The organism is Bacteroidales bacterium (assembly GCA_021648725.1).
Classification (GTDB): domain Bacteria; phylum Bacteroidota; class Bacteroidia; order Bacteroidales; family JAADGE01; genus JAADGE01.
Genome location: JAKISF010000026.1, coordinates 1 through 52,499 on the forward strand (window position 1 = coordinate 1; position 52,499 = coordinate 52,499).

The window sequence follows — 52,499 nt, forward strand, 5'->3', positions numbered from 1 at the left end:
GTTTATCAAATAAAATCAGCGATATTAATAGCTTGTATAATTTGTTCTAAATTAACAATTTACAATCAAACTAACAACTTTTTTTCATTATTTCGAGCATTTTTTTAACTTCGTAAAGTAGAATTAAGGCATTGTTTAGGTATGATGAACTGATATTAATAAATTCTTCTCTGACATCTTCAGTTGAGAAACATGGTGTATCATTTTGAGAGAATCTCTTAATTATTTCCCATTCTAACTTCATTGGTTGTTGTTTATATCCTTTAAATCACAAATAATAGTATTATAAAGATACAAACAGCAACCACAAACAAAACTGAAATTTGTGGTTTAACAGAGTTTTTTGATTTATTTTAAAGTAAACTATTCTTTATTAAATAACCCAAGAATACTGTTTTTTTCTCTCAAAATACTCAGTCTAAGCGTTTTTAATTATATCTCTGTTCCTTCCGACAAAATCATCAAGTATAATATCAAATACATTTTTCATCGTATCATCTGAAATTTTAGAAATATGCTCAACAATATCTTTTGACCTCTGCGAGATATAAACGCTTGTGCCGTTTCTGTTGTTCTGCCCTTGTTTCTTGTCATAATAGTTTTCAAATAACTCATTCAAATTCTTAAATTTCTTACTGTTTTCCATAATTGTTTTTATTAATGAATAATATAGATTTACACTTTTAAAGTCATATCCTAATGTTCTTTCCTAAGCTTCATAGTCAGTATAAAGTATTAATACTTTATACATCAGAACATATCAATAAGTAATACAATATTGCAATAGTTAAGTACGTATTCTTATACACATAAGAATAAATGTCCTAAATTCAAGTAATAAATGCAACTTTTTGTAGCGATAAAAATTGAGAAATAATTATATATTCTTAGATTTTGTCTGGTTCTGATTAAAATAATATCAGAAAGTTTTTCCTACTTCATTTTCCATGTTCTGCCTTGGTTTTGGCTACCGAGTTTTGTTTTTTATTTCATTGGCGATAAAAATGACAGCCAGAATGAAAAAATTAAAGTAGCGGCAGAAACTTCTTCTGACATTGAACCATTAATTGTTGATTCTTTTAAAACTGATAGTATTAATTAAAGTTTAAAAAAAGTGGAGAATTTGAAAAAAAAACGAACCTCTTTTTTATTCGTAAAATTCAGATACAGAATGTAAAGCAATAACCATAAACTATTAAAATTATTTTTTGTGAAAATCTTAAATCTTACAAGCAGCAATAAAAAACAGTAAAACGCTTAACAAATAAATTTTGAACATTGAAATCGAGCTCTTGCCCTTTAAAATCTCAGCATTTTGCATTTCACAAATTTGCTCTTTTTTATTTTTTTTATAAATTCATGTTTAAATATATTAGTTTTCCTTAATTTTAAACATATTGAATTTTGAGGATGTTAACGAAAGTTATTATCTAAAACTTATACATTAACTATATTCACATGAAACATATTCTTTCAATTTTAATCGTTCTGATTATTTTCAACAATGCTTTTTCTCAAACAGTCAATCAAGATACTCTTCGAGCAAGAGAATATTTAAGAACATCTGAAAAATTCAAAGAAGAATCAAAGTTCGAAAATTCATTGGAATACCTGAAAAAAGCTGAAAAAATCTATTCAACTTACAACCTCAATAAGGCTTTGTTAGAATGTGAATTAAAAAAAAGCGATATTTTTATTCGTAAAGGCGATTTAAATCAGGCGCTTGAAATTTTAAAAACAGGAAAACAAAAAGCTTTAAGTTTATCCGGTGAAAATTCGGTATTATATGCAGATTTTTGCGAAAAAACAGGTTTGGTTTATCTTTATGTAAAAAAGTATTCGGATGCTAAAAAATTATGGATAAAAACTTTAGTAATCCGAAAAAAAATATACGACAGTAACCATATCAAACTTTCAGATTCATATAATAATTTAGGTGTATTATATTCTCAAACAGGTGATTATCTCAGAAGCCTTAAACTCCACCAAAATGCATTAAAAATCAGAGAAGAAATACTTCCCGAAGATGATTTAAAGATTGCTGCTTCGCTAATGAATATAGGCAGAGCATATTCTAAAATTGAAAATCCTGATTTAACTTTAATATATTTTTTAAAGTCATTGAAAATTAAAAAAAAGAAGCTTGATTCGTTTAATCCCGAACTTGCATCTTTATATAATATTACCGGAGATGTTTACAAAAAATTAGAAGAATATAATCTGTCAATAAAAAACTATAAAAATGCACTTTTAATAAAACAGAATAATAATGGTGAAAACCATCCCGAAACAGCCGGAATATATGCTAATTTGGGAGATGTGTATAATTTAACCGGAAATTACAATAAAGCATCGGAATACAATGAAAAAGCATTGCGAATATTTAAAGGAAAATACGGAGAAAACCACTGGACAGTTGCAAAAATATTAATAAATATCGGCAGTGTTTATTTAAATAAGGATGATATTAAAAAAGCGATTGAGAATTTCAATAATTCATTAGAAATAAGCAAAAAACTATATAAAGTTTGGAATTTAAAAACAGCACAACAGTACACGAAAATAGGGTTGATTCTAAATAAGAAAAATGAAAATATTGCTGCAGAAAACTATTTTAATAATGCATTAAAAATCCAACAAAATGTTTTAAAAAGTGATAATCATCCCGAAATTGCTGAAACGTATCTTAATATCGGAAATACATATAAAAATAACAAAGAGTATTATGCGGCTTTGGAAAATTATAACAAAAGTTTAGCGATAAGACTAAAAATATCCGGGAACAAACATCCGGAAACAGCTCGTATTTATAAATTAACGGCATCGGTTTATAAAGCAAAAAAAGAATATACGGCAGAACTTAAATATTTACAAAAAGCATTAATCAGCAATATTGAAAATTTTGATTCTCAGGATATTACAACTAACTCTGCTTTTAATAAATCAAATTTCTGTTTTAATCAAAATATAGTTTTAGAAACTCTTAATATGAAAGCCGGTGCCTTTTGGAATTTGTATTTAAGAACTAATAATACGGATAATTTAAAAGAAGCATTTAAGGTGTATAAACTTTCTGATTTAATTATCGAAAGAATAAAAAAAACAGTTTTAAAAAAAGAAGATAAAAAATATTTAGCAGAAAATATATCGAAAGTATATGAGAAAGCTGCCGTATTATGTTTACAGTTATATAAAAAGACAAATGAAAATAAATATTTAAATAAATCCTTTTATTATTCAGAAAAAAACAAACAAGGTGTATTACTTTCTATACCCGAGGCAACAGATTTTGCAGACGTTTTGAATTCAGTCTTAAATGTTGAAACTGATTTATTAGCAGATATTACTTATTTCAGAAAAAAAGTTACTGAAAATCCCGGCGACACAAAAATCAGAACAAAATTGCTTACATTATACAAAGAACATAATTCTTTTATCTCAAACTTAAAAAATAATCATAAAGAATATTACGAATTAAAATACAAGCCTGTTTTTGTAACAGCAGAAGATATTCAAAACCTGATAAATGACAGTACGCTTGTATTGCATTATTTTTATCCTGAAACTTCGAAGTATATGTATGTTTACATGATTGAAAAAGATAAAACAAGCATACGTTTTATAAAAAATATTGACGCTTTTAGTGATAAAATTATAAGTTTCAGAAAACATCTTATTTCTGATGATGAAAGCAGTGTAAAAGCCTATGCCCGAGAAGGATATTCATTGTACAAAGATTTACTTCCGAATATTTCAGAAAATGATGGTTCAACAAAACAGTTGATAATTATTCCTGACGGAAATTTAGGAATGATTCCTTTTGAGTCGCTGTTAACAGAAGAATATTTCGGAAGTTGGAATCAATTTAGTGATTATCCTTACCTGATTAAAAAATATGCTGTTTCTTATTCATTGTCGGCAAACGAATTGCAAAAAAACTTATATGAAAATTATCAGAGAAAAATTAATCTGTCAATTAATGATTCTGTTGATTCTGTTGATTCAATTTACATGGATGATTGGGTCGGCATTGCCCCTGTTTTTGATGATATGAGCATAAACAAAACATCCGGCAAAACTCGTGATATTCTGAAAAACACACAAAAAACATTTCAAGATAACACCCAAACACATTTTTTGAGCAATAATAACATTTCTTATCTTCCGGAAAGTGAGAATGAAATAACAGCAATATACAACGCGTTTCAAAATTCAGAAAAAATGCCTGAAACGGATTTACGTGAAGAAGCTGACGAGTTTTTTATTAAATCAATTGATTCGGAAGAATTTAAAATTATTCATATTGCTTCCCACGGATTTATTAATTCCGAAAAACCTGAATTTTCAGGTATTATATTGGCAAACAGCAACACTGATGAAAATGACGGAATTTTATTAATGAATGAAATATTTGACATGAAACTGAATTCCGATTTAATTGTATTATCAGCTTTTGAAACAGGAATAAAAAAGTTTCGAAGAGGAGAAGGTATTTTAGCACTTACAAGAGCATTGTTGTATACAGGAACAAAAAATATTGTTATTTCTCTTTGGCAGGTTTCTGACAAATCAACCGTAAAGTTGATGGTTAATTTTTATAAGGATATTCTGAATAAACATGATAATCCGCCCGGCTATAATCATTCATTGCAAACAGCAAAATTAAAACTCATAAACGAAGGGGAATATGCACATCCCTTTTATTGGAGTCCGTTTATTTTAATAGGAAATTAAAATCTGTTATTTCAAAATCTGAATGGTTTTACAAGTAATCATCTTTTGACTTTTTGGCTTCTTCAAGCTCTTCGAGTAAATCTTCGTCTTCATTTATTGTACCCGGACTACGCCAAACCTGAGAACCGTCAGATGCTAAAATACGGAAATTATTAAAATCCTGATCACATAAATGCATTTCTCCTGTTTCTCCTACTGCCATTCTTTCCATGTCTGTTCCTAAGGGGAAATTGTTGATATCATTTAAAGGGCCTGCCAGTATTTTAAAAGAGCCGTCAGGGCTGATTTTACCCACATGTGAATAATTTTCATTACCAATATCATTTTTATGATCAAATAGAACATATATTGTTCCGTCTTTTGTAACACCGCAATCTTGTATCTTATCAACACCTTTTAGCTTAGGTTTAACAATTTCAAGCAGTTTTCCTTTACGGTCGAAGCGTGCAAACTTCCCTTTTTCTCTGTCCAAAACATAAAGTGTATTATCAGGACCACCCATTAACCAAGCTTCATCAGGGAACATTGTCGGTTGATCTGCCAACTGCTTGAAACTAACTTCATCTCTAAATTTTAATTTTAAATCTTCATAGCCTTCCCAAAGAGGAATACGATTCCCGTCAATATCAAAACGTCTTGGAGTATATTCATAAAACTCATAATTCTCTTCAAGGTCTAACCATCTTCTGTAGATAATTACACTTCCGTCTGTGCAAATTGCAATTCCCTCATGATCATAAGCTGTAATTAAGTTTTCATTCTCTTCTTCATTTTCAATTTTGGATATCAAAGCTCCTGTTACAGAATTAAAAATAAATACAAGGTGTTCATCTCTATCAATTACCCAAATCCTGTTGTTGTGTTTATCATATAATAATCGAGCATAATCGGATATATCAAACTTCTTAGTTTGCCAGCGTAAGCCCCCGGACTTGTCCGAAAGACCAAGTCGTCCGGCACTATCTTGTTCCCACAGCAAAATCGTATTACCTGAGGGGAGTGCTTCCAAGTCAATAAAATCATCAATATCGTAAGGCAGTAAAGCAACATTTTCGCCTATATCCAGAATAATAAACCAAGGTCTTGCAACAGTTACCGGATTAAGTCTTGACCATATCTCATCGGGTACAAGTAAATCGTTTCCGCAAAATTGGCAATTTACTTTACGGGAAGATCCGTCAAGAGGCAACTGCCCTCCGCAATGGTAACACCAAATACAGATACCTTCTTTAGTGTCTTCGATTTTAGTTCCTGAATCACCGGGAGATTCTTCCCCAATGAGAAATTTGACATTCGGGATTACTTTATTAAACCATTCCGGAGGTTTTCGCACACTCCAAATTTTTCCGCATACGGTACAATTAAATTCATTGTGTCCGGTTTCAGCAACTTCAAGAACATCTTTTAAAGGCCAAAGTGTACCGCAGCCATCTGCACATCTGGGAATCATGTTTCCGAATATCATACTGAAATTGCCGAAGCCTCCTATAATACCATTGGAAAATGAGTCAGTTTCCGGTTTAAAAGTAGTTGCTTCAACCAAATTTTCTGTTACAAGTTTTTGCCAGAGTTCCACCGGAGCAAAGGATACTTCTCCGCAAGTATTACATAATATTTTCTCTGCTGCTTTGTTAATCGGTAAAGTATCACCACAATTTGAACAATCAATTGAAAACTTTAAACTTATGCTTTTTATGGACATATCTGAATAATGTAAATATTTATTTTCCTCAATTTATGAAAAAAAACGGTAATATCATAATTATTAACAATATAGTTTTGAAGCAGTGTTTAACCGGAACATTAAAGGCGATTCATGAAGTTCTTATTATTGAAGATGAGAAATATTTTAATAAGATAGAGGATTTATGATAAAAAAAGCTGACTTTATAATCAGCTTTTTTAGTTTTTAAATAGTTAACATTATTTGTTCGTACAATATTATATTATTAATTGCCGGGGTGAATAGAATAACTGCCGTCTCCCTGAAAATTTGTTAAAACCATAGTAACTTTCCAAGTGCCTGCTTTACCTTCTATTGAAACGCCGGAATAAGAGTCAATGTCGGAGCCTCCGTTTATTGTATGGTTTAAAACTTCCTTCCCTTTTTTATCGTTTAAAATGAATTGAACACTTCCGGTCGATGAAGTAATATCAAAAGTTAGTGAAGCCTTATTTCCCGAATTAATCCAGGCAAAAGAATAAGTGCCGGAGTCTCCGCTTCCGGTAAAATCACCTGCGGGGTCACTTCCTGTTGATGTTACATCTATGTTTCCGCTGAATGTATTTTCAATTACTTCGTTATCTTCATACTTGTTATATTTGCTGCAAGATGAAAATAACCCGAAACTCAGTATTCCGATTAATAAAAAATTTACTATCATTTTCTTTAAAGTTCTCATAATTAGTAATTTTAAAAAATTTATAAAAAAAAGGTTTTATTATTTATAAAGCTGTCTGTTTTTTATTTGATTCTTATATTTAATATATTCTTCTTTTATTGGTTTTAAAAAATATACTGTATAACTATATGAGTAAAGTTATAACTAAAAGGTTGGAATTTTTTTATTTAATTAAAACAGAGCTGTCTCCGTAACTTAAAAATCTGAAATTATTATTTAACGCAAAATCATAAACTTTTTTCCAGTCTTTACCGATAAATGCTGCAATTAACAGTAACAATGTGCTTTTAGGTTGGTGGAAGTTTGTAATGAGTTTATCGGTTAGTCTAAATTTGAATCCGGGAACAATAATAATTTGTGTTGAAGCATCAATTTTTGATATGCCTTTTTTCAACATATATGTAAGGATGTTTTTTAAAGCCCTTTCAGAACTTATACTTTGTTTCATATCATAAACTTCCCATTGTTTGATATGAAAATTACTCAAATCAGGGTTTTGCTCTAATCTAAGACCTAAATAATATAAACTTTCTAATGTTCGTACTGTTGTTGTTCCCACGGCAGTAATTTTTCCGGCTTTTAAGATTAATTTCTCAATTAAATCCTTTGTAACAGAAAAATGTTCCGTATGCATTTCGTGTTCTGAAACAAAATCAGATTTAACGGGTTTAAATGTTCCCGCACCCACGTGTAGAGTAATAAATCCTGTGTCAATTCCTTTTTTCGATAATGATTTTAATACATTTTCTGTAAAATGTAAGCCAGCAGTCGGTGCTGCCACAGAACCTTTATGTTTTGAATAAACGGTTTGATAACGTTTTTTATCATCTTCTTCCGATTTGCGTTTTAAATAGGGCGGGATAGGGGTTTGCCCTGTTTGTTCCAAAATATTGCCAAAACTTATTCCCGGGTTATCCCATGAAAATTCAATAATATGAGAGTCAAAAAATGATTCTTCTTTTTTCGCTTTAACAACCGTTTCTGAGTTATCAAGTTTCACATTTAAGTTTAGATTACCGGTTTTCCATTTTTTTAAGTTTCCTACAATACATTTCCACTTACAACTTTTTACAGATTGAAACATTAAATTGTAATCAGTAGGCTCAACAGGTTCCAAACAAAAAATTTCAATATTTGCACCTGTGATTTTTTTAAAATTTAAGCGTGCTTGTATTACTTTTGTATTGTTAAAAACAAACAGCTCATTTGAAGAAAATAAATTCGTTAATTTTGAAAATGAACTGTTGGATATTTTACCTTTTTCGTAAACTAACAGTTTTGAGCTGTCACGTTCGGGTAAAGGGTATTTTGCAATTCTGTTCTCCGGAAGTTCGTAATTATAATCTTTTATTTGAAGTTCATTAAAGTTCATATTCAAAAATTTGTGCAAAGATAATATTTGAATGTTAATCTTAGTTTGTAATGATATTTAATTGAATTACTTTTGCAAAAATTATAAATATTATTGATATGAAGATTAAAGCAGGAGATCAAGTTAAATTTTTAAATGACGTAGGCGGCGGAAAAGTTACAAAGATTATAGATAAAGAAACAGCATTAATACTAAATGACACAGGTTTTGAAGTGCCGGTTTTAATTGAAGAATTAATGCTTGAAATAACTGATGATGTCCGTCGGTCAATTTCTGAATCTGTTATTCCTGAAAAAGAAATAAACGTATTTGAAGAAGAACCTATTTATACCGACAGTAATGAAGTTAATTTCTATCTTGCTTTTGTTCCCGAAAATCAGAAACGAATAGGAGATACTGATTGTGAAGTATATCTTATAAACGACAGTAACTATTTTGTATATTATAATTATGCAGTAAAGAAAGGGGAAAAATATACAAGTATTACGGGAAAATTAGAACCCAACGTAAAGGAAAAAATAAGTGTTTTTGAGTTAAATTCTTTACAAGACACAATAAATATTGTGATGCAACTTATATTTTTTGATAAAGAAGAATATTCATTAAAAGAACCCGTAAGCAGCCGGATAAAATTAAAAGCAACAAGGTTTTTTAAACAAAACAGCTTTAAGGAAAACGATTTTTTTGATGAATTTGCAATAATTACTTCTGTTACGGAAGAAAATTCAATGCAGGAAGCCGTTGAAAAATTAAAAAAAGAAGATATTGATGCCGTTGTTAAACAAAAAGACGGAAAAAGACCGAGGATTCAGCAAAATAAAGAAAACAAAAGCATTAAAGAAGTTGATTTACACATCCACGAACTTATTGATGATGAAAGCGGAATGTCTGACTACGATAAATTGCAACTGCAATTAGATGCCTTTCATAAAGAACTTCAAACCGCAATAAAAGAAAATTACAGAAGAATCGTTTTTATACACGGCGTAGGAAGCGGTAGCTTGAAACTTAAAATAAGAAGCGAATTACAACATAAATATAAAAAATATCAATTTCAAGATGCTTCTTTTAAAGAATACGGATACGGTGCAACCATGATTTTATTGAGAAAATAATTTTTATTATACCTTTGCAATAAGAAAACAATATTTTAAGTTCTAAACTGTTTTGATTAAACTTTTAAAATGCAATTTGAATTAACGCGTGAATATTTAAATCGTCTTATTTCTGTCATTGAAAATAAAAATGACAAGGAAGCCGCAAAATTAATGGATGAAATTCATGCCGTTGATATTGCCGAAGTTTATGATGAACTTAATATTGAACAAGCAAAATATTTATTTCTTTTAATTGAAAACAGAGAAAAAGCAGCCGATGTTCTTGCTGAACTTGATGACGATGACAGAAGCAAGTTTTTAAAAGCATTGCCCGATGAAATTATTGCATCAAAGTTTATCGACCACATGGATTCTGACGATGCAGCCGATGTTATTGCCGATTTACCTGATGAACGCCAAGAAGAAGTACTTCAAAAAATAAAAGATATTGACCAAGCCGGAGATATCGTAGATTTATTATCATACGATGAAGATACTGCCGGCGGTTTGATGGGAAAGGAAATTGTTACGGTAAATATTGAAGATGATGTTGAAGATGCAATAACGCAAATAAGAAAAAGTGTTGAAGAAGTTGACGAAATATATTATGTTTATGTAACTGATAATGACGGTATTTTATTAGGCACATTATCGTTGGCAAAATTATTATTAGCAGCAAAAGGGGCTAAAATTAAAGATATTTATCAATCGGATGTTATTTCCGTAAAGGCAGATATGAAAGCAGAAGATGTTGCAAATTTGTCTGATAAATACGATTTGGTTGCTTTACCGGTAATTGATAATATCGGTCGTTTGCTCGGACGTATTACATTTGATGATTTGGTTGATGTTATGCGGGAAGAAGCCGGAAAAGATTATCAAATGATGTCGGGTTTAACTGAAGATGTTGAGCATAGTGATAAAGTTTGGCAACTGACAAGAGCAAGGCTGCCTTGGTTATTTATCGGATTAGTAGGCGGTATTTTTAGTGCATTAATTATCAGTTTGCATGAAGAAAACCTTGCAGAAAATGCTTCTTTAGCTTTTTTTATACCTTTAATTGCTGCAATGGGCGGAAATGTAGGAGTGCAATCATCGTCAATTGTTGTTCAAGGTTTGGCAAGCGGAAATGCCGGCTTTGAAAGTACATTTAAAAAAGTGCTGAAAGAATTTATGGTTGCTTTGATAAATGCTTCTGTTCTTGCGTCGGCAATATTCCTATTTAACTTTTTTCACAGTCCTTCATTTGCTTTAACTGTTTCAGTAAGTATTTCGTTATTTATTGTTATTATTTTTGCATCTGTTTTCGGAGCATTTGTTCCTTTAGCTCTTAACAAATTTAAAGTTGATCCTGCTTTGGCAACAGGGCCTTTTATAACTACAACAAATGATATTGTAGGCTTACTTGTTTATTTAACTACAAGTGCTTTAATGTTTTCAATTCTGTAATTATGTATAAAATACGTTTGTTTTTATTTTTGGCGATAATAAGTTTCAGATTTAATGATTTGAAAGCTCAAAATTTATCTTCTCAAGCCGAAATAAGTATTATTACCTGTGCACCGGGCAATGATTTATATTCAACTTTCGGGCATTCGGCAATAAGAATAAAAGACCCTGTATTAAGAATTGATAATGTTTATAATTACGGAACTTTTAACTTTGAAACCCCGGGCTTTTACATGAAATTTATGAGAGGTCAGTTAGATTATATGCTTAGTGTTGCTCCTTATAAATATTTTGTGATTTCGTATATGAATGAAAACAGATGGATAAAAGAACAGGTTTTAGACTTAAATAAATCGCAAAAAAATAAGGTTTTTGCCTTTCTTAAAAATAATGCTTTGCCTGAAAATATGTATTACAGGTATGACTTTTTTTATGATAATTGTGCAACACGAGTAAAAGATGTTATCAGAGACGTGTTGGGTAATGAAATTATTTTACCTGAAAAAATAACCGATGAAGGTGTAACATACAGAGATTTGTTGTACATCTATTTAAAGAATAAAAATTGGGAACGTTTCGGAATAAATTTAGCATTAGGTTTACCGACCGATAAAGTTGTTACGGCTGAAGAAGCAACTTTTTTGCCCGATTATCTTGAGAAATCATTCGACAAAGCAGTTTTGAATATTAACGGTGTTAAAAAACCGATTGTTAAAGAAACAAGAATGTTGTTTGAGCCGAAAGAGAGTATTTCTGATACATCCTCGGGAATGTTTACTCCGGTTGTATTGTTTTATTCTTTACTTTTTGTTTTTCTTGTCTTAACTTTTGTTGAATATAAAAATAAGAAATACTATTTAATTCTTGATAAAACTTTATTTTTTATTGTAGGTTTCTTTGGTTTTATAATTTTATTATTGTGGTTCGGAACTGAGCACGGAGCTGTAATAAACAATCAAAATATAATTTGGGCAATGCCTTTGTTTTTTATTGCCGCATTTATGTTAAAAAAGAATAATAAGAACTATATAAAGCGTTTTTTTATTTTTATGTCTGCACTTATCACTGTCAGTTTAATAATTAATCTTGCAATTTACAGATTATTTGATTTTGCACTTATTCCTTTATTGATAATAATAATTTTCAGGTCTGTTTTGATATTCAGAAATACGTAGAAATGCCAGTTTGACATAGTATTCAGTGTTTAATGTGTCAATAAGGCGTGTTTTGGGTTCTAATATTGCCGTTTTTTCACTTTTTCTTCTTCGGTATATGAATTGATATATTTTAAGCAAATTAAAAACTAATTATTAACTTAAAATATTTTAATCATGACACTTATTAGAAGAAACATCAATTCGCCGTTTTTTCCTGATTGGATGGAAGATTTTTTTTCGGGAGAAATTAACCCTTTAACAAAATCAAGATTATCATCAGTTCCGATGGTAAATGTTTTTGAGAATGATAAATCGTTCAGAATTGAACTTGCTGCTCCCGGAATGAACAAAGAAGACATAAAAATTAATTTGGAAAATGATGTGTTAACAATTTCGGCAGATAAAGAGGTTGAAGCAGAACAAGAAAATGAAAACTGCACAAAGAAAGAATATTCGTACTTTAATTTTACAAGATCTTTTACTTTGCCGGAAGCTGCTGATGTTGAAAAGATTGAAGCAAAATCTGCAAACGGAATTTTGAAGATTACGATTATGAAGAAAGAAGAAGAAATTGTAAAACCGCCGAGAGAAATTAAAATTAAGTAAATTTGGCAAGAAAGAGGTGTTTTAATTATAAGCACCTCTTTTTTTATATCTTAATTCCTGCAATTAGTATATCATCAATTTGGGCGGAGTTTGCTTTCCATTCAATAAAAGTATTTTCAAGTATTTGTTTTTGTTCTTTCATTGTTTTTTCTGAAATTGATAATAACAAATCTCTGAATTGCTTTATTTTAAATTTTTCTCCTGTTTTTCCATTAAATTGATCTACATATCCATCGGAAAACATATATAAGATGTCATTTTTTTGCAATTGAAACTGTTCATTTTTAAATGGTATTTCTTTAATAAATATTCCGACAGGATTAATCGTAGGGTTGAAAATTGTAAGTTTGCCGTTTCTTATTAAATACAAAGGATTATTTGCTCCTGCATATTGTAATTCATTAGTTTTTTTGTTTACGGAGCAAATAACCATATCTATACCTTCTGTTTGGTCGTCTAATCCGCCTTTTTGTTTCAGCGAAACTTTTATTTCTTTTCTCAGTTCTTCAAGTACTTGATTTGCTTGTGTAATATTTTCTTTTCGAATTATTTCGTTAAGTAAAGACATTCCCAACATACTTACAAGAGCTCCGGGAATTCCGTGTCCGGTACAATCTGCAACAACTGTAACGATATGTGCTTCATTATTAAAAACAAATTCTCTTGCCCAATAAAAATCTCCGCTAACAATGTCTCTGGGGTGGTTAATTATAAAAAAGTCAGAAAAATTTCTTTCGAATATTTTCATTGTCGGCAACATTGCATTTTGAATTTTCCCGGCATAATCAATACTGTCGGTAATTTTTGTATTTGTTTGAAGAAGTTCTTCTTTTTGCTTATTTATTTCTACTGTTCTTTCAAGAACTTTTATTTCAAGTTTACTTTTTGCCTTTTTTAGTGACTTCATTCTTAGGTCTATTGCAATGTACAGAATTATTAACAGCAAGAATAAAGATAAAGTATAAAACCAAGTTTGTCTCCAGTAGGGAGGTTTAATAGTAAATTTAAATGAAACAGGTTGAGCATTCCAAAGGTCGTCATTGTTTGCCGAAATAACTTGAAATTCGTATTTGCCGGGTGTAATATTTGTAAATACAGCTTTTTTATCGTATGTTTCAGGCGACCATATTTCGTTTTGCCCTAAAAGTCGATATTTATACTTAACTTTTTGCGGGTTTGAAAAGCAAAGCCCTATAAAGTTAAATGTCAGATGGTTAAGCTTGTGCGGGAGTGTTAATTTTATCGGAATATTATTATAGTTAACTGAATCTGAATATTCAAACCAATCGACATCTTTAAAAAATAATTGAATATCGGAAAGGTATGTTTTGTTTTCAACAATATTCATTTTATCTAAATCTTCATTATACCTGACTGCTCCGTTCACGGTTCCGAACCATATATTACCTTTTGCATCTTCTGCTGCTCCGTTTATATTTGTTTCAACCCCTATAAACCCGTCATCTTTTGTGTAGTTTTTAATGTCTGTTAAAATATTGTTTTCGTCAAAAATAATTTTATCAACACCTTTTTCACTCCCGCACCATAAATTTCCTTTTGAATCAGGAAAAAGGAAATAAATATTGTTTGAATTTAATCCGTCTTCTTTTTGATATTGCTCAAAATGATATTTTTTATTTTCAGTTTTAATAATTTTATATATTCCTGATGAACCCGTACCTATCCATAATGTTCCTTTTCTGTTGACAATAGATCTTATAAAATCGAGTTCAATATTTGTATTAGTTTTAACAACTGTTTTTCCGTCATATTTTAATAACCCGCTATTTATTGTGCCGAACCAAATATTATTATCATCATCTTCGCAAATTGTCATTACAGTTTTTGCAGTAAAACCTTGTTTTGAGCCAAAGCGTGTAAGGTTTCTTCCGTCATACTTATAAACACCCTCATTATTTGTTCCGAACCAAAGATTTTCTTTGCTGTCTTTAAAAATTGTAAGAACACGCAGATATTCCGGACTGTCTTTTGTTTTTATTTGAGTGAATTTTTTCCCGTTAAATTTAATAATACCGTTATTCCCGGATGCTAACCAGAAGTTGCCGTTTTTATCGGTTTCAATATCAAAAAAATAATCATCAATACTTCCTTTTTGTTTATTGAATTGTGTATAGTTTTCCCCGTTAAATTTAACCAAACCGAAGCCGTATGTGCAAAACCATATATTATTGTCTTTGTCGGGCAGAATTCCCATAACTATCTCATTATCAAATGAACTTATTTGGTCATAATGAATAAAAGGTGTTCCTGTATTTATCATTGTAACACCGTTTCTGCCTCCTATCCAAATATTTTTTTCGCTGTCTTCGTAAAGAGAAAGCACGACTGAATTTGTTAATCCGGAATTTACGGTTAGGTTATGGAAGAGGTTTTGAGAATAAAAGCCGCAACCTTTCTGTTCGGAAGAATACCACAGATTGTTTTCTGAATCAATAAGAAGTTTATTAATATTATTGTTTAATAAACCGCTATTTGTATTAAAGTGCTTAATTTTATTGTCGAAGATTTTGTAAATCCCGTTATTTGTTGCAATCCACAGATTTGATTTCTTGTCTTCGATAAAGGAGTTAAAAGGAGTTTTTATTTTTTTTATATTAATTTTCGGCTTTTTAAATTTACCTTTATCATAAATGTAAATGTTTTTTTCTGTAAGTATCCAAATTTCATTATTATTTCTCAGAATAATATCTCTCGGTTTTATGTCTTCAGATATTTTTTTTATTGTGTCATTACTTAAAATATTTGTTCCTTCGGTAGTAACAATCAAAAGTTCTTCGGTAGGTAATTCAAATGTTTTATAAATTATGTTTGAAAATAAGCCGTCATTTTCGGTATATGTTTTAAATTTATTCTTTTTTAGTTCGGTTAATCCTTTTTTTGTTGAGAACCAAAATCGTTCTTTTGAGTCTTGAAGAATATGAATTACGAAGTTACTTTTTAAACCGTTATCTTTATTATAAACAGTATAATCATATCCGTTAAATTTTACGGCACCGTTTTGTGTTGCAAACCACATAAATCCTTCATTATCTTGCATAATAAAATCGGCATTTGACTGAGGGAAACCTTTTTCAACGGTATAATTTGTAAAATTAAAAAGTTGGGCATAAGCATTTTTACCGCAAATATTTAAATAAATTATTGCGAGTAACGTGATGTATTTTAATGCATTATGCATAAATATATTGTTAAGTTCTTTTAAGAAAGAAGTTCTTTAACTTTTGCTGCAATTAATTTTCCCTCTGTTTTTCCTGCAAGTTCTTTTGATGCAATACCCATGACTTTACCCATGTCTTTCATTGACGTTGCACCTAAATTGTCGATAATTATTTTTATTGAGCTTGAAAGCTCTTCTTCAGACATTTGTTCGGGCAGGTAGGGTTGAATATATGAAACTTCTGCCATTTCAGTTTTGTATAAATCTTCTCTGTTTTGAGATTTATATATTTCAGCTGCATCTTTTCTTTGTTTTACCATCTTTTGAAGCAGTGTTATTCCTTCTTCTTCAGAAATTTTATCATTACCGCTTCCGGAGGTCTTTATTAAAAGCAATTGTGCTTTTATTGCTCTTAATGCGGCAAGTTTTTCTTTTTCTTTTGATTTCATTGCCGAGATTATATCAGCATTTATTTTTTCAAACAGTTCCATTTTATTTTTTTATTATTGTTGTAAATTTACATATTTTTTATTCAAAAACAATTTTCAATTTAAAGTCTTACACCTATTATAACAATATCATCAATTTGAGGTTCGTTTCCTTTCCAGTCTTCCATTGTTTTTTCTAATATTTTAAGTTGTCCTTTCATAGGTTTGAGATTAATTTCTTCCAATAATCTTTTTAATCGTCCCTTCATAAATTTTTTATTTTTCGGTCCGCCGAATTGATCGGGATATCCGTCGGAAAACATATAAATTGAGTCTCCTTTCTGAATTTTAAAAGATTGAACAGAAAACGGTTCCATAATATCGTATAATGCAACCGGCATCCTGTCTGCTTTAATTTCTGATATTTTGCCGTTTTGCAAATAAAATAATGAATTATATGCACCTGAAAATTCTATAATATTTTTCTTAGTATCAATTACGCATAAAGACATATCCATTCCGTCTTTTGATTCTGTTTCAAAGCCTTTAGGATGAAGGGCGTTTATAACGTTGTTTCTGAGGCGGTTTAATATTTCTCCCGGGTTTGTTATGCCTTTCTCATTTACAATTTTATTTAAGAAGCTGATTCCCAGCATACTCATAAAAGCACCGGGAACACCGTGTCCTGTGCAATCAACTGTCGTAATTATTATTTTTGAACCTTTTTTTCCTACCCAGTAAAAATCTCCGCTTACTATATCTCTGGGTTTAAATAAAATAAAATGCTCAGGAATATTTTCGGAAATATATTCATTTGTCGGCAAAGCAGCCGTTTGAATTTTTTTTGCATATAATATGCTGTCGGTTATTTCTTGTTTTTGTTCTGAAATAAAATCTTTTTGAATTGATAATTCATCTCTTTGAGACCTTATTTCTTCGTTTTGTTGTCTTATTTCAAGAGTTCTTCTTTTAACTTCTGTTTCAAGCTCTTCATTTCGTTTTTTTATTGTTCTCATTCTTATTTTAAAGAATAAAATTATAGAGGAGATTAAAAGTGCAGTTAATAATATTTTAAACCATAATGTTTGCCAAAAAGCGGGTTTAATTATTATTGTCAGGCTTGCTCCTTTTTCATTCCAAACATCATCGTTATTTGACCCTATTACTTTAAAGGTATAATTGCCCGGTTTTATGTTTGTGTATTTTGCAAATCGTCTGAACCCTGCATCATTCCAGTCATCGTCATCACCTATAAGTATATATTTGTATTTGTTTTTTTGCGGGAATACAAAATCAAGTGCAACGAAATCGAAAGAAATATCGTTTTGATAATGTTTTAGTACAATTTGCTTTTTTAAACTTATTATTGTATCTGTTTTAATGTATTGGTTCGAGATTTGAAATCCGGTAATTACGATAGGGGGTTTGTGCGGATTATCTTTTATTTCTTTGGGATAAAAAGCATTAAATCCGTCAATTCCTCCGAAAAGAATCTCTCCGTCTTTTTTTTTATAAAATGAACCTGCTAAAAATTCATTGCTTTGAAGACCGTCACCCATATCAAAGTTCTTTATTTCTCCTGTTTTTTTATGCATTCTGCTTATACCGTTGTTTGTGCTCATCCAAAGGAACTCACCGTCTTCAACAATTCCGAGAATTACATTGTTAGGCAGTTCGCAATTTTCTCTTGTAAATGTTTTAAATGTTTCTTTTACAGGATTAAATTTATTTAGCCCGCCTTTTGTTCCTATCCATAAAGTACCCTCGTTGTCCTCACAAATTGAATAAATTCTGTTATTGCTTATTGAATTAGGATTGTTTTCATCGTTAATATAAACTGTAAAAGTTTCATTTTCGGGGTTAAATTTGTTTAAACCTAAAAATGTACCTATCCAAATGTTTCCTTTTTTGTCTTGAAGAATTGAGGTTACTAAGTTACTGCTTATTGATTTGTTACTGTCTTCGGAATGCATATAATGTTTAAATGTTCCTTTGTCGGGATTAAAAAGATTTAAACCGCCTCCGAATGTTCCTGCCCAAAGTTGATTGTTATTGTCTTCAAAGATTTTCCAAACTCTGTTGCTTGATATTGAGTTTGTATCTTTTGATTCTTTATAACAAGTAAAAGTACCTGTTTTTTTATTGAAAAGATTTAGCCCGCCTCCGTCAGTAGCAACCCAAAAGCGATTTTTGTTGTCTTCAAGCATTGATCTTATATGATTGTTGCTTATTGAGTTATTTTGTTTAGGGTTATGTTTGTAATGAGAGAATTTATTATTTTTTTTATTCCATTTGTTGAGCCCTCCTTCAACAGTGCCGACCCATATATTTTCATTTTTGTCAACGTAAAAACTTCTTACTTGTGATGCACTGAGGCTGTTTTCATTGTACGGGTTGTGTCTGAATACATCTATATCTTCAGCAGCTCTGTTCCACTTGTTAACACCTCCTAAAGAAGTACCTACCCATAAAATATTTGCATTATCTTTATATATAGAAATAATGCTGTTTGTAGATAAGCTGTGTTTGTTAACAGGTTCATGTTTATAAATAAAATAATTATGCGTTTTTTTATTAAAACTTATCAAACCTCTTGTTTTTGTCCCTAACCAAAATATATCATTTTCATCATTAATAAAAGTTGTAATATTTGCTTTTATTTTTACATCTTTTTTTGAGTATAGGTTTATCTTATGTTCTGTAAGTTTGTCATTATTTGTGTTATAGCTGAAAAGCCCTATTGAAGTTGCTATCCATATAATACCGTTTTCGAAACAGATGTCATTTATTCTCACATTAGAAATTTCAGGGTGTTTTAATGTTTTTATTTTATTGTTTTTTGTGTTAAGAAAACTAACCCCTTTTTGTGTTCCTATCCATAAATTATCCGAGGAGTCAAATTCTAAACACAAAACTGTGTCCGACGGAATAGAACTATTATTTTTTGAATGAGAGAAATATGTAAAATTATTAATGTTTTGATTAAACTTATTTAAGCCTTTGTTTGTAGCAATCCATAAAATCTCATTATCCCCTGTAATATCATTAATACTGTTGTTGCTTATTGAATTCTCTTTGTATTGTGAAGATTTAAAAGTTTCAAAGTTATCTTTCAATCTGTTGTATTTAGATATCCCGTTAGATTTTGTACCTATCCATAATGTAGGGTTTGCTGTATCTTTTGTTTCAAATAAAGTTGTTACAATATTGTCGGGAATTGTATTTTTTTTTGTTTTACTGTTCCAATATACTTTGAAATTATAACCGTCAAACTTATTTAAACCATCTAAAGTTGCAAACCACATAAAGCCTTGGCTGTCTTGAATAATACTTAAAACTGAACTTTGAGACATTCCGTTTTCAACTGAAAGTTTTTCAAACTTAATAATAGGCTTTTGAGTATAAGAAATGAAAGCAGGCAGCAGAAGTATTATTAAAATAATAGTTTTTTTCATATACCGAATTTATACAGAATTAAACAAATATATAAAACAACAATACAAAAAACAAGTTATTTTTTGTTTGCATATATAACTTCCAAAAAGTATTCATTAACAAAGAATCCCAATCGCAATGATTGGGATTCTTACTTGATATATTCAAATAAATTTATTGTTTAATAAATCGCCCGGTAACTAATTTGTTGTTTTGGATTAATCTTAAATTATAAATACCGTTCGGTAAATCAGAAATATTTATTTGATTATTATATTCAGAAATTTGAACTTCTTTAATCAAAGAACCTGTAATTGAATAAATTTGAACAATTGAATTCTCATTCATGTTTTTCAAATATACAGTAATTATATTTTGGGCAGGGTTCGGATAAATGTATAAATTATTTTTTTCCGTGGTATAAGATTTTGCTCCTATTACAATTGTATAATCTTCTACTTCTCCATAATCAAAGTTTCCGCAAGGTAAAGGGATTGTATTATATTGCATAGAAACTCTCATGCGTGTTGAACCTATAGTTGCTGATGCCGGAATTGTGAATGATCCGTTAACACTTGTCGCAGTTGTTTTAGCATTTGTAAATACCTGCTCTCCTGCATCATCAAAGTCCCCGTCTTGGTTATAGTCAATCCAAACAGAATATCCTTCAGAATAAACAGTAGCTGACCACGTAGGATATATTGTTATGCTGTAAATACTATTTCTTGTCATATTTGTTGACATTGCGGTAAAGTCTGCATAACCGGCATTTACTCCTGAGTTATTATCAATACTTCCGCAAACCACTCTTTGAATCCATTCGTCCGAAACATTGTTTCCTTTTGAAGTACAATAAGTAACAGTTGCCGGAGAAGTTGTAATGTTTATTGTATTACTTTGCCCGGAAACATTACCTGCAGCATCTTCTGCTGTTACATAAAAACTGTAAGAAGTTCCTGCCGTTAAACCGGTTACTTGAGCTGATGTTCCTGTTACTGTTCCTAAAAGAGCTCCATCTTTGTAAACATTATAGTTACTTACACCTACATTATCAGTAGAAGCACTCCAAGATAAATCAACAGTTGTTTGTGTTATATTTGAAGCTGCTAAACTTGTCGGAGCGGTAGGAGCTTGTGTATCGGCACCCGACGAGATAATATTTACCGTATAATCTTCAACTTCACCGTAAGAGAATGCCTCACAGGCTGTCGGTATTGCATTATATTTCATAGAAACTCTCATTCTTGTGTTTCCTGTAATAGTTCCTGACGGAACAGTAAATGAACCGCTAACAGGTGTATTCTTTGTAGCTGCCAAAGAGAAAACTTGTTCTCCTGCATCTGCAAAATCGCCGTCTTGGTTATAATCAATCCAAACAGAATATCCTTCCGAGTAAACTGTTCCTGCCCATCCGGGAGTAATTGTTATACTTTGACTTACCCCGATATTGATATTAGTTGACATAGATGTAAAATCAGCATAACCTCCGTTTGCTCCGGAATTATTATTAATACTTCCGCAAACAACTTTTTGTATCCACTCATCTGCAACGCTGTTTCCTTTTGAAGCACAATATGTTGCACCTGCTGTTGTTGTAGGGTTAACTGTATTGCTTGCAGCTGATATATTTCCTGCTGCATCATAAGCTTTTATATAAAAACTATAAGAAGTCGAAGGGCTTAATCCTGAAACTGTATAGCTTAAATTCGCAGTTGATGCAATATTTGTACCTCCTTGATAAATATAATAACCTGCAACCCCTACATCATCTGTTGATGCTGTCCAGTTTAAATTTAATGAAGTTGATGTTATATTTGAAGTTGTTAAACTTGCAGGAGCTGTCGGAGCTTGAGTATCGGGAACACTTAAAGTCGTAATGTTAACTGTGTTGCTTGCAGTTGAAACATTCCCTGCCGCATCTTTTGCTTTTACATAAAATGAATATGATGTTGATGCCGTAAGGCTGTTGACTGTATAAGATGTACCGGTTGTGTTAATGAGAAAAACACCGTCTTTATAAATATCATATCCGGTAACACCTACATTATCAGTTGCTGCTGTCCATGATAACAGAACACTTGTTTGTGTAATATTAGAACTTGTTAAATTCGCAGGAGCAGTCGGTGCTTGCAAATCACCCCCGTCTTGAATGTTAACCGTATAATCTTCAACTTCTCCGTAAGAGAATGCTTCACATGAGGTCGGGATTCCGTTATATTTCATAGAGATTCTCATTCTTGTTTCTCCGTTTATTGCAGAAGCAGAAACTGTAAATGAACCATTTATGGGAGTGTCTTTTGTAGCAGCTAATGAGAAAACTTGTTCTCCTGCATCTGCAAAATCGCCGTCTTGGTTATAGTCGATCCAAACTGAATAACCTTCGGAATAAACAGTACCTGACCATGCAGGAGTAATTGTAATACTTGCACTATTTCCTTTATATAAAGGTGTAGAAAGATAAGTAAAATCACCATATCCTGCATTTGCTCCTGAGTTATTATCAATATCACCGCATATTACTCTGTCAATCCATTCATCGGCAACACTATTTCCTTTTGAAGTACAATAAGAGATGCCTCCTGATTGAGTTGTAACACTAACTGTATTGCTTTGTGATGATGTATTTCCTGCTGCATCTGTTGCAATAACATAAAATTGATAAGTGGTAGCAGCTGATAATCCGTTAACAGTATAAGAAGTTCCTGTAACTGAAGTTAATAAGGTTCCGTCTTTATATATTTTATATCCGGTAACACCTACATTATCAGTAGATGCAGTCCAAGATAAATCGACACTGATTTGAGTTACATTTGCAAATGCTAAACTTGAAGGAGCCGTAGGTGCTTGCGTATCTGCCTCTACTGCTGTAGTAACAGATATTGTATTGCTTGCATTTGATTTATTTCCGGCAGCATCATAAGCTTTTACATAAAAACTGTACTGAGTTTCGGGTGTAAGACCTGTTACACTTGCAGATGTTCCGGTAACTGTTCCTAAACTTGTTCCGTCTTTGAAAACTTCATATCCTGTTACAGCTACATTGTCTGTTGATGCAGTCCATGAAATAGTAAGGCTGTTAGATGTAACACTTGATGAGCTTAAGTTTGAAGGAGCCGTAGGTGCTTGTGTGTCTCCTGCATTTATTATGTTAACTGTGTAATCTTCAACTTCACCGTATGAGAATGCTTCGCACTGTGTAGGAATAGCATTATATTTCATTGAAACTCTCATTCTTGTATTTCCTAATATTGTTCCGGAGGGTATAGTAATTGTTCCGGAAACAGAAGTTGATTGAGATGCGGCATTTGAGAAAACTAATTCATTTGTATCGTTAAAATCACCATCTTGGTTTATATCAATCCAAACAGCGTAGCCTTCAGAATATGTTTGACCTCCCCAAGCAGGGTATATTGTAATTGTTTCCGGGGTTCCTTCTGCAATATCAAAAGACATAGAAGTAAAGTCGGCATAACCTCCGTTTGCTCCGGATGTATTATCAATTGTTCCTATTGTTACTCTGTTTATCCATTCATCAGCAACTGAATTGCCTGCTGAAGCACAATAAGAAACTCCTGTTGTTGTTGCATTGCCCGACAGTTCAGTTGTGTTGTAGCAATTATCTGCGGTATTATACTCATATACAGCAAAATAATAAGTTGTGCCTTGAGTTAGACCACTAATACTTACTGAACTTCCCGTACCTCTGTATAAAACATAATTTCCTGTTCCTATTTGACTCCCTGAGCCGAAAACAGAATTTGAAGTATATGATGTTCCTGAAACCGGATCAGCATTTACAACAGATGCTTCATGAGCAACTAACATAACGCTGTTTCCGCTTCCTCGTGTCCATGAAATTGTCATAGTATTATCTCCGATTGAATTTGCAGAAAAATTGCTTGCTTGTGAGGAAGGAGGGGTACACGATGCTTCATCAATCGTAAAAGCAGCAATTTGTGTTCCGTGTGTTGAACTTCCCATATATTCTGATGTGTACCAAAATGTTTTTCCGTCTGATGGATCTACTGAAATATTTGAATAGTCTCCCCAACGTTCTGCGGCTGTTTGAGAATATTGTCCTGTTTTTATTACTGTTTCAGCAACATCCATTACTCCTGAGGGTGCATTTGATGTTTGTCCGCAATATCTTATTCCCGGGTAAGTTGAAGTTCCGTTTGATACAGCATAACCCATTCCGATTTGACCTAAATCATTCATTGCTATACTTGCATTCCACCGACTTATGTTATCAGGATTATAAGTTCCTTGTTGTGCAATAGACCAGCCAGATCCTGTATTTTCTAATTCGTACCATCTGATTGCAGACTCTGTAGAAGTTTCGGCAATTGTGTGTGTACAAACTATTTTTTGAGTTCCTGAAAAGTTTCGATATTGTGCTCTGTACATTAATACCGTTGAAATTGCATCAAGTTTTTGAGTTGTTCCCGGTTGAGGAATATTTTTCCAATCACTTGTAAAATTACCGCTGAATGAGTTTACATTTATTGTTTGTGTACGTACAAAAGTAGAATTTGAAGGAGTAATCCAGTCAGCATTTAATTCATAGATATATAGTGCATCGGAAGGATTGTTTTGTCCGTTATCTGCAATTGTAATAAATTGTCCGGGTGTTCCTGCAGGAGCCCACAGTCCGTCATTGTCGAGGGGCTGAATACAGTGAAACCCGTCAAAAGTACTCGGTCTGTTCGGGTTATCAAATGCTATCATTTGAGGGTTCGGATCACCGGCAATCATTTTGCTTCTTTCAAAAACATAAACATCGTTTCCGTTACTTGTATTTGTTGACATATAATAACCGTCTTGCCAAATACCGAATTTCATATAGTCAGGTGTGTCGTCAACATCAAAAGACCAAGAGTACCATGTGCCTGTAGGATCGTTTGTGGTTGAAACAGCAATTAACATATAATCGTTTGCTCCTCCGAGAGAAAATTCAGAGTAGAACCATCTGTCTGCTTGTTCGTCCCAAAGAACAATCGGGTCTCCGTCGTTATAGCCGGCACCCGGAAGAGTTGAGTTGAAAATAGAGTTTAATGCAGACGGTCCGGCTACTTTAACACCGTCAGATTTGTTATAAATTGCATAAGTTAAGTTTACGACTTGAAAATAGTGGTTAGGCCCGGCTGTTCCGTTACAATCCGGAGGGTATGAACTGCTGTTTTGACCGACATAATTTTTAAGCAGCCCTTTTGAATTTTTAATCCGGCCTTGTTCTTTCTGAACATTCGGGTCAACAGGCATACTTTTAAAATCCGGAGGAGTAATACTCGGGTCAATTATCCTGTCTCGATGTTTGTTCATATAAAATTCTTCGTATTGTTTTTCAAAACCGGTAATAACAGGGTTGTCTTTTAATGGTTTTGTAATTTCAAATCCAACGGGTTTTTTTATTACAGTCGGATAAACTTTATTTTGTGCAAATATTTGATTGTGTGTAATAAATGCAAAAATTAAAATCAGAATTAGTAAACTTCTTTGTTTCATAGGAATATTATTTAATTTACTTTATTGAAATATTTTCTTTAAATGTTTTGTCTGTTTCAGACATTTTATTGTTCTTTTCTCTGTTAATTTGAATTATATTATTATCAATATTATTTTTGTTCTCTTTTTCCCTTTCAGGAAGTGCATCAAATCTAATTTGTTTACCGTCCCACCATATCGGTTTACCGGAATTATTCAAATCGTTTTCATTAAACATGAAGTTGTCTAACTTTGAATCAAAGTCATAAGAGAGTACTTCTTTCGGATTATTCGGGTTTTCATAAGCTTTTCTGACTGCAACAGCAATCCAAGTAAATTGTATGTTTCCTTTACCTGAGTTATTTTCGGCAACTCCGAAGCCTGATGTTTTTAAGCTTGTAAGATGAATACCTTGTGTTTCTCCTATTGGTGTAACAGTTACAATTACAGGGATTTTATCTGAAATAATATTTTTATATTTTTCATCAAATGTTATTGATGCTTTTCCGTTTAATAACTGCCCGGTACCTCTTAAATATATATCGGCACTTGTTGAAACAGGAACATAAGTAGGTATTCTTTCGTTATTTCCGTTATTTTCAAGCGAAACTATAAGGTTGTTTGTATATGTTTTTCCGCTAATGTATTGAGCAAAACGTTCTCCTTTTGTAATTGTACCGTAAATATTCCCTTTGAACCATGCACCTGCTAAATCTCCATAGCTTCCTACTCCTATTCCTATTTTATTATTCTTTCCGCCACCGCTACCATAGGTTGTTGTACCGTTTGCATAGACACCGTAAGTGGTTAAAGTACTACTTCTATATGCGAGGCTTCCCCAGTAAGAACCAAGTCTTTCAGCACCTAATATCCCACCTGAACGACCGTTATTGTCATCCCAAAAATGACCTGTTACACCAAAAGTCCAAGAATCTCCGTATGAGGTATAGCCTTCAACAGCTTCATTTGTTCCTGTAACAGAGTAATCTGTTCCGTCATTTTGAGCAACGCAACTCCTCCATGCATAAATAGTTGACTGATCGTCTCCGTCAGCAGCATCTTCTTTGTGATAAAAGAAGTTTGCTGTAGGAATTGAATGCCCCAAAACTCCGTAGCTGTTCGCAGCAGTTCCGTCATGATGGTAGCCGATAACACCGTAGCCTGCATCAGAACCGCCGATAACACCGTCACCGTTTCCTGAATAAATAATTGATGACAAATTACTTCCGAGGCCGAGAACTGCATTGCCGTCAGATGTTCTTGCTACTGAATATAGTCCCCAGCATTGATCTGCGGCTGTTACTCCGTCGGTTCCGGCAAGGACTTGTATTCCGTAAACGGTTTCTGCACTGTCAACTTCTGCTCTGATTCCCCAAGAGTATGTACCGACTCCTTTTGTAGATGCATATGTGTCAATACCTTCTGAATCTTGTGTATTTCCGATAGCATAAAATGCACCACCTATTGTGTAGCCCCTGTTTTGAGTACCTTCTTTATATTTTGAATATCCTTTTACGGCGGTTTGATTTCCTGTTTTTGTAACATCTACGATTAGCTGACTGTAAAGACCTGAGTGTGAAGTTGTTGCATTGTCATAGCAATAGTAGTACCCTGCTGTCCAAACATCAGAATAACCGATAATAGCAGCGGTGTTTGCATCTCTTCCTGTTCTTCCGAAAATTGCTGTTCTGTTTTTGTCTTCAACCATACCGTAAACAGCAGTTCCGTCAATTGATAAGTCGCTTAATGCGTTAGTGTAATTTCCGTTATAGCCGAGATATCCGTATGTTTGACTTCCTAAAACATCCGAAAATCCTACAACTGCACTTGTAGGTGATGTTGCAGAAGAGGTAACAAAGTAACCTCCGTATTGGTTTAAACTTCCGTTGTAATAGAATCCGTATGTTTGATTGTCATCATATATTCTTACATTAGAATTGTCTTGCGGACGGATGTAGTTTGTTGCGGTAGGCTTGTACCACCACATTGTTTCGCCGCCGGGAGGGGCATTCGGTAATGCTGTCCATGTTGATGCTGTGTTTTTTTTGTATTCTAAATCTCCGGCTCTTTCTCTGAACCCGTATCCGGTACTTCCGAATATACCGTCAAAATTAATATATTCTCCGGAGGAAATATTGTTCAGGAAATCGACATTTCCGTCATTTCTGAAAACAGCCATATCAATTCCGTCATCTTGTATAACATAAAAGGCAGTTCCTATTAAATTATAAACTAAATTGTAGCCTGTTCCGGCAGTACCTAAATCAATATTTGTATGTTCAGATAATGAACCTCCTAACTTCACGGTATTTGAAGCGTTTTCGGTTAAGCCGTTTTCGAATGTATATGTTCCGTTTGTAAATTTTGTCCAGGACGTTCCGGTATAGTAATAGTAGCCCGGAGTTACATCACTTATTGTTGCAGTATTGTATATCATTAAACCTGTTGCCGGACTTGTTACGGATGTGTTATCACTTGTTCCGGTAAGTGCGACATTCGGTATAAGCAAACCTTTGTTATTAACATCACTCATGTCAAGAATAGAACTGGCATGCGGTAAACTTCCTGAAGTATTAATACTTACTGATTGAGAATCAGCACTTATGTAAAAGAAAATCAAAGTTATTGCCAACAGAGTTTTTGATAAGTTAATGTTACAAGTCATCACCATGAAATAAAATTTAAAAAGCAAATGTAATAAATTTATTTTGATTTTTCAACTTTAATTTTGTACGATTTAATTTTATTGTAATTTGAGATTTTCTGAATATTAATAAAGTATCTTCCTTTACTAATATCATAAAGTAATATGTTTTCCTCATTTTCAATGTTTTCAATGATTTTTTCTTGAATAATTTTTTCGTTAAAAAAAACAGTTATTTTAATTTTAGGAAACTCATATTCGGATTTTGAGACAGTAATTTTGTATGTTTGAGGTTTTGATGTATTTAAATCAAAATATAGCCAATCAAATCTGTCGTAAAATTGTTTTTTTTTGCTCTTTGTGAGAATTTCATGAAATGTATGTGTTTGTATTGTTCTTAAAAAGATTTCGGAAGCAGTATTTTTTGTATTATCAGGTTCAAAATAATCAAAGTTATAATTCTCAAAGTTTTTATTTTCATCAGACCAATATTTTGAGTATTTATTTTTTGAAGCTGTATATAGCATTAGTGCAATTTGTTCCTGAGTAAAGTTATTTCTGCATTCTCTGTTTTTTGTATATGACATTATGTTATCTGTAGCAGGCTTATATTCTTCTCCGTATTTATCTTTTACATTCCGGCCTGTATATTTACAATTATCATCGGTGTAATTTGAAAGATTAGGTTCGGCAGGTGTATCGCATAAACCGTCACCTTTTTTTTCGCACATTAAGGTATTTGTTCCCGGAATTAATCTTGTTCTGCTTACAGGTTCACTTTTTATTTTGCTTTTCCAATGTTTATGCGGATGTTTTAAACCGAGATAATGACCTATTTCATGAGTCAGCGTTGAAGAAGATACACCTTTTGCAATAATAATACCTTTTGAGAATGAATTGTATGTACCCGAAAAGTTTTTTGGAATATTAAAAACTCGATTCATCTTTAACTTTTCAGCAACATATATATTAATGCACGATTTCGATTTTCTTTTTAAAGTTTGAAAGGGAGCTTGGTTTAAATATTTAAGTTTAAACAGCCTGTCTTTATCTATATATTCAATATCCGGACGCAGATAAAATCTTATTCCCGTGTTGTTTGTTGAATGATAGTGATTTAGGTTTCTGAGATGTTCTTTTATTTGTATTTCGGAAAGACCGCCTGTTCCGTCAGATTTTCGATATATCCAAAACTTAACAGGAATTCTGTATTTAATATTTTCGATATACGGATTATAATTGCAATAATCAAGGTGCAATTTTATTTTCTCATAGTTTCTGAAACTTAAATTTTTTGAAAAAGTTTTTCCGATATGTCCGCATATTTCTTCCTGAAAAAATTGTGCATAATTAACAGTTGTAAAAAACAAAAAATAAGATAATATTATTATTCTTTTTAATGACATTAAGATAGGATATAGTTTTAGAACATATTAGGATAATAAACAAATATTAATTTTGATAAAACTAAGATTTTTTGCAACTTTACTGCTTGAAAAATTAAACCATAAAAGTAATAATTATGAAAAAACTAACAATTATATTTTTAATCAGTCTTTCATTCAGTTTTTCATCTTGCGATATTTTGATGCAAATTCTTGAAGATGCAAGCTCACAAACAAGTTTAACAAATTCAGAAGTTGTTAAAGGATTAAAAGAGGCATTAAATGTAGGAACAAATTCTTCTGTTAAGGTTTTAAACGCAAACGACGGATATTTTAAAGATAATGCAGTTAAAATTTTACTTCCTCCCGAAGCAAATGTTATTGTAGAAAACATACAAAAAGTTCCGGGTTTGGGACAAAAAGCAATAGATGATTTAGTTTTAAGAATTAATCGTTCTGCCGAAGATGCTGCTTCAGAAGCAAAACCTATTTTTATTGATGCCGTAAGAACCATGACAATACAAGACGGGATGACAATATTGAAAGGTAACAATACAGCTGCAACAACTTATTTAAAAAATAAGACTTATAATAAATTAGTTTCGGCATTTAAGCCTAAAATAAATACTTCGCTTAATAAAAAGTTAGTGGGAAATATATCTACAAACAAAGCATGGACGGATATAACAACACTATACAATAAGGTTGCCCCTTTTATAGGGAAGCCTAAAGTTAATACCAGTTTGTCTGATTATGTAACAAGGCGTGCATTAGACGGTTTATTTTTTAAAGTAGGCGAGGAGGAGAAAAAAATCAGAGCCAATCCGCTGAATTATGTCAGCGACATAATAAAAAAAGTTTTCGGTTATGCCAAAAACAACAAATAATTCTATTTAACCGGAAACATAAGTTTTCGGTTTTTTTATTTTAAAAAGTAAAGTTATGACTAATACACCTATTGATTCAAAAATAGTTAAAAGGATTTTAGAAGAAATGCACTTTGATAATGTTGCAAATGCTTCAATTCGGGAGATTGTCAGATTAGCAAATAGAATTGAAGAAGAATCCGGAGAGAAGTTTATCAGAATGGAAATGGGAGTTCCCGGTATTGATGTTTCTGAAATAGCATTTAATGCTGAAGTTGAAGCCTTTAAATCCGGAGTTGCTTCAAAATATGCTCCCATAGCCGGAATTGAACCTTTAAAAAAAGAAATTTCTCGCTTTGTTAAAAATTTTCTGGATATTGACATAAGTCCTGAATATTGTTTTACTTCAGTAGGTTCTGCACAAGCCAGTATTGCTTTGTTTATGGTTGCTTGCAGAACAGACAAAACAAGAAGAGGAGTGTTATTTATTGACCCCGGTTTTCCTGTTCAAAAACTTCAAATTCAAGTTTTAGGTTATGAGTATGATACTTTTGATGTTTTTAAGTACAGGGGAGAAAAATTAAGAGCAAAACTTGAAGAATTGATAACTGAGAAAAAAATAAGTTCGATATTATATTCAAACCCGAATAATCCTACCTGGATAAGTTTTACGGATGAAGAGTTACAAATTATAGGCGAACTTGCAACAAAATATAATCTTGTAGTTATAGAAGATTTGGCATATTTCGGAATGGATTTCAGAAAAGATTACTCCGTTCCTGGAGAAGCACCTTTTCAACCTACGATTGCAAAATATACTGATAATTGGACAATGCTTATTTCAAGTTCAAAGGTATTCAGTTATGCCGGACAAAGAGTAGGAATGCTGGTTGTTTCCGAAAAGATTTATAATAACAGGTATCCTGATTTGAAGCGTTTTTATACAAGTGACCAATTCGGACATTCATTAGTTTATAATGCCCTTTATACATTATCGGCGGGTGTTTCTCATACTCCGCAATACGGTTTGGCAGCATTATTAAAAGCAGTTAATGACGGGAAGTATAATTTCAGAGATGATGTTAAAGTTTACGGAGAACGTGCAAAAATTATGAAGAAAATGTTTTTAGATGCAGGTTTTGAATTAGTTTACGATAATGATATGGGAGAACCCTTAGCCGACGGTTTTTATTTTACAATTTCTTATCCGGGAATGCGAGGAAGCCAATTATTAGAAAACTTGCTTTATCACGGTATAAGTGCAATTGCATTGCAAACAACCGGAAGCGAAAGACGAGAAGGCTTAAGAGCTTGTGTTTCGCAAATAGGAGAGGAGCAGATACCTGTTTTAGAAGAGCGATTGAAAAGATTTAAAGAGAATTTCGGACAGTAAGTTTTCCGAGTTTTTAAAACTCGGAAAGTTATTTTGTTTTCTTTACAGAATATCCGAAAGCTCCCATACGTTTACCCAAGATATAATAAAATCCGTGAGAATAAGATAAGAGATTTGCTTTATCTAATCTTAATTTTTGTGTTTTAGGGTCAATAAGTTTTTCATCGACATTAACATTTACGACTTCGGCAATAAACATATCGTGAGATCCGAGCGGAATTATTTGTGTTACCTTACATTCAAGATTTACCGGAGATTCGCCGATTAATACAGTATTAATTTTTCTTGCAGGAACAGGCGTTAAGCGACTTTCTTTAAATTTATCCATGTTTTTTCCGGATTTAACTCCGTTAAAATCCGTAACATAAGATAACTTTTCTGTTGTAAGATTAACGACAAATTCCATGTTCTTTTTCAATATTTTGTATGAATGCCTTTCAGGACGAACAGAAATATAGAGCATCGGCGGGTTTGTGTTTATTGTTCCTGTCCATGAAATTGTAATTATGTTGTATTCTTCGGGATTTGAACCGCAACTTACCATTACTGCCGGAAGCGGGTAGAGGAGATTTCCCGGTTGCCATTCTGTTTTTATTATTTGTTTCATATTTTTATTTTATTGAAATTGCAAATTTAACATATTTTTTACTTCATTGCTGCTTATTCCGGAAGCTATTGACTTTTTTGCATGAAACCATTGACAATAAACACATCCGTTTACGGTTGAAACAATAGTCATTATTTTTTCAAAAAATGCTTTTGATATTTTCTTATTTTTAGAAACTCTTCTTATATTTTTAAAATTTTTAAACAGAAAGCCGAAATCATTAAATAACAATGTTGCAGTAAATATTCTTCTCGTAAATTTTTGTTCGGGCATTTTTGTTTATTTTTTTTGCAATACAAAGGTATAAATATATCTTAGACAAATAATAATTCAGAAAAAATGAAAGACAGAATAACATTACAAAATAAGAAGGCTTTAATAACCGGAGCAACAAAGGGAATAGGAAATGCAATTGCAAAAGAATTTGCAGAACTTGGTGCCGAACTTGCCGTAGTTGCAAGAAGTAAGAATGAATTAAACGCAATGCTTAAGGAGTATTCCGAAAAAGGAATTAAGATTTTCGGAATACAGGCGGATGTTAGTAAACGTAGTGATTATCAAAAAATTACAGATAAAATAAGTGAGAGGTGGGGAAGCCTTGATATTTTTGTGAACAATGTAGGAACAAATATCAGAAAACCGACAACAGATTATAATTATAATGAATATGACCATATAATGCATACAAATCTCAGGTCGGCTTTTGAGTTAAGTCGATTACTGTTTCCTTGTTTAGAGAAGTCAAATCAAGCAAGCGTTGTGTTTGTATCTTCCGTTGCCGGGCAAATTCATTTAAAAACAGGTTCAATTTATGCTATGACAAAAGCAGCTATCAATCAGCTTACAAAAAACCTTGCAGTAGAGTGGGCAAAAGATAATATAAGAGTAAATGCCGTTGCTCCTTGGTATATCAGAACTCCTTTAGCAGAAACTGTGTTAAAAGATATGGCTTATAAACAAGCTGTTTTAAGTCGTACACCCATGAATAAAATAGGAGAACCGGAAGATGTTGCGGCAGCAGTTTCGTTTTTTTGTATGCCTGCCGCAAAATACATTACCGGGCAAATCCTTAGTGTTGACGGCGGGTTTACTGTAAATGGATTTTAACCATTTAAAATCTTTGTTTTGATTGTATTTGATGCTGAGTTTAATCTTTTTTATTAATCATTTCTGCACATCTTTCTCCGTCAACAGCTGATGAAATAATGCCGCCGGCATATCCTGCTCCTTCACCGCAAGGATATAAATTTTTAATTTGCGGATGTTGTAAAGTTTCTTTGTCTCTGGGTATGCGAATCGGAGAAGATGTTCTGGATTCTACCCCGAGAAGAATTGCTTCATTTGTTAAAAAACCTTTCATCCGTTTCCCGAAATTTTTAAAAGCAATTTGTAACCTTTTACTTATATGTTCGGGTAACCAAAAGTGCAAAGGCGAGGAAATAACTCCGGGATGATAAGACGTTTCCGGTAAAAAAGGCGATAATTTACTGTTTACAAAATCATGTAACCTTTGTGCGGGAGCAATAAGTCCGTTTCCTCCGTTCAAGAAAGCTGTTTTTTCTAAATTTTCTTGAAACTTTAATCCTGCAAGCACACCGTATTTCTCTGTTTCGGGAAAATCTTCAACTTTAATTTCAACAACCATTCCCGAGTTAGCAAACTTAGAATTACGTTTTGAAGGCGACATACCGTTTACAACCGTTTCGCCCGGAGCCGTAGATGCAGGAACTATAAATCCGCCCGGACACATACAAAATGAATAAACACCTCTGCCGTTAACTTGCGAAACTAAATTATATGCAGCGGCAGGTAAATAATCACTTCTTATTTTGCAACTGTATTGAATGCTGTCAATCAACCCTTGCGGATGTTCAACTCTTACACCCATTGCAAATGATTTTGCTTCAAGCAGAATATTTTTTTTATGAAGTAATTCAAAAATATCTCTTGCAGAATGTCCTGTTGCTAAAATAACTGCTTTTCCGAGAACTTTATCTCCGGCTTGAGTTACAACACCTTTAATTGTATTGTTTTCTATAATAAAATCGTCAATACGAGTATTAAAACGTACTTCTCCGCCGGCGTTTATAATTGATTCTCTTATTTTTACAATAATTCCCGGTAATTTATTGGTTCCGATATGCGGATGAGCATCCGACAATATATTTTTCCCTGCTCCGTGAAATTTTAATATATCCAGAATGCGTTTAACATCTCCTCTTTTTTTTGAACGAGTGTATAATTTTCCGTCGGAAAAAGTACCTGCACCGCCTTCTCCGAAACAATAATTTGAATCAGGATTTACGCCTTTATTTGTATTTATATCTTGAATGTCGCGCTTTCGTTCACTGACATCTTTTCCTCTTTCAAATATTATAGGTTTTAAACCTTTTTCAATTAATTTTAATGCAGCAAATAAGCCGGCAGGTCCGGCACCTACTATAATAACTTCGGGTTTTTCGGAAACATCATTTAACTTTAAATTGAATTCTTCCGGCTTCACATAAGCTTCGTCCCACCAAACTTCCATTTGTAAATTCACCATAACAAACTTCTTTCTGGCATCAATTGATTTCTTAAGAACTTCGATTCGGGTAATGTCATTTTCATCAATTTCAAGATGTTTTGCTGCATCTTTTTTATAATGTTTAATATTTGATGCGTTTTTAGGAGGCAAACGCAATGCAATTATCTTTTTCATCTTCAATTTTTTAAATAAAAAACCTTCAAAGTTAATAACAATGAAGGTTTTATTTGTAATATTTTATAAAATTATTCAAAATGGAATGATAGCATAAAAACTTTTGATTTTAAATACTTCATTGCTCCCGTATATTCTGTGTTATCATCAACTGCCATATTATTAATCCCGACACCCATTTTTAATTCGGGCGAGAACTTAAAATACGGTAAATAAAAATCAAGCCCTAAGCCGAACTCTCCGTATATGTCAGGTTGGGATAATCGAATCATGGGCATCAGTTCGTCAGGTATTTTTTTCTTTGCGGCTAAGTCTAAAGATGGTTTTACACCGCCTATTAAATAAAATCTGTAATTATTTATTCTGTGAGATTTATATTTTATTAAAAAAGGGAACTCTAAAAATGTAGAAGATAATTTCATTGTATGTGTATCAAAATATGATTCTCCTGCTGAGTTTTCTTTCAAAATTCTGTATTGTAAGTCTCTTTGTGTAAAATTTAAATTAATTAAAAATCTTAAATCAAAATATTTTCCGATTCTTAAATTAGAAATAGGTCCGAGGTGAAAACCGGGTTGTTGTTTGTTTTCAATGCTGTAAACTTCATTTATAACAGCGGTATCAAAAAAAGTGTCGGAATTACGAATATAAAAATCAGACGTATTCAAACCTACCGTGAAACCGAAGTGTAATCTTTTTTGATCATACAATCTTAAATTCTGAACTTTCTCAACTTGTGAAAATGCAGAAAAAGAAACTAAAAACAAAAGTATTATTATAAATTGTTTCTTCATTTATGGCTTTTTTCAACTTTATAAACAACAAATATCTTAAAAAATTGTAAACAAATGTGAAAACTGTCTTTTTTGTTTTAAATTATTTTGAATAAAGAGAAACGAAAACCCCGAAAGATTTATAAGTTTTTAAAAGTTTGAATTCATTTTTAAGTTTATCAATTTCTGTATCTTTTAGGTCATTATAAATATTGGAATAGAAAAAATATTTATTTTTATCTAAATCAATTTCAGAAAATGAAGTTGTATCATTGCTTAAATCTAAATATTTAAATTCGGCTGTGTTAGGAAATGATGATGCTGTTTCGTTAACAGAAATTTTGTTTTTTCTCATGTATTCTAACATTTCACTTCTTAATTTATAATACGGAAGGTGTGTAAGCGAAGAATCCCAGCCTTGTGCAACTTTTTCGGGATAAATCCAAAAGTTACCGCTTAACATTCCGGTAAGCACAATTGAAAAAATAATATATTTCAACTTTTTGGGTTTTATTTTCTCAAAAATAAGATAAGAAGCGAACAAAGCAAAAATAAGATATACAGGTAAAATATAACGATGTGCGGCTAAACTTTTATAAAGTAAGAAACTTACGGCTAAACTTAATAATGTAAAAATAAAGATAATCCCGATTTGTTTAATGTTTTTATCTTTAAAAATCGACTTATTGAATTTCAATAAAATTGCAGATGCGGCAAGCCAAATAAAAATTTTTCCGAAATCTAAAAGTCGCCAAATTAGAATTCCTATATTTTTAATAAAACCTGATAAGTTTGTTATTTCAAAATTAGATTGCCAAGGAGAATCTTCGTGATAAGCTACCCAACCTTTAACTTTGTAATGATAAATATTGTAAATTATAAAGATAAATAAGGCAGGAATATAAAATAATGATTTTTTAAGAAGTTGAAGAATCGTATTTTTTAAATTTTCAAACTTTATATTAAAAATAATATCCAAAACTAAAATTGAACTTGCTGCCATCATTCCTCTCATGCTTATAAGAAATAATCCTGCAACAGATATTGATAACAAAAAATTATTTTTTTTTAAAACAGAATTAAGTGCCGTTAAAAATAAAAATACCAATACAACATCCGGACTTATAAGTGTTGTTTGAGCCAATAAAGTTGCATCAGCTAAAAACATGATTAAAGCTAAGAATACGTATTTTTCAGATATAAATTTTTTAATAAGTAAATATGCTTGTCTTATAATCCCGATAATAAACGGAAGCATTGCAAAATGGCTTATAAATAGTGTTTTGCCGAAAAATTTCCAAATAAATGCCAAATATACACCGAATGCAGGAATATGTCCGCTGTCAATATTATCCGGTAAAAGCAGGTTTTGAAAATTGGTATCAAAAAAGTAATGTGCGTGGGCTGATGCTAATTGTACGGTGTCCCAAAAAAAAATATTATTTGAAACAAACCAAGTTAGGATTGTAAAAAATAAATAAAAAGGTAATAATTTAACTGTTTCCGTGTAAATGTTTTTTTTCATTAATACACTGTTTAATTATCAAATTTTTGAATTGCAGATTTTATATTTTCCATTAACCAATCAGGTGTTGATGTTGCACCGCAAATTCCTACGGAATCAGTTTTATTAAACCATATTTGTTTTAATTCTTTAATGTTTGAAACAAAGTAACTTTTTTCATTTTGTTTTCTGCAAACGTTGTATAATAGTCTCCCGTTTGAGCTTTTTTTACCGCTCACGAATATTATTACATCATGTTTTTTTGCAAATTCTTTTAAAATAACATCTCTTGTAGAAACTTGACCGCATGTTGATGCATTTGAAATAAAATTAATTTCTGCATTTTTTTTTTCTTTATCTAATCTAATTCTGATTTCCTCGATAATTTTATTATAACCTGTTCTGCTCTTTGTTGTTTGCGAAAAAATGTTTATCGGTTTTGTGAAATCTATTTTATCTAAATCGTTTATTTCCGACACAACAATGCCTTTATTATCGGTATGTCCGAGTAATCCGATAACTTCTGCATGCCCTTCTTTTCCGAAAATTACAATTTGCCCTTCAATTTTATCAAATTCGGTATAAGCTTTGTGTATTTTTTGTTGAAGATTAAGAACAATAGGGCATGAAGCATCAATTAATTCAATATTATTTTTTTTTGCAATTTCGTATGTTTCCGGTGGTTCTCCGTGTGCTCTTAAAAGAACTTTTGCATTTTTTAATTTCTTAAATTCTTCTTTATTTATTGTTACTAGGCCTTTGTTTTCCAGTCTTCTAACCTCAGCTCCGTTATGAACAATGTCGCCTAAACAATAAAGTATTTCATCTTTTTTTAATTCTGATTCTGCTGTTTCAATAGCTTTAACAACTCCGAAGCAAAATCCTGAATTTGAATCTATTTCTATTTGCATTTTTATTAGTTAAAAGTACAAAGTTAAAGGTTTTAAATTAAGTTTTTAACTAACTTTATTGCATTTTGCAATTGCTCCTCAATTGATATATGTGAATTGTCAAGTAAAACGGCATCTTTTGCTTGTCGTAACGGATTTGTAGCTCTTGTAGAATCTATATTGTCTCTTTCCTGCACATTTTTAAGAATTTCTTCATAAGAAACGTTTTGCCCTTTTCCCCTTAATTCTTTATATCTTCTTTTAGCTCTTATTTCAGCATCTGCTGTTAAAAATATTTTTAAATCGGCATTCGGAAATACATTTGTTCCTATATCTCTTCCGTCCATTACAATTTCTCCTTCTTTTCCCATTTCTCTTTGAAGTTCAACAAGTTCATGCCTTACAAAAGGGATAACTGCAACAGGGCTTACAAGGTTTGAAACTTCAATACCTCTAATTTTATTTTCAACGTTTTGCCCGTTAAGCAAAGTCTCGGATTTCTTTGTTTCAGAATTATATTGAAATCCTATTCTTATTTTTCCGTTTTCAAAGTCTTTTTGAAGTTGTTCCTCATTAATTGACTTGCCCTTAAAGAGTTTATTTCTTATAACATAAAGTGTTACAGCCCGGTACATTGCTCCCGTATCAATGTATTTATATGAAAAATGTTTTGCCAAATCTTTTGCAAGTGTGCTTTTTCCGCAAGAAGAATGACCGTCTATTGCTATAATTAATTTTTTATTGTTCATTGTTTTGTTTTATAAAACGGTAATTGGGTGATAGTTAGTGTCTTATTGTTCACTTGTTTGTATTTTGATATTTTTCTTTTTTCCCATTTTTGACATATCAAAATAAAACGAGAAATGATTTGATGCACCGGCAAGGTGGTAAGTTGCTCTTGCGAAACTTATCCCCATTTTCTTTAATTTAAGACCGAAGCCCCAGGAAAATCCTGCTGTACCGCCTTTTTCGTAAATTTTCATTTCTTGTCTTCTTTGATGATTATAACCCAATGAAACATAAAAACTTTTTAGCGGAATTAATTCAACTCCGAGAATCAAATGTCTTAAAGAATTATCTAAAATATTTGTAAGAACTTCGCCTTTATTTGTATCTGATTCATCGGCAAAAGAAATTTGTGTAACTTTTTCCGGAATTTCATATCGTAAATTCCATTTATTTAAGCTGTGTGCAGTAAGATTAACTCTGAAAGGTGCATGTGCTAATTTTTTTGAAACTCCCATTTGAATATCAAAAGGAACTTTTTCAAAATGCCCTTTATAATAAGGTTTAATTTGTGTTCCTATGTTTTTTAAAACCAAAGATGCAGCAAATTCTTCTTCGGTTTTATAATAGGTAATTCCTGCATCGACAACAATTCCGAATGAATTATAGACTTCGGCATGAGAATAAACAGGTTTAATATTTACTCCTCCTTTAATATTTTTAAATAAATCTTTTGACCAAATTAAATTCAGGGCATAATCCGAAGCATTAAATTCTCCCGAAATAATACCTGTTTCATCGGCAGCCGTAAAAGTTCCATAATTCAAATATTGTAAACCGACAGAAATTGTTCCGAATTTTTTGTGCTTGTAAGCATATCCGACCGAACCAATATTTATTCCTGCAAAATAGTTCAAATAATTAATGTAAATTTTATTGTTCATCTCAGAATTCAATAAAGCAGGATTTTGGAATGCTAAATTCAAATCTTCATCATATATGGAAATATTTGTTCCGCCTAAAGAAGCAACTCGGGCAGAGCTGTTAATATTTAAAAAATCAAAAACACCTTTTCCGCCTGTTTGTGCATTTATAAAAAACGGTAAAACAATTAAAATAATAATTATATTAATTCTTTTCATATTGAAAATGTTTTTAATAATTTTTAATTTCCAATCTCAAATATACAAAGATAAACTTTTTTATATTGAACGGTATATTTAATTTTGAGCAATAATTCAATTAAATTTTAACGATGAAATCTAAAAGAAATTTTATAAAAGAGAACTTAATTATTAAATCAAAAGAAGACATTATTCCTTATTTGGAAAATTTAAAAGAAAGAAAGATCAAATCTGTTGAAGATTTAAAAAGGTGGTGGGCAGACAGAAGCGAAACAAATGCTTTTTTGGAAGAAGATGCAGCATGGAGATATATTAAAATGAGCTGCAATACTGCCGATAAAGAACTTGCCGAAAGCTTTAACTTTTTCGTAAAAGAGATTGAGCCTGTTGTTTCGGAATATTCTGATGTGTTAGATAAGAAGCTGATTAACAGTGAGTTTTTTAGCGAGCTTGATAAGAATAAATACGAAGTTGCCAAAAAGAAGATAAAACGTTCAATTGAACTTTTCAGAAAAGAAAACATTGATTTATTTTCTGAGCTTCAACAAAAAGAACGTGAATTCGGAACAATTTCGGGTGCAATGACGGTAAATTATAAAGATGAAGAAATGACATTGCAAAAAGCCGGTAATTTTCTGAAAGATACTGACAGAGAAGTGAGAAAAGAGATTTTTGAAATGATTCACGAAAGACGATTTAAAGACAACGAAAAATTAGATACTTTGCTTTCTGAACTTATTCAATTAAGACACAAAGTTGCCGAAAATGCCGGTTTTGATAATTACAGAGATTATATGCACTCGGCATTAAAAAGATTTGATTATACGATTGATGATTGCATTTCATTTCACAACTCAATAAAATCAAAAGTTTTACCAATTATTAATAAAATTAACGGAGAAAGAAAATCAAAACTCGGTTATGATATATTAAAACCTTATGATACTTCCGTAGATATTGATTTAAAACCCGCACTTAAGCCTTTTGAAGACGGTAATGAGCTGATTGACAAAGCAATATATGTTTTTGCAAAAGTTCGTCCTAAATATGGCGAGTATCTAAAAATTATGAAGGAAAATTCTTATCTTGATTTGAATTCTCGCAAAGGAAAATCTCCGGGAGGTTATAACTATCCTCTTTACGAAAGCAATATTCCCTTTATTTTTATGAATGCAACCGGCAACCAAAGAGATTTAGAAACAATGATGCACGAAGGCGGTCATGCAATTCACTCTTTTCTTAGCAGTGATTTGGAACTTGTAGATTTTAAAGAGCTTCCGAGCGAAGTTGCAGAACTCGCATCAATGTCTATGGAACTTATTTCTTCTGAATATTGGGATGTGTTTTATTCTGAGAATGAAGACCTTAAACGAGCTAAAAGAAACCATTTGGAAGGTGTGCTTTCTGTATTACCGTGGATAGCAACGGTTGACAAGTTTCAACATCAACTATATTTAAATCCTGACCACAATGCCGAAGACCGCAAAGAAATTTGGAATTCAATTGCTAAGGAATTCGGCAGTTCAGTTGTAGATTGGTCGGGTTATGAAAAATATTATTCAACACTTTGGCAAAGACAAATGCACATTTTTGAAGTTCCGTTTTACTATATTGAGTACGGAATTGCACAACTCGGAGCAATTGCCGTTTGGCGAAATTTTAAGAATAATCCTCAAAAAGCATTAAATGATTATGAAAATGCTCTGAAATTAGGTTATTCAGTTCCAATTCCCGAAATATACAAAACAGCAGGAATTGAATTTAATTTCAGCAAGGAATATATTTCTGAATTGATGGATTTTGTAAAAACTGAATTAAATAAACTTAAATAATCAATTTGTTTTAAACAAGTTTATATAAACACATCTATTCAATCATTTTTTTTATATTTGTAAAGAATTAATTAATAAGTTTAACATATGAAACGAATAATTTTAATATTGACCTCTGTTCTTTTTCTTTTTACTGTAGGTTGCAATATTACACAAGAATACACTTTTAATAAAGATATGTCAGGAACATCAAATATGGAGATTGATATTTCTGCATTAATAAGTTTTATGGGCAATATGGATTCTCTTGAAAATAAAAACTCTTTAGACAGTTTAGACGAATCTTTTGCAACTGTTGCCGAAGAATACAAAAAAATGGGAGCAACAAATGTAGAATACGGTTGGAAAAATAATAAAACAGTATTATTTATATCTTATGATTATAAAGATATTGAGATGTTAAACAAACTGTTATCAGCAGAAACAGGTGATTTGTTAGGTTCAAAAATATTAGGCGATTCCACCGAAAAGCCTAAATTTATCTTAAAAGGAAAATATAAACTGATATATGATGCACCGGAAGTTTCAAATGATACTTTATTTAATAATAAAGATATGGAATCAATGAAAGATTATTATAATTATAAGCTTAAGTTTAATTTTGCAACAGAAGTTAAGAAGTTGAAAAGCGAAAAAGCAGAGCTCAGTTCCGATAAAAAAAGCATTGAATTTTCAGGAAGTTTATTTGATATATTTTCAAAAGATTATACCACTGACTTTAAAGTAAAACTCAAATCAAAATGATGAAAAAAAATAGAATTTTATTTTTCAGTATAATATTATTGTTTGCAGCATGTGACCCTTTTAATAATATTATTGAAAACGATGCACCGGAAGATGCAGTTATTGAATACACGGCAGAAAATATAAAAACTCCGAATTCTGTTGATACATTGAAGATTGTAACTTGGAATATAAAGTTCGGAGGAGGCAGAATTGATTTCTTTTTCGATTGCTACGGCGACAGGGTTTTAATGACAGAAGACGAAGTTGTTGCAAATATGCAGTCTCTTGTTGAAGGAATAAAACAATTAAATCCCGATGTCATTTTTCTTCAAGAAGCAGATGTTGATTCAAAACGTTCAGCTTATGTAGATCAAATTCAATATATTTTAGATAATACTGATTTGAATTACGGAATATACGGTTCTCAATGGAAGTCAGATTTTGTTCCGAGTGACGGAATAGGACGTATGAATTCAGGGAACGCCATATTATCAAAATATGAATTAACCGAAAGCGAAAGAATACCGTTATCATTAATAGAGTCTGACCCTGCAATTGTTCAATATTTTTATTTAAGGCGTAATCTTTTAAAATCAAAAATAACCGTAAGCGGAAAAGAAATTGTTCTTTTCGGAACACACACTTCTGCTTATTCAACTGACGGAACAAAAGAGAAACAATTAAAAGAAATTAAAGCAGAAATTGAAAAAACAAATACAGAGGGTAAAAGTTTTATTCTCGGCGGTGATTTTAACAGTATTCCTCCTAATTCCGTTGTTTTTGAAAATTTTGATGATGATAAATGCGGTGAAGGTTCACAATTTGAAAGTCAAAGTTTTAAAGATGAGTTAGGTATTATGAATATCTTTTACGACGATTATAATCCTGCAATTAAAATGTCAAGATACGAAGCAAACAATTCACATTTCTTTACTTTTACATCAGATAAAGACGGTTTTTGGAACAGAAAACTTGATTATATATTCACAAATAAATACTTTTTAAGCAATACCGGAATAGTATATATGGATATAAACAGAGGCGGAATAAATACAATGCCTTTATCTGACCATGCTCCTGTTTCTGTTAAATACATTATTAATCAATAAGTTAAGAAATATGAAATTTAAAATAATTATAATTCTCAGTTTGCTTTCTTTTCAGGTGATTAATGCCCAGTCATTAAAATGGTCTGATAATACAACTAATATACTTGAACAAGGGCGAAAGGAAATGGGCCTTTTTTCTCCTTTTAAAATGGGTTTGAAAAATAATACAGAATTATCTGTTCAGCCTTTACTGTTTTTTGTAATACCGAATGCAGCAATAAAAAAACAGTGGAAAAACGGAGGAGTAAGCGTTGCAAGTGTTCATAAACTGACTTACCCTTCAATTTTGTATAATTTACTTTCAAGAGAAGGAACGGGAGGCGTTTTACCCAACACAAGCATAGTTCCTCCTATTTTTAAATTTAACAACAGTTTGCTTGTCAGTAAAATATTTAAAGAACAAACAATAACTTTAAAAGTAGGTTTTGACTTTGCACTTGCAATCGGAGATTCAGATTTTCCTGATATTGAATATCATATTGTTTACCCCAGAGTGTACTCTTTAAATAATATGTTCACGCCGCATGTCGGAATTAATTTTACAGGTATATTTTATAATAATTTTAAATACGATTACAATTTAAACAGTTTTATATTTATAAATAATAATCCGGGGTTAGTATTAGAACATAACCTTAAAATTTCTTGGTTAAAATCTGACAGATTTGCCGTTAAAGCAGGTGTAATTTATACTCACGGGAATTACCCTTTCGGGAAAGGTTCCGGAATATTCCCTGTTTTTGATATTTTGATAGGATTCAACAAAAAGTAATTTCTTAATCTAATAAAAACATAAAAAAATGAAAAAATTTAGTGTAATTATTTTAGCGGTATTATTCATGTTTATATTATCATGTAATAATGATGAAAAAGCTGCGGAAGAAGCTGCAGAAAACTTGATTGAAGGTTTAACGGAATATGCCACAAATTCAGACATTGATATTGACATCAATGAGGACGGTGATAACGGAGAAATTACAATAAGCGGTGAAGACGGCACAGAAGTTACTATTAAAAATGAAGGAAATGAAATTCCTGAAGATTTTCCGAAAGATGTATTTCTTGTAAAAGGTGAAATTGAATCAGCAGGAAGCATCAGCTCCGGAGAAGGAAATATTATTACTGTCGTAATTAATCCTGAAGCAGATTTTAAAGATGTTGTTTCTGAAATTACAAAAGAAATGAAAGCAAACGGCTGGACAAGTGCCATGAATATGAATATGGGAGGTGAAGCTCTGCAGATGTATTCGAAAGACGATAACAGTGCAACAGTTACAATAAATAAAAATGGAGAAAAAGTTGAAGTTTCCTATTTGGTTACAGTAGCTAAAAAATAATTTTATTATTTACATTTTAAATTTAGCCGGTTTTTCCGGCTTTTTTTATACTTTTGAAAAAAATATGTTCACAAAAAGTAAATGACATGATTAAACATATTGTATTCATAAAATTAAAGGGGGTTTCTGACGATGAAAAAAATGACGGATTAAATAAACTTAAAACAGCATTAGATAATCTGCCGTCACAAATTTCTGAAATAAAAAAATTTGAAACAGGAATAAATATTTCTGACGCTTCAACTGCTTCAGATTTTGTACTTATAGGAGAATTTGAATCAAAAGAAACACTGGAAGCTTATAAATCTCATCCCGAACATCAAAAAGTTCTTGAATTAATCAGCAGTTTAAAAGGCAGAACAGCTGTTGTTGATTTTGAGTTTTAATTAAAAGCTAGTTTTAGAATAAGCAAGTTTCATATTTTCTGTTTTATAAATTTGCAGTTTTGACCTCCAAAAACAAATCTCAATTTCTAACTTTAAATAGTTGCGTTATATCATTTTTTTGTACTTAGTATCTTGTAGAAATACCACATTGCAAGAATTAATAAAACAGCACCTGCTGTAAACTCTAAATATATCCCCCACTTATAACCTTTTATCAGCACTGCGAAACCGGGGTCGTCCGGACTATAGTACACAGTAACTTTTTTGCCCTTTGGATAACGTTTGACTGTTGCATCCGGGTTTTGATAAGAAAAGGATACCTTGTTTGAAATATAGCTTTTTCCGTTAACCGTGTATTCATAATAAATCCTTTCCAAATATTCTGCGACTTTTGCGGTTCTGACTAAATCCGAAGAAATAATTATGCCTTTTGTCGACGGCCAATTAACACTTTGCTTTCCAAAGGTTATTTGATTAAATCCTACGAATAGCAAGACCGCTCCCAATGTAAGTAAAAATATAGGGAATGCAATACGGGAAAGTCTGTATTTCAGATTATAACGAGAGAGCAAAAACTTCGGATTGCAGAAGATTTCAGCAACAGCCTTTATGTTTTTATTTTGAATAAGTGTTTCAACCCTATTCATGATTTCTTTCCCGTAATATTCGGCAACTTCGGAACGGATTGAACTAAGAAAAGAATCAATTTTATGCTTATTATTTAAGTCTAATTTTCCTAAATCTTGTATAATTCTGTTGTTGCTGTTTTTTATTCTGTTATTATTTGAGAATTTTCCCATAATACTATTTTACATTCATAATTTTTATACTTCTGCCTACTCATTAATATAACTTTTATTCAAATAATTTTCTGTGAATAATAAAAAAATGCTTTTGTATTTATAGCAAATAAAATCTAATTATATTATTTGATATAGAAATGCTTTTATGTCGAACTCAGGTATTATTTTGAACAAAAAAAACAGATTCTTGATATTCTGAAACCTGTTTTCTTTATTTATAAATTTGTTAGTTAGGGCTTGCTGAAAAGCTCAGATGTGCGTCTATTTTGGATTTTGTGAGAAGTAGATGTATATAAATACTTCAAATTGAATAAATTACAAAAAAGATGTGCAACTGAGCAGCAAAAATTTGGTAGTTTTATTAAAATAAGTGCAAGGGTTTCAAGATGTTTCATTCAGAAACCTTGCACTTTATCAAAAAAACACAAGCATAAAGTGTTGAATTACAACATGTTTAGCGTTTTTCAGCAAGCCCTGGTTATTATTGTTGGTAAACACCAAAGAACCAATATAAACCTCCGATAACTGCAAGTCCTGCAAGTACTGCCAAAGTAATCTTAATCCAACTCCAAGGTCTTTCTCCTTGAACTTCTCCTGTTCTGGCATTAATCATAAATCTGTAAACTTTTTCTTTATATTTATATGCACTTAACCAAATCGGCAATAAAATATGCTTAAATGTAGTATTATAATATTGCGTATTAACTGTTGAAATTCTTTGATGATCTCCTCCGATATCTCGCCTTATATCACCTCTTATTACAGGATCCATTTTTCCTTTAGCTAATGTAAAACCGTCAGGTAAACCTACTTGATAAGTTTCACTTTTAAAACCTGCAAGATATTTAGTATCGTAAGGAACAAGGTTTTGCAAGTCCCAAGGTTCTAATTTATCAACATATTTTCTCGGTAAAGTATTGCTTGCCGGAACCATCACATCATCAAAAAATCTGGATACTCTTCCGCTTACCGAAGACCACCTTGTTTTCGTAACTGTTCTTGTTTTAGTTTGACCGTCTTCATAATATGTTTCAGTTGTTTGATAGTTATCTCCTCGTTGTCCTGTATAATTTGTTTTTGTGTCAGAATCATAAGTCCAATACGGAGTATAAATTCCTGCTAAATCTTCCGTTTGTCTTGCTTGTTTTTTTAATTTATTAGGAGCAAACCAAAGTTTTTTTAACCATGTTTTATATAGTGTAAAACCTTCTTTTTTTCCAATTTTAAAAGGAAGCATAGCTTTTGGGGCAATAACCTGTGAAGTATGTGCTTCTTTTGAAACAAGCGGGCTGCCGCAAAAATCACATTCATCTGAAACAACATTCGGGTCAAAAGAAGTTTCTGCACCGCAACCGTCACATTTTACGGTAGTAACTTCAATTTTAGGAGCAGTATCAACTTGTCCGTTTATATATGACTCGAAATCAATTTCTTGTATTGCATCATTACGTGCTTCTTCGTCAATTTCAATTTCATTTAAAGCACCGCAAAATTGGCATTCCAAGCTGTCTGTTCCGGGAGCAAAGTTTAATTTCGCACCGCAATTTTTACATACAATCTCATTTTGTTTGCTTTCGCTTACTTTTTTGTTTTCCATAATAGTAATATTGTTTATATGTAAGATGTTAATATTTTATAATGTCTCAAAACAGTTTTTCTTATAAACAAGAAACCGTTATTTATACAAATATAATATAACTAAACCAAAATACAATATATATACTTTTGATTTTATTAATTTCTTGTAAAAGACAGAGGGATATAAGAAAAAAGCAGTTCTTTAAAGAACTGCTTTTTAAATTGGATTTATATTGAAATTAGTTAACAATTAATTTTGAGAAAACTCTGTTTCCGTCATAATTTATTAATATAAAATAAATACCTTCTGAAACATTTGTCAGATTAACCGTGTTTAATCCTTTGCTCAGAATCCCCTTTTCAGTAATTACCTTGCCTGAAATATCGGTAACTTTATAACTTGCTTTATTAAAATCATTATTGAAAAGTATGTTAAACATTCCGTTATTCGGATTAGGATAAATTTTAATACCGAATGATTCCGGAGTATTAATTGATGAGGCTGTAACACTTAATGCTGCAGCATCAGAAGTTACGGAGGCAGAACAAATATTTGTAATTACAACATCATAGGAACCTGCATCTGCGGTAACTACTGAATTGATTGTAAGGCTGCTTGTTAAACTTCCGGATATATTACCTCCGTCTGTTAAATTATTTCCGTCCTTTTTCCACTGATAACTTAGGTTTGTACCATCAGCAGTTACGCTAAAATTAACATTATCACCTGCATTAGCATTAACATTTACAGGTTGGGAAGTTATTGACGGAGCAACGGCAAATGACAGAACTGCAGCATCTGAAGTAACAGGGCTTCCGCAATCGGCCGTACAAATACAAGTATAAGAACCTAAATCTCCGGAAGTTACACCTGTTATGGTATAACTTGAAGAAGTAGCCCCGGAAATATCACTTCCGTCTTTTTGCCATTGGTAATTTACGTTTGTCCCCGTAACCGAAATATTAAAAGTAACATCGTTTCCGTCACATGTTTCCGTACTTTGAGGTTGCGAAACTATAGCTGCAGGATAACATGTATAAGCAATGGTTGTTGCTCCCGGTTTTAAATAACATACATCCGTATTAAAGTATTCATAAACAGCAAGTTGGTATTCGGTTGATGGATTTAGTCCGGTAATATTTACTGATGTTCCCGTTCCGTTATACACCACAAAATTACCTGTACCTATCTCGTCCCCGCTTCCGAAAACTGAATTAGCCGCATAAACATTTCCGCTTGAAGGATTTGTATCAACAGGACCTGCCTCATGAGCTAATACAATTACGGCATCACCGTTTCCTCTTGTCCAAGAGACCGTTATGTCATTCAAGTTTTGTACACTTTGTCCAAAACCTGAAGCTTGAACAGACGGAGCATTACAAGCAGGTGTACCGTCAATTTGAACATCATCAATTGCAACTCCGTACCCATATTGTCCTGTTGCTTCAAAACCAATGTAATATGTCCCGCTTAAATTTGGTAAAATAATTGTTTCTTGTGTCCAAGCGGCAATATTATTTGTATATGTTTGTAATAAATTCCATGTTCCGCCTGAAGTTGTTTTATAATACACTCTCAACTCATCTTGGTCACCAGCCCAATCAGCTTGTGTATGCCAAAAAGTCAAAGTCGCATCAGCAAGATTTGACATATCAATAGCCGGTGTTATTAATTTGCTGACATCCGGAGTCCAAGAACTTACATAAAACAGAGCATTAAATACACCTGAATGTGCAGATGCCGGATTGCCGCTATTCCCGCCGTTTTCATAAGTCCAAGAAGTTCCTTCGTACGACCAACAAGTAGGCAGCACACCTCCTTCAAAATCTTCCGTGAAAGGAAATGAACTAATAATACCGCATAATGTTGTTGCATCAGCAATTACACCGGGAGAGTAAGAAGTTCCTCCGAGGTTAGACCAAGCTTTGTAAAAATATTGTGTGGATGAATTCAGTCCGCCATGATTTAAAGAGGTACTTGTACCGTAAGCCAATACTGTTCCGCCGCCGGGTATCGCATCTCCGATATTATATGTTGTTCCGTCAACAGGTGTTCCGAATGTTCCGTCAGCAGACCATGCAACTAAAACATTTTCTGAGTTACCGTTTAGAGTCCAACTAAGATCAATTTGAGATGTTGATACAGCATTTGCTGCGAAGTTAATCGGGTCTCCGGTTAAAGTTGTTCCGAGTGTCGTAATACCTGTTGTATAAGTATTATCTGACTTATACGACCAACCTTTATAATAATATGTTGTGGCAGGGGTTAAACCTGTATGATTATATGTAGTCGGTGTAGTACCGTAAGACAAAACAACTCCTCCTCCCGGTATTACATCACCTACATTATATGTCGTTCCGTCAACGGGTGTACCGAATGTTCCGTCAGATGACCAAACAATCAATGCGGGATTATTATTTGAATTTAAATCCCAAGATAAATCTATTTGCGTAGTACTTACACCTTGTGCAACAAAATTATTAGGGGCATCAGGCTCTGAAAATCTGAAAGAATAAATTTGAGTACCCGGAGTACCTCCTGATTTTAAATATTCACCTGTATGCCAGAACGTGTAACCGTCAGGGTCTAAATAAGTTTGAGAATAATCACCGTTTCTGTTTCCTCCTGTTTGAGAACCTGCACCGGCTTGAACAACTACCTCTGCAACCGGCAATGTACCTAAAGGATCAGAAGCATAACGTCCTGCATAAGCTAAACTCATATATATATCTGTCGAATTTGCTTTTGCATAACATAAAGCAATATCTCCTGCGTTATTCATAGCAGCACTACTCATCCAATAATAATCTGTTCCCGGAGCATAAATCCCTTGTTGATATATTGACCATTGATCAGTATTTTGATCTTGCCTCAGTTCACACCAAAAGATTCCTCTTTGAGTAGGACTTATTTGTACACCCCAACTTAAAACAACTGTATTATATCCTGCCCATTGTTTCCATTGTGCTCTGTACATAAGGCAACCACCGATTCCGTCTAATTTTTGAGTTGTTCCGGGTTGAGAAATGTCATCCCAGTTAGCATCATACGAGGCATCAAAAGAAGCTGTAGGTATCGCTCCTGCAGAAGTTACCGTCATTGACGGTGTTGCTCCCCATGTAACACTTGCATTGTAAATGTTTACAGCATCAATGTTTCCGCCGCCCCAACCATCGTCAGAATATGAGAATATAGGACAAGGTGTTCCTGCTCCGGGCATTACCCCGTCGGAAGCATCTGCAGGAAGAGGTACGAAAAAACCACTTTGCGGGGGAGAAAAAGATTGATAAATTGCTTCTGCACTTGCATCACCTGCTAACATTTTATCTCTGTTAAAAGCAAATATTTTTTGTGCATAATTTGCAGTCATATAATAACCGTCTTGCCAAGCAGAAAATTTTAAATAATCGGGAAAATCAGGAGATGAAAAAGTATATGTGTACCATGAGCCTGTAGGATCATTAGTAACGGATATTGCAATAAACATTTCGTTACTGCTTCCAAACTGACTTAAAAACCACCTGTCTGCTGCTTTATCATACAAAACAATAGGGTCTCCCGCATTTCCTGTTGAAGGAGTCCATAAATCCCCGAATGTTCCGCTTAGTAATTCTGTTCCTGTTTTATCATAAATAGCATAAGTTGTAGCATTAATCATTTGTATGTAATGATTAGGACTTGCTGCACCTGACGGATCAAAAGGTCTGAATGCAACACTCGGTTGTTGTCCTGCCCAATTTTGTATTAAACCTTTTGTTAAAGATTTTCCGAATTCTTTCTGAATAATTGAAGGATCTGAACCGTATTTCGGTCCGTCTTTTTCAACAGAATATTCAAATGTTTGAACAGGTCTGCCTTTTTTATCCGGATATTCAGAAAACGGATATGATTTATTTTCAATAATTGGGTGCTCGGCAACAATATCTCTTAAAGGTTTAGTGATGTTAAATTCCGAACAACGAATAACATGAGTTTCTTTATCCCAAGTTATGCTCATCATATTGTTGTTCTTTACCTTCTGGGAAAATCCGAAGTTTATGAACAGCAACATAATACCGGTAAAAAGTAAATTTCGCTTCATAATACGATAGAAATTAAATTATGTTAAATAAAACTAAGATGATTCTGTTATAAAATGGTTGCACAGTTTTAGTTTACCTTACCGCAAATCTTTTTTTTGAATAACTTCCGGCAGTAATTTATATTTGCACAAATTTAATATTATAAACGCATTAACTATTTATTAAAATGAAAAGAATATTTATTTTATTTTTTGCCGTAATAATTTCATTAAATATTGCTTCGGCTCAGATTACCGAAAAGGAAGACGATTTAAAGACGGTAAGTAAAGATACAACTGACGGATGGGAGAAGGGAGGTATATTCTCTTTAATATTTGGGCAAACCGGATTCTCAACTTATTGGGCAGCAGGAGGTATAAACTCAATTTCAATAAACGGTTTAGCAGGTTTACACGCCAATTATAAAAAAGGAAACATATTTTGGGACAATACTCTTGATTTAGGATACGGAAAAAAAATTCAAGGTAAAAAAGATAATCTTGCTTACTTAAAAATTGATGATAAATTTGATTTTGCATCAAAATTAGGTGTTAAAGCAACTGATAAGATGTACTATGCAGCATTCAATGTCGTTTAGTTAAGGATTAATCATAACTGTGTAAAAATAAGAAAAATATAATAAAAAGTTCTTTGAAATTTTGCTTTTTAAAAATAGTATTTATTTTTACGGTATATATAGGGGGTAAGTGT

37 protein-coding genes are annotated in these 52,499 nt (G+C 32.0%); 15 read left to right on the forward strand and 22 right to left on the reverse strand.

Annotated features, from left to right (window positions below; all coding sequences use genetic code 11):
* Nucleotides 1-70 precede the first annotated feature (70 nt).
* Both L3J35_10015 and L3J35_10020 read right to left on the reverse strand, forming a co-directional pair.
* Entirely contained in the window at nt 71-244 is a 174-nt protein-coding gene (locus L3J35_10015) for a hypothetical protein (GenBank protein MCF6366522.1), read from the reverse strand.
* Nucleotides 245-418: 174 nt separating this feature from the next.
* Nucleotides 419-646: a hypothetical protein gene (locus L3J35_10020; GenBank protein MCF6366523.1), complete on the reverse strand. Its 228-nt coding sequence runs from the start codon at nt 644-646 to the stop codon at nt 419-421.
* An 812-nt stretch (nt 647-1,458) separates the two neighbouring features.
* Here L3J35_10020 and L3J35_10025 point away from each other — a divergent pair.
* Nucleotides 1,459-4,734, forward strand: a complete 3,276-nt coding sequence (locus L3J35_10025) for a tetratricopeptide repeat protein (GenBank protein MCF6366524.1) — start codon at nt 1,459-1,461, stop codon at nt 4,732-4,734.
* A 28-nt stretch (nt 4,735-4,762) separates the two neighbouring features.
* Here L3J35_10025 and L3J35_10030 read toward each other — a convergent pair whose 3' ends face one another.
* The 3 genes from L3J35_10030 to L3J35_10040 form a co-directional block, all read right to left on the reverse strand.
* The gene (locus L3J35_10030; protein ID MCF6366525.1) at nt 4,763-6,436 is read right to left on the reverse strand and encodes a hypothetical protein; all 1,674 of its coding nucleotides are present in this window, start codon (nt 6,434-6,436) and stop codon (nt 4,763-4,765) included.
* Between the two features lie 247 nt (nt 6,437-6,683).
* A complete protein-coding gene (locus L3J35_10035) occupies nt 6,684-7,136 on the reverse strand; it encodes a hypothetical protein (protein MCF6366526.1) in 453 nt (150 codons plus the stop codon).
* A 163-nt stretch (nt 7,137-7,299) separates the two neighbouring features.
* Nucleotides 7,300-8,508, reverse strand: coding sequence for an S-adenosylmethionine:tRNA ribosyltransferase-isomerase (locus tag L3J35_10040; protein MCF6366527.1), 1,209 nt, complete (start codon nt 8,506-8,508; stop codon nt 7,300-7,302).
* 98 nt (nt 8,509-8,606) lie between these two features.
* Between L3J35_10040 and L3J35_10045 the strand changes: the two genes are divergently transcribed.
* From L3J35_10045 to L3J35_10060, 4 genes are all read left to right on the forward strand, one after another.
* A complete protein-coding gene (locus tag L3J35_10045) occupies nt 8,607-9,623 on the forward strand; it encodes a DUF2027 domain-containing protein (protein MCF6366528.1) in 1,017 nt (338 codons plus the stop codon).
* A 69-nt stretch (nt 9,624-9,692) separates the two neighbouring features.
* Nucleotides 9,693-11,054 carry a magnesium transporter gene (gene mgtE / locus L3J35_10050; protein ID MCF6366529.1) on the forward strand — a complete coding sequence of 454 codons (1,362 nt, stop codon included), beginning with the start codon at nt 9,693-9,695 and terminating at the stop codon, nt 11,052-11,054.
* Between the two features lie 2 nt (nt 11,055-11,056).
* Entirely contained in the window at nt 11,057-12,229 is a 1,173-nt protein-coding gene (locus tag L3J35_10055; protein ID MCF6366530.1) for a DUF4105 domain-containing protein, read from the forward strand.
* A 156-nt stretch (nt 12,230-12,385) separates the two neighbouring features.
* A complete protein-coding gene (locus tag L3J35_10060; GenBank protein ID MCF6366531.1) occupies nt 12,386-12,817 on the forward strand; it encodes an Hsp20/alpha crystallin family protein in 432 nt (143 codons plus the stop codon).
* Between the two features lie 43 nt (nt 12,818-12,860).
* Here the strand turns inward: L3J35_10060 and L3J35_10065 are convergent, their stop codons facing one another.
* From L3J35_10065 to L3J35_10090, 6 genes are all read right to left on the reverse strand, one after another.
* Nucleotides 12,861-16,016 carry a SpoIIE family protein phosphatase gene (locus L3J35_10065; protein ID MCF6366532.1) on the reverse strand — a complete coding sequence of 1,052 codons (3,156 nt, stop codon included), beginning with the start codon at nt 16,014-16,016 and terminating at the stop codon, nt 12,861-12,863.
* Nucleotides 16,017-16,036: 20 nt separating this feature from the next.
* Complete coding sequence (locus tag L3J35_10070) at nt 16,037-16,486, reverse strand: GatB/YqeY domain-containing protein (protein ID MCF6366533.1); 450 nt, start codon at nt 16,484-16,486, stop codon at nt 16,037-16,039.
* A 59-nt stretch (nt 16,487-16,545) separates the two neighbouring features.
* Complete coding sequence (locus L3J35_10075; protein MCF6366534.1) at nt 16,546-19,878, reverse strand: SpoIIE family protein phosphatase; 3,333 nt, start codon at nt 19,876-19,878, stop codon at nt 16,546-16,548.
* Between the two features lie 154 nt (nt 19,879-20,032).
* Entirely contained in the window at nt 20,033-25,363 is a 5,331-nt protein-coding gene (locus L3J35_10080) for a GEVED domain-containing protein (GenBank protein MCF6366535.1), read from the reverse strand.
* 16 nt (nt 25,364-25,379) lie between these two features.
* Nucleotides 25,380-28,013 carry a hypothetical protein gene (locus L3J35_10085; GenBank protein ID MCF6366536.1) on the reverse strand — a complete coding sequence of 878 codons (2,634 nt, stop codon included), beginning with the start codon at nt 28,011-28,013 and terminating at the stop codon, nt 25,380-25,382.
* Nucleotides 28,014-28,045: 32 nt separating this feature from the next.
* A complete protein-coding gene (locus L3J35_10090) occupies nt 28,046-29,392 on the reverse strand; it encodes a hypothetical protein (GenBank protein MCF6366537.1) in 1,347 nt (448 codons plus the stop codon).
* Nucleotides 29,393-29,508: 116 nt separating this feature from the next.
* On the opposite strand from L3J35_10090, the gene L3J35_10095 reads away from it, so the two are divergent.
* Both L3J35_10095 and L3J35_10100 read left to right on the forward strand, forming a co-directional pair.
* Nucleotides 29,509-30,258, forward strand: coding sequence for a DUF4197 domain-containing protein (locus L3J35_10095; GenBank protein ID MCF6366538.1), 750 nt, complete (start codon nt 29,509-29,511; stop codon nt 30,256-30,258).
* Between the two features lie 55 nt (nt 30,259-30,313).
* Entirely contained in the window at nt 30,314-31,630 is a 1,317-nt protein-coding gene (locus L3J35_10100) for a pyridoxal phosphate-dependent aminotransferase (protein ID MCF6366539.1), read from the forward strand.
* 28 nt (nt 31,631-31,658) lie between these two features.
* Here the strand turns inward: L3J35_10100 and L3J35_10105 are convergent, their stop codons facing one another.
* On the reverse strand, nt 31,659-32,225 hold the full coding sequence (locus tag L3J35_10105) for a flavin reductase family protein (GenBank protein MCF6366540.1): 567 nt from the start codon (nt 32,223-32,225) through the stop codon (nt 31,659-31,661).
* Nucleotides 32,226-32,246: 21 nt separating this feature from the next.
* Nucleotides 32,247-32,510, reverse strand: coding sequence for a carboxymuconolactone decarboxylase family protein (locus tag L3J35_10110; protein ID MCF6366541.1), 264 nt, complete (start codon nt 32,508-32,510; stop codon nt 32,247-32,249).
* Nucleotides 32,511-32,576: 66 nt separating this feature from the next.
* On the opposite strand from L3J35_10110, the gene L3J35_10115 reads away from it, so the two are divergent.
* Complete coding sequence (locus L3J35_10115; protein MCF6366542.1) at nt 32,577-33,344, forward strand: SDR family oxidoreductase; 768 nt, start codon at nt 32,577-32,579, stop codon at nt 33,342-33,344.
* A gap of 40 nt (nt 33,345-33,384) precedes the next feature.
* Here the strand turns inward: L3J35_10115 and L3J35_10120 are convergent, their stop codons facing one another.
* From L3J35_10120 to porQ, 6 genes are all read right to left on the reverse strand, one after another.
* Nucleotides 33,385-34,938, reverse strand: a complete 1,554-nt coding sequence (locus tag L3J35_10120; GenBank protein MCF6366543.1) for an FAD-binding protein — start codon at nt 34,936-34,938, stop codon at nt 33,385-33,387.
* Nucleotides 34,939-35,009: 71 nt separating this feature from the next.
* Nucleotides 35,010-35,732 carry a PorT family protein gene (locus L3J35_10125; protein MCF6366544.1) on the reverse strand — a complete coding sequence of 241 codons (723 nt, stop codon included), beginning with the start codon at nt 35,730-35,732 and terminating at the stop codon, nt 35,010-35,012.
* Nucleotides 35,733-35,814: 82 nt separating this feature from the next.
* Nucleotides 35,815-37,236 (reverse strand): hypothetical protein, encoded by a 1,422-nt coding sequence (locus tag L3J35_10130; GenBank protein MCF6366545.1) that lies wholly within the window; start codon nt 37,234-37,236, stop codon nt 35,815-35,817.
* Between the two features lie 11 nt (nt 37,237-37,247).
* Nucleotides 37,248-38,126, reverse strand: coding sequence for a 4-hydroxy-3-methylbut-2-enyl diphosphate reductase (locus L3J35_10135; protein MCF6366546.1), 879 nt, complete (start codon nt 38,124-38,126; stop codon nt 37,248-37,250).
* Nucleotides 38,127-38,158: 32 nt separating this feature from the next.
* A complete protein-coding gene (cmk, locus tag L3J35_10140; protein MCF6366547.1) occupies nt 38,159-38,854 on the reverse strand; it encodes a (d)CMP kinase in 696 nt (231 codons plus the stop codon).
* A 42-nt stretch (nt 38,855-38,896) separates the two neighbouring features.
* Nucleotides 38,897-39,973 carry a type IX secretion system protein PorQ gene (porQ, locus tag L3J35_10145; GenBank protein ID MCF6366548.1) on the reverse strand — a complete coding sequence of 359 codons (1,077 nt, stop codon included), beginning with the start codon at nt 39,971-39,973 and terminating at the stop codon, nt 38,897-38,899.
* A 113-nt stretch (nt 39,974-40,086) separates the two neighbouring features.
* Between porQ and L3J35_10150 the strand changes: the two genes are divergently transcribed.
* From L3J35_10150 to L3J35_10175, 6 genes are all read left to right on the forward strand, one after another.
* Entirely contained in the window at nt 40,087-41,787 is a 1,701-nt protein-coding gene (locus L3J35_10150; protein ID MCF6366549.1) for a M3 family oligoendopeptidase, read from the forward strand.
* An 87-nt stretch (nt 41,788-41,874) separates the two neighbouring features.
* Nucleotides 41,875-42,531, forward strand: coding sequence for a hypothetical protein (locus L3J35_10155; GenBank protein ID MCF6366550.1), 657 nt, complete (start codon nt 41,875-41,877; stop codon nt 42,529-42,531).
* Nucleotides 42,528-43,622 carry an endonuclease/exonuclease/phosphatase family protein gene (locus L3J35_10160; GenBank protein ID MCF6366551.1) on the forward strand — a complete coding sequence of 365 codons (1,095 nt, stop codon included), beginning with the start codon at nt 42,528-42,530 and terminating at the stop codon, nt 43,620-43,622. Before L3J35_10155 ends, L3J35_10160 begins: the two co-directional genes overlap by 4 nt.
* Nucleotides 43,623-43,632: 10 nt before the next feature.
* Nucleotides 43,633-44,394, forward strand: coding sequence for a hypothetical protein (locus tag L3J35_10165; protein ID MCF6366552.1), 762 nt, complete (start codon nt 43,633-43,635; stop codon nt 44,392-44,394).
* 28 nt (nt 44,395-44,422) lie between these two features.
* The gene (locus tag L3J35_10170; protein ID MCF6366553.1) at nt 44,423-44,959 is read left to right on the forward strand and encodes a hypothetical protein; all 537 of its coding nucleotides are present in this window, start codon (nt 44,423-44,425) and stop codon (nt 44,957-44,959) included.
* 86 nt (nt 44,960-45,045) lie between these two features.
* A complete protein-coding gene (locus L3J35_10175) occupies nt 45,046-45,345 on the forward strand; it encodes a Dabb family protein (GenBank protein MCF6366554.1) in 300 nt (99 codons plus the stop codon).
* 110 nt (nt 45,346-45,455) lie between these two features.
* Here the strand turns inward: L3J35_10175 and L3J35_10180 are convergent, their stop codons facing one another.
* From L3J35_10180 to L3J35_10190, 3 genes are all read right to left on the reverse strand, one after another.
* The gene (locus tag L3J35_10180; protein MCF6366555.1) at nt 45,456-46,145 is read right to left on the reverse strand and encodes a DUF3592 domain-containing protein; all 690 of its coding nucleotides are present in this window, start codon (nt 46,143-46,145) and stop codon (nt 45,456-45,458) included.
* Nucleotides 46,146-46,629: 484 nt separating this feature from the next.
* Nucleotides 46,630-47,745, reverse strand: a complete 1,116-nt coding sequence (locus L3J35_10185) for a hypothetical protein (protein ID MCF6366556.1) — start codon at nt 47,743-47,745, stop codon at nt 46,630-46,632.
* A gap of 220 nt (nt 47,746-47,965) precedes the next feature.
* Nucleotides 47,966-51,808 (reverse strand): immunoglobulin domain-containing protein, encoded by a 3,843-nt coding sequence (locus L3J35_10190; protein MCF6366557.1) that lies wholly within the window; start codon nt 51,806-51,808, stop codon nt 47,966-47,968.
* Nucleotides 51,809-51,975: 167 nt separating this feature from the next.
* On the opposite strand from L3J35_10190, the gene L3J35_10195 reads away from it, so the two are divergent.
* Nucleotides 51,976-52,386: a DUF3078 domain-containing protein gene (locus tag L3J35_10195; GenBank protein MCF6366558.1), complete on the forward strand. Its 411-nt coding sequence runs from the start codon at nt 51,976-51,978 to the stop codon at nt 52,384-52,386.
* The last annotated feature ends 113 nt before the right edge of the window (nt 52,387-52,499 follow it).

Bases quoted from the DNA above. Each gene is read 5' to 3' on its own strand.
- L3J35_10100 (MCF6366539.1), top strand. From the start codon at position 30,314: ATGACTAATACACCTATTGATTCAAAAATAGTTAAAAGGATTTTAGAA.
- L3J35_10020 (MCF6366523.1), bottom strand. From the start codon at position 646: ATGGAAAACAGTAAGAAATTTAAGAATTTGAATGAGTTATTTGAAAAC.
- L3J35_10075 (MCF6366534.1), bottom strand. From the start codon at position 19,878: ATGAAAAAAACTATTATTTTAATAATACTTCTGCTGCCTGCTTTCATT.
- L3J35_10090 (MCF6366537.1), bottom strand. From the start codon at position 29,392: ATGTCATTAAAAAGAATAATAATATTATCTTATTTTTTGTTTTTTACA.
- mgtE (MCF6366529.1), top strand. From the start codon at position 9,693: ATGCAATTTGAATTAACGCGTGAATATTTAAATCGTCTTATTTCTGTC.
- L3J35_10045 (MCF6366528.1), top strand. From the start codon at position 8,607: ATGAAGATTAAAGCAGGAGATCAAGTTAAATTTTTAAATGACGTAGGC.
- L3J35_10135 (MCF6366546.1), bottom strand. From the start codon at position 38,126: ATGCAAATAGAAATAGATTCAAATTCAGGATTTTGCTTCGGAGTTGTT.
- L3J35_10190 (MCF6366557.1), bottom strand. From the start codon at position 51,808: ATGAAGCGAAATTTACTTTTTACCGGTATTATGTTGCTGTTCATAAAC.
- L3J35_10195 (MCF6366558.1), top strand. From the start codon at position 51,976: ATGAAAAGAATATTTATTTTATTTTTTGCCGTAATAATTTCATTAAAT.
- L3J35_10070 (MCF6366533.1), bottom strand. From the start codon at position 16,486: ATGGAACTGTTTGAAAAAATAAATGCTGATATAATCTCGGCAATGAAA.
- L3J35_10085 (MCF6366536.1), bottom strand. From the start codon at position 28,013: ATGGTGATGACTTGTAACATTAACTTATCAAAAACTCTGTTGGCAATA.
- L3J35_10025 (MCF6366524.1), top strand. From the start codon at position 1,459: ATGAAACATATTCTTTCAATTTTAATCGTTCTGATTATTTTCAACAAT.
- L3J35_10120 (MCF6366543.1), bottom strand. From the start codon at position 34,938: ATGAAAAAGATAATTGCATTGCGTTTGCCTCCTAAAAACGCATCAAAT.
- L3J35_10115 (MCF6366542.1), top strand. From the start codon at position 32,577: ATGAAAGACAGAATAACATTACAAAATAAGAAGGCTTTAATAACCGGA.
- L3J35_10185 (MCF6366556.1), bottom strand. From the start codon at position 47,745: ATGGAAAACAAAAAAGTAAGCGAAAGCAAACAAAATGAGATTGTATGT.
- L3J35_10065 (MCF6366532.1), bottom strand. From the start codon at position 16,016: ATGCATAATGCATTAAAATACATCACGTTACTCGCAATAATTTATTTA.
- L3J35_10150 (MCF6366549.1), top strand. From the start codon at position 40,087: ATGAAATCTAAAAGAAATTTTATAAAAGAGAACTTAATTATTAAATCA.
- L3J35_10060 (MCF6366531.1), top strand. From the start codon at position 12,386: ATGACACTTATTAGAAGAAACATCAATTCGCCGTTTTTTCCTGATTGG.
- L3J35_10015 (MCF6366522.1), bottom strand. From the start codon at position 244: ATGAAGTTAGAATGGGAAATAATTAAGAGATTCTCTCAAAATGATACA.
- L3J35_10170 (MCF6366553.1), top strand. From the start codon at position 44,423: ATGAAAAAATTTAGTGTAATTATTTTAGCGGTATTATTCATGTTTATA.
- L3J35_10030 (MCF6366525.1), bottom strand. From the start codon at position 6,436: ATGTCCATAAAAAGCATAAGTTTAAAGTTTTCAATTGATTGTTCAAAT.
- L3J35_10180 (MCF6366555.1), bottom strand. From the start codon at position 46,145: ATGGGAAAATTCTCAAATAATAACAGAATAAAAAACAGCAACAACAGA.
- L3J35_10055 (MCF6366530.1), top strand. From the start codon at position 11,057: ATGTATAAAATACGTTTGTTTTTATTTTTGGCGATAATAAGTTTCAGA.
- cmk (MCF6366547.1), bottom strand. From the start codon at position 38,854: ATGAACAATAAAAAATTAATTATAGCAATAGACGGTCATTCTTCTTGC.
- L3J35_10155 (MCF6366550.1), top strand. From the start codon at position 41,875: ATGAAACGAATAATTTTAATATTGACCTCTGTTCTTTTTCTTTTTACT.
- L3J35_10125 (MCF6366544.1), bottom strand. From the start codon at position 35,732: ATGAAGAAACAATTTATAATAATACTTTTGTTTTTAGTTTCTTTTTCT.
- L3J35_10035 (MCF6366526.1), bottom strand. From the start codon at position 7,136: ATGAGAACTTTAAAGAAAATGATAGTAAATTTTTTATTAATCGGAATA.
- L3J35_10110 (MCF6366541.1), bottom strand. From the start codon at position 32,510: ATGCCCGAACAAAAATTTACGAGAAGAATATTTACTGCAACATTGTTA.
- L3J35_10095 (MCF6366538.1), top strand. From the start codon at position 29,509: ATGAAAAAACTAACAATTATATTTTTAATCAGTCTTTCATTCAGTTTT.
- L3J35_10165 (MCF6366552.1), top strand. From the start codon at position 43,633: ATGAAATTTAAAATAATTATAATTCTCAGTTTGCTTTCTTTTCAGGTG.
- L3J35_10080 (MCF6366535.1), bottom strand. From the start codon at position 25,363: ATGAAACAAAGAAGTTTACTAATTCTGATTTTAATTTTTGCATTTATT.
- L3J35_10040 (MCF6366527.1), bottom strand. From the start codon at position 8,508: ATGAACTTTAATGAACTTCAAATAAAAGATTATAATTACGAACTTCCG.
- porQ (MCF6366548.1), bottom strand. From the start codon at position 39,973: ATGAAAAGAATTAATATAATTATTATTTTAATTGTTTTACCGTTTTTT.
- L3J35_10160 (MCF6366551.1), top strand. From the start codon at position 42,528: ATGATGAAAAAAAATAGAATTTTATTTTTCAGTATAATATTATTGTTT.
- L3J35_10130 (MCF6366545.1), bottom strand. From the start codon at position 37,236: ATGAAAAAAAACATTTACACGGAAACAGTTAAATTATTACCTTTTTAT.
- L3J35_10175 (MCF6366554.1), top strand. From the start codon at position 45,046: ATGATTAAACATATTGTATTCATAAAATTAAAGGGGGTTTCTGACGAT.